This is a genomic window from Streptomyces sp. NPDC030862, from assembly GCF_055571835.1.
The window spans coordinates 279453-337123 of record NZ_JBVIEN010000004.1; the positions used below are offsets into that span (position 1 = coordinate 279453).

The following is a 57671-nucleotide window of genomic DNA, read 5'->3' on the forward strand; positions in this document are numbered from 1 at the left end:
CGCGTGTCGCTGATCGACACCGGCATCACCGACCTCGCCGTCCAGGGCGGTACGGTCGCCGCCGCGCTGGTCGCCTGCGCGTCGGCCGCGTCCGGGCGGACCGCCGCCACGGGCACGTACCTGCTCCTCATGCTGGCCTCGGAGTGCTTCCGCCCGGTCCGCGACCTGTCGCGCGAGTGGCACGCGGGCTACCTCGGCGTCTCGGCCGCCGACGGCATCGCCGAACTCCGCACCGCGCGACCGTCCGTACGGGACGGGGGCACCGCGCGCACCCCCGCGCACCCCCCGGCCATCCGCTTCGACGACGTGCGGTTCACCTACCCCGGCGCCACCGCGCCCGCCCTGCGCGGGGTGTCGTTCACCGCCGAAGCGGGCCGCACGACGGCCGTCGTCGGCCCCTCCGGCGCGGGCAAGTCGACGCTCGTCGCCCTGCTCCTGCGCCAGTGGGACCCGGACGGCGGCCGCGTGACCCTCGACTCCACGGACCACACCGCCTTCGCGCTCGCCGCGCTGCGCCGCGGCATCGCCGTCGTGTCGCAGGAGACGTACCTCTTCCACGCCTCCGTCGCCGACAACCTGCGCCTGGCCCGCCCCGGCGCGACCGACGACGAGCTGTACGCCGCCGCCCGCGCCGCGGGCGTCCACGACGAGATCACCCGCCTTCCCGACGGCTACGACACCCAGGTCGGGGAGCGCGGCGCGACGCTCTCCGGCGGCCAGCGCCAGCGTCTCGCCCTGGCCCGGGCGCTCCTCGCGGACGCCCCGGTCCTCGTCCTCGACGAGGCGACGAGCGCGGTCGACGAGCGCCGCGAGGCCCTCATCGGGCGCGAGCTGCTCCGCGCCGCGCGCGGCCGTACGTGTCTGGTGGTGGCGCACCGCCTCGCCTCCGTACGGGACGCGGACCGGATCGTCGTGCTGGACGGCGGCCGGGTCGACGCGGTCGGCACGCACACGGGCCTGCTGGCGCGCAGCGCCCTCTACGCGCGGCTCGTCGCCGCCGGACGCACCCACGAGGAGGCGGCGTGAGCGCCGGAACCACGACCACGACCCCGACCCCCGAGCGGGGCGCGCTGCGCGCCCTGCTGCCCGTCCTCGTCGCCCACAAGGCGATGACGGCACGCACCTTCGCCGCCGCGCTCGTCGACCAGGCGGCGCTCGTCGCCCTGGTGGCGCTCGCCGCGCACACCGTCGGCACCGCCGTCATGGACCGCACCGCCCCCGCCGCCACCACGGTCGGCGCCCTGATCGTCCTGGTGGTGGTCCGCTCGCTGGCGACCTGGCGCGAGATGGACCTCTCACACGACCTGGCGTACCGGGTGCTGGCCGAGCTGCGCATCCGGGTCTTCGACGGCCTGGCCCGCAGCGCGCCCGCCCGGATAGCCGGCCGCCGCAGCGGGGACCTGGCGGCGGCCGCGCTGGGCGATGTGGAGGCGCTGGAGTTCTTCTACGCGCACGCCGTCGCGCAACTCCTCGCCTCCGGCGTCGTGTTCACCGCCGGTACGGCGGTCCTGGCGGTGCTGGACCCCTGGCTGCTGGCCCCGGTCGTCCCCGTGGCGGGGCTGCTGGTCCTTGCGCCGCTGCTGGAGGGGCGGGGCAGGGCCGTGCGCGGGGCCCGTACCCGCCGGGCCGCGGCGGAGCTTTCGGCCGAGGTGGTCGAGACGGTCGACGGGATGCGCGAACTGCTGGCGTTCGACGCGCTGGAGCGCCGCCGCGCCGGGCTGCGCGCCCACGGCGAGCGGCTCGGCGAGGCCCAGCGGGCCGAGCACGCGTGGGAGGCGGGCGCGGCGGCGGTGCGCGACCTGCTGGTGGTGGCGGCGGTCGTCGGGGTGGTCGCGGCGGCCGCGCACACGCTCGACGGGGCATGGGCCCCGGCCGCCATGGCCCTGGCGCTCGGCGTCCTGGCGCCGGTCGCCGACTCGGCGGCCGCCCTCGGCCAGGCGGGCGGGCTGCGCGCCGCGGCGTCCCGCGTCGGCGCGGCGATCCGCGCCCGGGCCGGCGCACCCGCGCCCGACGCGCCGCGCCCGGCGCCGACCGGACCGCTCGGCATCCGGCTGCGCGGCGTCCGCTTCGACTACGGCGGCGCCCCCGTGCTCGACGGCCTCGACCTCACGGTCCATGCGGGCGAGACCCTCGCCCTGGTGGGCGCGTCCGGCGCCGGCAAGTCGACGTGCGCGGCCCTGCTGGCACGCTTCTGGGACCCGGCGGAGGGCGCGGTCGAACTCGTCGGGGCGTACGGCGAGCCCGTCGACGTACGGGACCTGGCGGACGAGGAACTGCGCCGCACGGTCGCGGTGGTCGGCCAGGACGCGCCGCTGTTCCACGGCACGCTCGCCGACAACCTCCGCCTGGCGGCGCCGGACGCGACGGACGCGCAGCTGCGCGCCGCCGCCCGCCTGTGCGGTGTCGACCGGATCGCCGAGGCGCTGCCCGACGGCTACGACACCCAGGTGGGGGAGCGCGGTACGACGCTCTCCGGCGGTCAGCGTTCGCGCGTGGCGCTGGCCCGCGCGCTGCTGACGAACCCGCGGGTGCTGGTCCTGGACGAGACGACGGCCCACCTGGACACGGCCGGGGACGCCGAGCTGTCGGCGGCGCTGGCGGCCGCCTCGCGGGGCCGTACGACGGTGGTGATCGCCCACCGCCCGGCGACGGTGCGTCGGGCGGACCGGATCGCGGTCCTGGAGGGCGGCCGCATCGCGGCGACCGGTACGTGGGAGGAGCTGTCGGCGGCGAAGGAGGGGGCGTTCGCGCGGGTGCTCACCCGGTGAGTGTGAGCGGGAAATGGGCGCGCGGGACGTCTTTTCCGCGCCGGGCGGCGACCATATCGGCGGGGTGTGCGCCCCCGGGCGACGGGAGTCTTGCATTCCGGAAAAACGCAGGTGGCGAACTGTTGCCACGACGCGCGGCTCGTGGCGCGAAATCAAGCCTCCGTGCAGGCAATGGGGTTACGCGCCCTTCCCTGTCTGCTTTCATCACCCAACCATCAGATTAGTACGACAATCTGAGAAACAGATCGCCTCTTGCGGCACGGCGTTGACCTGGGGCTTGCTTCTGTTACCGGGCCACCCGCCATTGCAGGGCGGGTGGACAACCGAACAGAAGGAGACAACCGTGAAGAAGGCATACGAAGCGCCGATGCTCGTCCGCCTGGGTTCCTTCCGTAAGAAGACCGGACTCCTCCAGAGGTCCGGGAACGACCGTCTGATCCTGAGCAAGAACTGACGGCGGACGGCGCGAGCGAATCGACGCCATGATTGACACGCACGAGAGTGCGGGACCGGGCCCCGGCGACGCGGATTTCGTGGTCCTTCCGGACCACGCGGCCGCGCCCGCCGTGGCCCGGCTCTTCACCCGCACCGATGCCCACGAGGGCACCCGCACGCTGTGCCACCCCTCCGGACGGCCCTGGCTCGTCGGCCGCTGGCACGACGACGAGATCGTGGCCGCCCGGGCCGGGACCACGCTCCTCGCCGTCATCGGCTGCTGCCCGCTCGACGAGGCCGAACTGCACCGGCACGCCGCCCGTCTCCGGGACCTCGCCCAACTGGACGCCCTGGCCCGTACGCTGCCCGGCAGCTTCCACCTGCTGGCCGTCCTCGACGGCCGGCTCCGCGTGCAGGGCACCGCCTCGGGGCTGCGGCTGGTCTTCCACGCCCCGATCGGCGGCGTACGGGTGGCCGCGCCGCGCGCCGACGTCCTCGCCGCCGCGCTCGGCCGCGACCCCGACCCCGAGCAGCTCGCCGTCCGGCTGCTGTGGCCCGTGCCGCACCCGCTCGCCGAGGCGCCGATGTGGCGCGGCGTCACCGCCGTACCGCCCGAGGACGCGCTCGTCGTCGCGCCGGACGGACGCGGCGCACGGCACGCGCGCTGGTGGACCCCGCCGGAGCCGACACGGACCCTCGCCCACGGCGCGCCGCTCGTCCGCGAGGCGCTCACCGAAGCCGTCGCCGCGCGCACCCGCGCCGGGGGCACGGTCAGTTGCGACCTGTCGGGCGGCCTGGACTCCACCACCATCTGCTTCCTCGCCGACGACTCACCCGCCCACGTGGTGGCCAGCACCTGGCCCGGTCGCGACCCCGCCGACACCGACCTGCACTGGGCCCGGCAGGCCGCCCGCTTCCTGCCCGACGTGGAGCACGTCGTGTGGGACGCCGACGCCTCCCCGCTCGTCTACACCGACCTCCTCGCCATCGACGACCTGTTGGACGAACCCACCATCGGCGTCATGGACCGCTCCCGGATGCTGCACCACCTGCCCGCCATGGCCGAGCGGGGCAGCCGCCTCCACCTGACCGGCATCGGGGGCGACCACGTGGCCTGGTGCTCGGAGGCGTACTACCACCGCCTCGCCCGCACCCGACCCCTGTTCGCCGCACGGCAGTTGCGCGGCTTCCGCGCCCTGTGGCAGTGGCCGCTCGGCGCCACGCTCCGCGCCCTGGCCGACTCCCGTCCGTACGGCACGTGGCTCGCGGACGCGAGCGGCCGGCTGCGCGACCCTGGGCTGCCCGCCACCGTCACCACCAGCCTCGGCTGGGGCATGCCCCCGCGCCTCTTCGACTGGGTCACCCCCGACGCCGAGGCGGCCGCGCGGCGCGCCCTGCGCGAGGCCGCCGCCACCGCCCGACCGCTCCACCGGGACCGCGGCCTGCACGCCGACCTCGACCAGATCCGCGCCGGCAGCCGCATCATCCGGCAGTGGGACCGGATGGCCGCCCGCGCCGGCGTACCGATGGCCTCGCCGTTCCTCGACGACCGCGTCATCGAGGCCTGCCTCGCCGTCCGGCCCGACGAACGCGTCACGCCCTGGGCGTACAAGCCCCTCCTCACCGCCGCCATGAGCGGGATCGTGCCCGAGGTGTGCCTGCGGCGCACCAACAAGGCCGCCGCCTCCATGGACGCCGCCGACGGGCTGCGCGCACACCGCGCCGACCTGGTCGCGCTCTGGGAGGACTCACGGCTCGCCCGCCTCGGCCTGGTGGACGGCACCGCGCTGCGCCGCCTCGCCGAGCGGCCCTCCACGCCCGGGCTGCGCGACGCCATCCTCTACTCGACGATCGCCTGCGAGGTCTGGCTGCGCGGCCTCACCCCCGCCACGACCCCCCCGACCGAAGGGAACCAGCCATGGCACTGCGCTTCGGCGCCGACGTCTCCACCGCCGACACCGACTACGGCACGGTCCTCCTCGACGAACGCAGCGGACAGTACTGGGAGTTGAACCCCGCCGGCACCGTCGTCGTCCGCACCCTGATGGCGGGCGGCGACGAAGCCGCCGCGGCGGACGCGCTCGTCACCGCGTACGACATCGAGCGGGTGCGGGCGGAGCAGGACGTCGCGGCCCTGGTGGCCGAGCTGCGCTCCTCGGGGCTGGTCTCATGACCACGCCGAGCGCGCTGGAGCGGCCCACCGGAGTGCCGTTCGCCCGGCGGCTGGCCGCGCGGCTCGTGCTGCTGCCCGCGTTCGCACTCGCGCTGCTGCCGCCGCGCCGGATGCGCGCCGTGCTCGGCGTCGTACGCCGCGGGGCCCGGCCCGCCACCGCCGCGCAGGCCGCGGCCGCCCGCGACGCCCTGTGCGCGGTGAGCCTGCGCTGCGCCGGTCCGCGCGGCTGCCTGCCCCGCTCGCTGGGCGCGGCGCTGCTGTGCCGGCTGGGCGGGAGCTGGCCCACGTGGTGCACGGGCGTACGGGTCGTGCCGCCCTTCACCGCGCACGCGTGGATCGAGGCGGAGGGGCGGCCGGTGGGCGAGGGCGTGCCGGACGACTACTTCCGGCGCCTGATCGCAGTGGGACCGGTCCACGCGGCGCACGCGGCGCCCACGGCCGACGCGGCGGACCGGGCGGCGAGCGGGCCGCCGGTCCCATGACCGGCACACAGGTGGCCGGCGACCGCGCGGGCGCGGAGGGGGACCGCTCCACCCGGGCCGCGGTCGCCACGCTGTACCGGCTCACCGCGGGGCACCGGTCCTCCGTCGCCGCCGCCACCGCCCTCACCCTGGTCGGCTCCGCGCTGGGCCTGGCGCAGCCGCTGGTGGCCCGGCTCGTCGTGGACGGGAGCGGGCGCGCCGGGGACGGCGCGGCGTTCTGGACGCCGCTGGCGCTGCTCGGCGCGCTGTTCGTCGCCGAGGCGGCCACCGGCGCGGTGGGCCGCTTCGTGCTGGAGCGCATGGGCGAGGGCGTCGTACGGCAACTCCGCCACGGGCTCGTGGCCCGGCTGCTGCGGCTGGAGATGCGGGAGTACGACCGCCACCGCGGCGGCGACCTCATCGCCCGGGTCACCTCCGACACCACGCTGCTGCGGGAGGTGGTGTCGCAGGCGCTGGTCGACCTCGTGACGGGCGCGCTGGTCGCGGCCGGGGCGATCGCGCTCATGGCGTGGCTCGACCCCGTCCTGCTGCTCCTCGTCGCACTGACGGTGGCCGGTGCCGCCGCCGTCGTGGCCTCGCTGCTCCAGGGCATCCGCGCCGCGTCGACGCGCATGCAGAACGCCGTGGGCGCTCTCGCGGCGGACCTGGAGCGCGCGCTCGGCGCGCTGCCGATGGTGCGGGTGCACCGGGCGGAGGAGCGCGAGGCGCGGCGCATCGGGGAGCGCGTGGACGCGGCGTACGACGCGGGCGTACGGACGGCGAAGCTGGCGTCCGTGATGAGCCCGGCCGTCGAACTCGCCGTCCAGGGCTCGTTCCTCATCGTCCTGGTCATCGGCGGCCTGCGGGTGAACGGCAGTTCCGACTCCCTCGGCGACCTCGTCGCCTTCCTGCTGTACGCGTCGTACCTGGTGCTGCCGCTGTCGTCCGTCTTCCGGGCGGTCGGGCTGATCCAGCGGGGCATGGGCGCCCACCAGCGCATCGCGGAGGCGCTGGCGCTGGAGGCGGAGCCGGACGAGCCCTCCACCGCGAGGTGCCGGGTGACACCGCGTACCCCGCCTCCCGCCGAGGCGGCGCCGCCACCCGTACTCGCCCTGCGCGACGTCCGGTTCGGCTACGACCCGGGGCGCCCGGTGCTGCGCGGCGTCACCCTGACCGTCCCGCCCCGTCGGCAGGTGGCCCTGGTGGGCCGCTCCGGCGCGGGCAAGTCCACCGTCTTCGCGCTCGCGGCGCGGTTCTACGAACCGGACTCCGGGACCCTGCTGTTCGACGGGCGGCCCGCCGCCGAGCTGACCCGCGCGCAGTGCCGGGCGCGTATCGCGGTGGTCGACCAGAACACCCACGTCGTCCACGGCACGCTGCGCGACAACATCGCCTACGCGGTGCCCGGCGCCACCGACGAGGAGGTGCGGCGGGTGGTCGGACTCGCCCAGCTGGAGGGTGTCGTGCGGCGCCTCCCCGGCGGGCTTTCCGGCCGGCTCGGCGAGCGCGGCTCGACCCTCTCGGGCGGCGAGCGGCAGCGCGTCGCCCTGGCCCGCGCCCTGCTCGCCCGGCCGTCCCTGCTGCTGCTGGACGAGCCGACGTCCCACCTGGACGCCCTCAACGAGGCGGCGCTCACCGCCGTCATGCGGGACGCGGCCCGGGAGTGCGCGGTGCTGGTGATCGCGCACCGGCTCTCCACGGTCCAGCACGCCGACCGGATCGTGGTGCTGGACGAGGGCCGTGCCATCGCCTGCGGCGACCATGACGAGCTGCTGGAGACCAGCCCGCTGTACCGTGCGCTGGCCGCCGGCCAGATGCTGCGGCGTACCACACCTTACAACGGGAGTTAATTTACGACCGATGTAAGATGCGCTCCATGACCCAGCAGACGAGCAGCGCGACGGACACCGCGGCCCCCGGCCTGCGGGAGACCAAGAAGCGCGAGACGCGGCAGTTGATCTCCGACCGGGCGACCCGGCTCTTCCTGGAACGGGGCTTCGAGGCCACGACCATCGCCGACATCGCCGACGCCGCGCGCGTCGCGAAGAAGACGGTGACGAACTACTTCCCGCGCAAGGAGGACCTGGCCTTCGACCACCAGGAGGAGTTCGCCTCCGGTCTGGCCCGTACCGTCGCCGAGCGGGCGCCGGGGGAGACCGCCCTCACGGCGCTCCGCCGCTCCTTCCTGGCCGCCGTCGCCGCCCAGGACCCCGTCGCGGGATTCGCCGGGCCGGAGTTCACCGGCATGATCGCGGACAGCCCCACCCTGACCGCCTGCCTCCGCGGCCTGCAGGACCAGCGCGAGGACGCCCTCGCCGCCGCCCTCGCCGAGGCGACCGGCGCCCCGGCCGACGACATCACGGCGCGTACGGCCGCGGCCCTGCTGGGCGCGGTGCACCGCGTCCTGTTCCACCGCATCCAGGAGCTCACGCTCGCCGGCCACGCCAACCCCGAGATCGCGGCGACCTTGGAAAGGGAGGCCGTCCGGGCGTTCGACCTGCTGGAACCCGCCCTTGCGGACTACGCCCGGAAGTGAGCACGGGCGCGTCCGCCTGCTGGAACCGCCCCCCGCAGTCGGTGAAACTTCATCTTTCATAGGGTGAATACCGTAAAGAAGACGTGAGCAGACTCGGGGGGAATGATGTCGATGACGGTGGTCGGCCGTGACGTGGGGCGTGGGGCCGCGGTGATGTGCCATGGGTAAGAGGGGAAAGCCCGCACCGCGCCGGAGGACCGGACGCCTCGGTTCCGCGCGCCCGGACCACGCCGGCCATACCGGGCCGGAACGCTCAGCCGACTCGGAGCACCCGGGATACCCGGAGCACTCCGAGCACCCTGAGCACTCGGCATACCCGGAACACCCGGGCACCTCTGAGCGCTCCGAGTCCGCCGGACCTGCGGACGTGGAGTCCACCATGGCCCTGCGGACCCTCTCCGGCGGAGTCCCCGCCGCCACGGGCCGCGGGGACTCCGCCGGAGAGCCGCGCGCGGGAGCCGGCTCCCGCCGGGCCGCCCGGCAGCCCCGACGGAAGCCGCCCTCCTGGGTGCCCGTGGACCGGCTGGCGGTGCTCCTCCCGCTGGCGCGGCGCATGCGACCGCACTACCCCCGCCCGGGCCGCCAGGGCTTCCGTCGGTGGATCCCCTCGTGGCGGCAGCTCGTGGGCTCCCTGCTCATCGCCGTGGGACTCGTCACGACCGGTCTGGCCCTCGTGTACTGGCGTACGGAGATACCCGAGGACCTGAACTCCTTCGCCACGCAGCAGGACAACGTCTACTACTGGGACGACGGCACCGTGATGGCCCGTACCGGCTGGGTGCGGCGCCAGGAGATGCCCCTGGAGGAGGTGCCCGAGGACGTCCGGTGGGCGGTGCTGGCGGCGGAGAACGCCAGCTTCTACGAGGACCCGGGCATCTCGCCGTCCGGCATCACGCGCGCGATCACCCGGATGCTGGGGGGCGGCGAGACGCAGGGCGGCTCCACCATCACGCAGCAGTACGTCAAGAACGCCTACCTCAACCAGGACCAGACGTTCTCGCGCAAGTTCACCGAAGTGATGCTCGCCCTCAAGGTGGACAACAAGTTCAGCAAGGACGAGATCCTGGAGGGCTACCTCAACACCAGCTGGTTCGGGCGCGGCACCTACGGCATCCAGCGCGCCTCGCAGGCGTACTACGGCAAGGAGGTGTCCGAGCTCAACGCGAGCGAGGGCGCCTTCCTGGCGTCCCTCCTGAAGGGCGCCGGACTGTACGACCCGGCCCTCGGCGGCGGGAACCGCGAGCGGGCCGTGGAGCGCTGGGAGTGGACGCTGGACCGCATGGTCGAGATCGGCAAGCTCTCGCCGGCCGAGCGGGCGAAGTACACCAAGTTCCCCGAGCCCACCGAGGTGACCGGCGGCCGGACCGACCTCAGCGGCCAGCACGGGTACCTCGTCGAACTCGCCAAGTCGTACGTCACCCGCAGCGGGAAGGTCTCCGACGCCGAGTTCGACCTCGGCGGCTACCAGGTCTACACGACGTTCAACAAGACCCGGACCGAGGCCCTCGACAAGGCCGTCCACACGGCCCGGGCCAAGCTCGACCCGAAGAAGCGGGAGGAGGACACCTTCGTCCGCACGGGCGCGGCCACCGTCGGCGCGGACGGGAAGATCCTGGCCCTGTACGGCGGTCCCGGCTTCCTCAAGCAGGGGTTCAACGAGTCCAACGCGGTGACCGTCCCGGCCGGGTCGGCCTTCACCCCGTTCGTCTACGCGGCGGCGCTCAGCGAGGGCGTCATGCGCGAGCGCCAGGGCCCCCGCGCGCCCGTCACCCCCTCCACCCCGTACGACGGCCGGCACAACGCCTCCGTGATGACGCCCGAGGGCCCCTACTGGGACAAGAACGGCAAGGTGGTGAAGGGCAAGAACGACGGTGAAAAGTCCTGGGGCGAGGCCATCACCCTGCGCGAGGCGATGGTGAACTCCGTCAACACGCCCTTCCTCCAGCTCGGCATGGACGTGGGCCTGGACCGGGTGCGCCGCCACGCCGTGAACGCCGGACTGCTGCCGTCCAGCATGGGCCCCCAGGTACCGGCCTTCTCGCTGGGCACCTCCACGCCCAGCGCCATCCGGATGGCGACGGCGTACGGGACGTTCGCCGCGAAGGGCATGCACACCGAGCCGTACTCGGTCCTCAGCGTCACCCGCAACGGCCAGAAGGTCCCGCTGCCCGCCGTGCGCTCCCAGCGGGCCCTCTCCGCCGATGTGGCGCGGAAGGTGACCGAGGCGCTGGAGGGCGTGATGGAGGAGGGCACCGGCGCGACGGCGCGGGTGCCAGGGGTGCGCGCGGCCGGCAAGACGGGCACGACGCAGGACAACAAGGCGGCGTGGTTCGTGGGGTACACCGAGCAGGAGGCCACGGCCGTGGTGCTGTACCGGATGGACCTGCGCAAGCTGGACCTGATGCCGCTGGACGGGGTGGCCGGAGCCGGTACCGGTACGCTCGGCAGCCGCCTTCCGGCGGACATCTGGCGGGATTACACGGAGGGCAGGACGAAGGGGGCGGCACGCCCCTGAGGGCCGCGGCCGGCGGGGGCGGTACACCCGGTGAACGATGATGGCGGTACGCCCGTGAGGGCCGTACCGCCACCGTGTCCCGTTCCGGCTACTTGACCAGCGTCTTCCAGTCGGGCGCCTGGCCCGGGTCCAGCGAGCGCAGCTGCTCCAGGACGGCGGGGTCCTGGACGTCCAGCCAGTCGCTCAGCTCGCGGAAGGACACGCACTCCACGTCCTTCCGCGGGCAGACGTCCCGCATCATCTCCTCCACGGCCTGCATGTAGATGCCGCCGTTCCACTGCTCGAAGTGGTTGCCGATGAACAGCGGGGCACGGCTGCCGTTGTAGACCCGGTTGAAGCCGTTCATGTACGCGTCCAGCGTCGTCTTCTTCCAGGCCGGGTACAGGGCCGGGTCGCCGTCCGTCTTCCCCTTGGACTGGTTGTAGAGGAAGTTGAAGTCCATGGAGAGGACCTGGATCTCCTTGTCCGGGTACGGCAGCAGCTGCAGCGGGAAGTCCCAGATGCCCTCCTGCTTGCGCGGCCAGGCCTGGAAGCCGCCGGGCGAGCTGGCGTCATAGCGCCAGTCGTACTGCTTGCTCGCCGTGATGAGGTTCTTCTGGCCCTCCAGGCAGGGCGCCCGGCCCCCGACGAACTCCCGGTCGGGGTCGAACGGCAGCGGCTGGATGTCCGTGAAACCGGTGTTGGACTTCCACTTCTTCAGGAAGTCGTAGGTCTGGTCGATCTCGCTCTTCCACTCCTCGACGCTCCAGTCGCCACCGCCCTTGGGGCCGCAGAAGTGGCCGTTGAAGTGGGAGCCGATCTCGTGCCCGTCCTTCCAGGCGCCGCTCAGCTGGGTGAGCGTCGTCCGGATGTGCTCGTCGGTGGGGTACGAGATGGCGGCGGAGCCCCGGTCGTGCTTCGGGGGGTCGTACAGGTCCTTCTTCGCCTTCGGCAGCACGTAGATGCCGGTCAGGAAGAAGGTCATGTGCGCGTCGCTCTCCTTGGCCACCTGGCGGAAGTGGGAGAAGAGGTGGTCCTCGCCCTCCAGCGCGCCGTCCCAGGAGAACACCACGAACTGCGGGGGTTTCTGGCCCGGCTTCAGCTTCTCGGGCTTCAGCTGGTCCGGCTGCGGCCCGGTGTGCGAGGTCGAGCCGTCGCCCAGCACCTCCACCTTGCCGTCCCAGGGCTCGGCGCGCTTACGGGCGTTCGCCCCGGCGGGCCGCCGCTCACCCTGCGCCTGCGCCGCCTCGCCGTCGCCTTCGCCGCCGGTGCCCGTCGCCGCCGCCGGGGTCTCGGAACCGCCGGTGACGGTCCTCCCGAGGAACAGCGCGACCGCGACGAGCAACAGCGCGGACACGGTCATCAGGGCGGTACGGGCGCGGGAGCTGCGGTTGCCGGCTCGTCTGCGGCCCCGGCTGCGGGCGCTTCGGGTCATCGCTGTGGCTCTCTCGGTGCGAGGAAAAGGCATGCTTCATCCGGCATGACGATCCGAATATAGAACGTCTCATCGGTCCGCTTGGTGTGATGTCGCACATCTGTCCGGTGAGTTGTGCCTCTTGTGCCCTGGCCCGGGCCCTCGGCCCGACCCTCGGCTCGGCCCTCGGCGGCTCCCCGGTCGGCCGGGTTCCGCGCCGCGCTCTACGCCTCCCAGTGCGCGGGCCGGGCGAGCCCCGCGGGCAGGACCGTCCGGGCGTCGCCCCGTGCCGCGTTGAGCTGCGGCTGGGTCAGGAAGAGCGCCCCGGTGAGGTCGGTGCCGGCCAGCCGGGCGTCGCGGAGGTCCGCGCCGAGCAGGTCCGCCTGGCGCAGGTCGGCGCCCGTGAGGTCGGCCGCGATGAGGTAGGCGCCGCGCAGGCTCGCGCCCCGCAGGTCGGCGCCGGTGAGGCGGGCGCCCATGAGGTCGGCGCCGCGGCGGTTCTTCTTCTTGGACCGCGCGCCCGGGACGCCCGCCCGGACGAGCTCGGCGGCGCGCTGGAGCAGATCGCCGACGACCGCGCGGTGGGCGTTCAGGTCGAGGGCGGCGAGCTCGTCGGGGGAGAGGAGCGTGAGCCGCTCGGTGTCGTCGAGGACGCGGCGGATCTCCCCGTGGAGGGGGCGCGCAGGCTTCAGCGCCAGCGCCTCGGTGAGGTACCGGAGCAGCTCGTGCAGCTGTCGTACGACGGGGAAGGCGGCGAACATCGCCTGGGCCGTGTCCGGGTTCCGGCGCCAGTCGCGGCCGCCGAAGGTCACCTGGGAGACCTTCTGGCCGGCGCCGAAGCAGTCGTACACCGTGCAGCCGGGGAAGCCCTCGTCGCGCAGGCGGGTGTGGATGCCGCAGCGGAAGTCGTCCCGCAGGTTGGCGCACGGGGTGCCGGCGGACTTGCCGACGGCGAAGTCCGCCGACGCGGTGAAGGGCAGGGCGACGCAGCAGAGGCCGAAGCAGTTGGCGCAGTCACCGCGCAGGGCGTCCCGGTGCGGGGCGTCCTGGTGCGGGGCGTCCTGATACGGAGGGTCCTGATGCGGGGCGTCCTGGTGATGCAGGGTGTCCTTATGTCCGGACATGGTGATTCGCGTACTCGTTATCTGTGAGGGTGGTTGACTGGATGTCAGGACATTCTTACGGTCTGTCACGACATGCGCAGCGCCAGGAAGAAGTCCAGCTTGTCCTCGAGCCGCGACAGGTCACGCCCCGTCAGCTGCTCGATCCGCCCCACGCGGTACCGCAGCGTGTTCACGTGCAGGTGCAGCCGCGTCGCGCACCGCGTCCACGACCCGTCCGAGTCGAGGAACGCCTCCAGCGTCGGGATCAGCTCGGCCCGGTGCCGCCGGTCGTAGTCCCGCAGCGGGTCCAGAAGCCGCGCCGTGAACGCCCGTCGCACGTCGTCCGGCACGAACGGCAGCAGCAGCACGTGCGACGCCAGCTCGTGGTGCCCGGCCGCGCACACCCGCCCGGGCCGCGCCGCCGCCACCCGCCGCGCGTGCCGCGCCTCCTCCAGCGCGCCGCGCAGCCCCTCGGCCGAGTGCACGGCGGCGCTCACGCCGAGCGTCAGCCGCCCGTCGTCCCCGAGCCCCGCCGACAGCGGCTCCCGTACGGCCGCGAGCAGCGCGTCCGCGTGCAGCCCGGGGCCGCCCGCGTGCACCGCGACCGCGCCCTCCTCCTCCCCGTCCTCCGGGGAGGCGCCGGAGCCGTCCAGTCCCGGCACCGCGGGCAGCGGCACCAGGGCGATCGCCTCGTCCCCGGTGTGTGCCACCGCGATCCGGTCGGCCGAGTCGGGGCCCGAGGTCGCCGGGTCGACCAGGATCTCCTCCAGCAGCGACTGGGCGACCGGCCCGGACTCGAGGGCCGGAGCGCTCTTCGCCCCGCCCGCGCCGCCCGCGGGCGTGACGGCGGGCGCCGCGCCCTCCTCGCCCCACTCGACGCGCGCCACCACGACCTGCCAGTGCGGCGCGGTCCCGAGGCCCGGCAGCAGGACCGGCGCGGCCACCCTGAGGCGCGCCGCGATCTCCGCCGGGGCCGCTCCCGTCTGGACCAGCTCCAGGACCTCCTGCGCGAGGCGCCGCCGCACCGTGCGCGCCGCGTCCCGCCGGTCCCGCTCGACGGCGATCAGCTGCGTGACGCCCTGCAGCAGATCGAGCCGGGCGGCCGGCCAGTCGCTGGCGTCGGCCTCGACGGCCAGCAGCCAATCGGACAGCACGGTCTCGCGCACATCGCGCGCCGCGGGCGCCGCGCCGCGCCCGGTGTTACGGATCGGGAAGAGCGAGTACGTCGTGGGGCCGACCTGCGCGCGGTGCGGGCCGCGCCGCCCGGTGCGGGTGGCGGCCAGGTGCTCGCCGGCGAGCCGGGCGCCCACCTCGGCGGGCAGCGGCGCCCCGGCGCCCGCGATCCGGCGCCCGGTGGGGGACAGCACCCAGGCGTGCAGGTCCAGGTCGGAGCCGAGGAGGTCCAGGACGACCTCGGGTCCGCCGCCCGCCGGGCCGGACGTCATCAGCCTTCTGTGCCGATCGACGACAGCCGCGAGATCACCGGCCCGCTCACCCGACACCTGTCGAACAACATGCTCGGTAATCGTTGCAAAAGCAACTGATTCGTTTACTGCGAAGAGGGGGAGGCGGTGGCGCAAACAAGCCTGGACCAAGTCGTCCGGGATGGCGCCCAGTTCCGCCTCACCGGCCGCCAGGCCCGCGACGCCGGCCGCCGCAAGGATCCGGACGAACGGCTCGGAGTCGTGTCCGTCCCGTCGCCAGGCCAGGCCGGTGAGCACCAGCTCGCCGCCTGACAGGTACCGGCTGGGGTCCCGTAGGTCCGTCGTCATCACGCCGCGCACCGTGCGGTCGAGCTCGTCCTCGCCGCCGAGCAGCCGCAGCCCCAGCGCGTCGGTTTCCAGCAGTGCGCGCAGCCGCATCTCGTCGCCGCCGATCTTTTTCGTGGGTGTCTGGTTGTGGCCGGTGACCCGTGGCCACCGTTTCCGGGGGGAAACGGAGAGGTTACTGGTCCTCGCCTTTCGTTCGAATCTACAAGACGAGGAGGGCGGCCAGCCAACTCCTTCATATGTTCAGCGACTGCACCGGGTGGAGCACCGCTGGGTGTACTTGCTCCACGACGCGTTAACAGCACGTGAACATGAAGACGAGAACGTGGGCCCGGCCGTCCCCCGTGCCCCAGCGAACGACCGATCACGCAGATCACGGCACACGTCGATCACCTGGATCACGTACCACCGGATCACGTAGAAGAGAGCCACTCATGGACTTCCTTCGCCCCGCAAGCTGGGAGGAGGCGCTCGCCGCCAAGGCCGAGCACCCCACGGCCGTGCCCATCGCGGGTGGCACCGATGTCATGGTCGAAATCAACTTCGACCACCGGAGGCCGGAGTACCTGCTCGACCTCAACCGCATCGAGCTGCTGAGCGAATACGAGGTCGGCGAGGAGAACGTCCGTCTGGGCGCCTCCGTGCCGTACACGCGGATCATGGAGAACCTCCGTGACGAGCTGCCGGGCCTGGCCCTGGCCTCCCACACCGTCGCCTCCCCGCAGATCCGCAACCGCGGCGGCGTCGGCGGCAACCTGGGCACCGCGTCCCCGGCCGGCGACGCCCACCCGGCGCTGCTGGCGGCGGGTGCCGAGGTGGAGGTGGAGTCCGTGCGCGGCTCCCGCTTCATCCCGATCGACGAGTTCTACACCGGTGTGAAGCGCAACGCGCTCGCCCCGGACGAGCTCATCAAGACGGTGCACATCAAGAAGGCCGACGGCCCGCAGCAGTACTCCAAGGTGGGTACCCGCAACGCCATGGTCATCGCGGTCTGCGCCTTCGGCCTGGCGCTGCACCCGGAGACCCGGACCGTGCGCACGGGCATCGGCTCCGCGGCTCCCACCCCGGTGCGGGCCAAGGCGGCCGAGGAGTTCCTGAACGCCGCGCTCGAAGAGGGCGGTTTCTGGGACAACGGCAAGATCATCACTCCCTCGATCGCCAAGCAGTTCGCGGAGCTCGCCTCCGCCGCCTGCAACCCGATCGACGACGTACGAGGCACGGCCAAGTACCGCCGTCACGCCGTCGGGATCATGGCCCGCCGCACGCTCGGCTGGACCTGGGAGCAGTACCGCGGCACCGGCCGCACCCTTGAAGGAGCTGCATAACCATGCGCGTCAATTTCACGGTCAACGGACGTCCGCAGGAAGCCGACGACGTCTGGGAGGGCGAGTCCCTCCTGTACGTCCTGCGTGAGCGCCTGGGCCTGCCCGGCTCCAAGAACGCCTGCGAGCAGGGCGAGTGCGGCTCCTGCACGGTCCGCCTCGACGGCGTCCCGGTCTGCTCCTGCCTCGTCGCCGCCGGCCAGGTCGAGGGCCGCGAGGTCGTCACCGTCGAGGGCCTCGCCGACTACGCCAAGCAGCGTGCCGAGCACAGCGGCGCGTGCGGCACCGGCGCGTGCGGCTCCACGGCCTCCGACGGCAAGGAGGGCACCCCCCTCCAGGCCGCCCAGCAGTGGTCCGCCAAGGGCGGCACCGACTCGCAGACCGGCGAGGGCGGCGAGCTCTCCCCGATCCAGCAGGCCTTCATCGACGCGGGCGCCGTCCAGTGCGGCTTCTGCACCCCGGGTCTGCTGGTCGCGGCCGACGAGATGCTGGAGCGCAACCCGTCGCCGTCCGACGAGGACATCCGCGAGGCGCTCTCCGGCAACCTCTGCCGCTGCACCGGTTACGAGAAGATCCTCGACGCGGTCCGCCTGGCGGCCGCTCGTCAGGGAGAGGCAGTCTGATGGCTCAGAACACCCGAGTCGCGTCCGCCCCGGCGGGCACTCCCACCAAGGTCACCCAGGGCTCGCAGACCAAGGGCGGTATCGGCGAGTCCACGCTCCGCCCCGACGGCACCCTCAAGGTCACCGGCGAGTTCGCCTACTCCTCGGACATGTGGCACGAGGACATGCTCTGGGGCCAGCTCCTCCGTTCGCCCGTGGCGCACGCCGAGATCGTCTCCATCGACACCTCCGAGGCCCTCGCGCAGGCCGGCGTCTACGCCGTCCTGACCTACGACGACCTGCCCACCGAGGTGAAGAACTACGGCCTGGAGATCGAGGACACCCCCGTCCTCGCCCACGGCCGGGTGCGCCACCACGGTGAGCCGGTGGCCCTCGTGGCCGCCGACCACCCGGAGACCGCCCGCCGCGCCGCCGCGAAGATCAAGGTCGAGTACAAGGAGCTGCCCGTCGTCACCGACGAGGCCTCCGCGCTCGCGCCGGACGCCCCGCTGCTGCACCCGGGCCGGGACGACCACCACGCCGGCCACGTCCCGCACCCGAACATCGTGCACCGCCAGCCGATCATCCGCGGCAACGTGGAGGAGGCGCGCAAGCGCGCCGACGTGATCGTCGAGGGGGAGTACACCTTCGGCATGCAGGACCAGGCCTTCCTCGGCCCGGAGTCCGGCCTGGCCGTGCCGTCCGAGGACGGCGGTGTCGACCTGTACGTCGCCACCCAGTGGCTGCACTCCGACCTCCGCCAGATCGCCCCGGTCCTCGGCCTGCCCGAGGAGAAGGTCCGCATGACGCTCTCCGGCGTCGGCGGTGCCTTCGGCGGTCGCGAGGACCTGTCGATGCAGATCCACGCCTGCCTGCTGGCGCTCCGCACCGGCAAGCCGGTGAAGATCGTCTACAACCGGTTCGAGTCGTTCTTCGGCCACGTCCACCGGCACCCGGCGAAGCTCTACTACGAGCACGGCGCCACCAAGGACGGCAAGCTCACGCACATGAAGTGCAAGATCGTGCTGGACGGCGGCGCCTACGCCTCCGCCTCCCCGGCCGTCGTGGGCAACGCGTCCTCGCTCTCCGTCGGCCCGTACGTCATCGACGACGTCGACATCGAGGCCATCGCGCTCTACACGAACAACCCGCCCTGCGGCGCCATGCGCGGCTTCGGCGCGGTCCAGGCGTGCTTCGCGTACGAGGCCCAGATGGACAAGCTCGCGGCGAAGCTGGGCATGGACCCGGTGGAGTTCCGCCAGCTCAACGCCATGGAGCAGGGCACGCTCATGCCGACCGGCCAGCCGGTCGACTCCCCGGCCCCGGTCGCCGAGCTCCTGCGCCGCATCAAGGCCCGTCCGCTGCCGCCGGAGCGCCAGTGGGAGACCACCGCGGGCGCCGACGTCCGCGCGCTGCCCGGCGGTCTGTCGAACACCACGCACGGTGAGGGCGTCGTCCGCGGCGTCGGATACGCGGTCGGCATCAAGAACGTCGGCTTCTCCGAGGGCTTCGACGACTACTCCACCGCCAAGGTGCGCATGGAGGTCATCAACGGCGAGGCGGTCGCGACCGTCCACACCGCGATGGCGGAGGTCGGCCAGGGCGGCATCACCGTCCACGCCCAGATCGCCCGCACGGAGCTGGGCGTCACCCAGGTGACGATCAACCCGGCCGACACCCAGGTCGGCTCCGCCGGCTCCACCTCCGCCTCCCGCCAGACGTACGTCACGGGTGGCGCGGTGAAGAACTCCTGCGAGCTCGTCCGCGAGAAGGTCCTGGAGATCGGCCGCCGCAAGTTCGGTACGTACCACCCCGCGTGGGCCACCGCCGAGCTGGTGCTGGAAGCCGGCAAGGTCGTCACCGACGGCGGCGAGGTCCTCGCCGACCTGGTGGACGTCCTGGAGGACGAGATCGTCGAGATCGAGGCCGAGTGGCGTCACCGCCCGACCGAGGCCTTCGACCTGCGCACCGGCCAGGGCAACGGCCACGTCCAGTACTCCTTCGCCGCGCACCGCGCGGTCGTGGAGGTCGACACCGAGCTCGGCCTGGTCAAGGTCATCGAGCTCGCCTGCGCCCAGGACGTCGGCAAGGCGCTCAACCCGCTGTCCGTCGTCGGCCAGATCCAGGGTGGTACCACCCAGGGCCTGGGCGTGGCGGTCATGGAGGAGATCATCGTGGACCCGAAGACCGCGAAGGTGAGGAACCCCTCCTTCACGGACTACCTGATCCCCACCATCCTCGACACCCCGACCATCCCGGTCGACGTGCTCGAACTCGCCGACGACCACGCGCCCTACGGTCTGCGCGGCATCGGTGAGGCCCCGACCCTGTCGTCCACCCCGGCCGTCCTCGCGGCGATCCGGAACGCGACGGGCCTGGAGCTGAACAAGACGCCGGTCCGCCCCGAGCACCTCACCGGCACCCTGTAGGCCCTCGGGGCCGCAAGGCCCCGGGGCCCCGCAAGCCCTCCGGGCGGTGTGTGCCTCCCAGGAACGTCACACTTCCCAGCCCGCACCGCCCGGAGTAGCAACCGCACCGCTCGCGGTTCCCCCCACGCTTCACCCCCCACCCATCCCCCGACCCCCCCACCGGCGAAGTACCCCCCACGCAGTACCCCGTTCGTCTCGGGCCGTCCCCCGGGTCGTGCAGCCAACGCACCATCCCAAATCCCGCAGCTTTACGCCCCTGTGCACGCGGGTGCCCCTTTGAACCTTGGGAGTAGGCACCATGACCCAGTCGTCAGTGGAGCCGAAGACCGTCGCCGAAGACGCGGGCTCCGGCTCTCGCGTCCCCGCCGGACGGTCTTGGCTCGACCGGTACTTTCACATCACCCACAGAGGATCCACGGTCGCGCGTGAGGTGCGCGGCGGCATCACCACCTTCATGGCGATGGCCTACATCCTCCTGCTCAACCCTCTGCTGCTCGGCGGCGAGGATTCGCTCGGCGACAAGCTGAGCCAGCCCGCGCTGATCACGGCCACCGCCCTCGCAGCAGCGGTCACCACTCTGGCGATGGGTTTCATCGGCAAGGTTCCGCTCGCCCTCGCGGCGGGCCTGAGCGTCGCGGGCGTCATCTCCACCCAGGTCGCCCCCGAAATGACCTGGCCGCAGGCCATGGGCATGTGCGTCGTCTACGGCGCCGTGATCTGTCTGCTGGTGGTCACCGGCGTCCGTGAAGTCATCATGAACGCCATACCGCTGGCGCTGAAGCACGGCATCACGATGGGTATCGGCCTCTTCATCGCGATGATCGGCTTTGTCAACGCCGGCTTCGTCGGCAAGGGCCAGGGCGGCGGTCCCGTCACCCTCGGTGTCGGAGGCTCCCTGACCGGCTGGCCGGTCGCGCTCTTCGCCTTCACGCTCCTGCTGATCTTCGCGCTCCAGGCCCGCAAGATCCCCGGAGCCATCCTGCTCGGCATCGTCGTCGGCACGGTCGTCTCCGTGATCGGTACCGCGACCGGCCTCATCGGTGAGAAGGAGTGGGGCGGCAAGGCGCCGATCCTGCACGGCAGCCCGGTCTCCATGCCGGACTTCTCGCTCTTCGGCCAGGTCAGCTTCGGCGGCTGGGACAAGCTGGGCTACGCCGCCGTCAGCATGATCGTCTTCACCCTGGTGCTGGCCGGCTTCTTCGACGCCATGGCGACCATCATCGCCGTCGGCCAGGAGGCCAAGCTCGCCGACGCCCAGGGCAAGATGCCCGGCCTGAACAAGGCGCTGTTCATCGACGGCGCGGGCGGCATCATCGGCGGTGGCACCGGTGCCTCCGGCCAGACCGTCTTCATCGAGTCCGCGACCGGCGTCGGTGAGGGCGCCCGTACGGGCCTGTCCGCCTCGGTCACCGGCCTCTTCTTCGCCGCGTGCCTGTTCTTCACCCCGCTCACCCAGCTGGTGCCCGGCCAGGTCGCCTCCGCCGCCCTGGTCGTCATCGGCGCGATGATGCTGCAGAACGCCCGGCACGTGGACTGGACCGACTGGTCCGTCGCCGTCCCGGTCTTCCTCACGGTCGTGCTGATGCCGTTCACCTACACCATCACCACGGGCGTCGGCGCCGGTGTCATCGCGTACTGCGTCATCAAGGCCGCTCAGGGCAAGTGGCGCGAGCCCAGCATCCTGATGTGGGTGCTCTCGGCAGTGTTCATCTTCTACTTCGCCATGGGTACCGGACACTGACAAAGGCCGGGCCCTCCACACAGAAGCTCTCTCGAAGGAGGCCGACATGCTGGACATCGCCGAGGAACTCACCCGGTGGGTCGAGCAGGGACGCGACTTCGCCGTGGCCACCGTGGTGGCCGTCGGCGGCAGCGCGCCCCGGCAGCCGGGCGCCGCTCTCGCCGTCGACAGCGAGGGCACCGCGATCGGCTCGGTCTCCGGCGGATGTGTGGAGGGCGCGGTCTACGAACTGTGCCAGCAGGCGCTGGCGGACGGCGAGACCGTCCTGGAGCGCTTCGGCTACAGCGACGAGGACGCCTTCGCGGTCGGCCTGACCTGCGGCGGCATCATCGACATCCTCGTCACCCCGGTTCGCGGCGGGGTCTACCCCGCCGCGCTGGCGGCCGCCGCCGGAGGGGAGGCGGCGGCCCTCGCCAGGATCACGGAGGGACCGGCGGAGCTGCTCGGTACGGCTCTGCTGGTCCACCCGGACGGCTCGTACGAGGGCGGCCTCGGCGGCCACCCCGAGCTGGACCGCACGGCCGCGGGCGAGGCCCGCGCCATGCTCGACGCCGGCCGCACCGGCACGCTCGTCATCGGCGAGGACGGCTCCCGCTGCGGGCAGCCGCTCACGCTGCTGGTCGAGTCCAGCGTCCCCGCACCCCGCATGATCGTCTTCGGCGCCATCGACTTCGCGTCGGCGCTGGTACGGGTCGGCAAGTTCCTCGGCTACCACGTCACCGTGTGCGACGCCCGTCCCGTCTTCGCCACCCCCGCCCGCTTCCCGGAGGCGGACGAGGTGGTCGTCGAGTGGCCCCACAAGTACCTGGAGTCCACCGAGGTGGACGGCCGCACCGTGCTGTGCGTGCTGACCCACGACGCCAAGTTCGACGTGCCCCTGCTCGAACTGGCCCTGAAGCTTCCCGTCGCGTACGTCGGCGCGATGGGCTCCCGCCGCACCCACGAGGACCGCAACAAGCGGCTGCGCGAGGTCGGCGTCACCGAACTCGAACTCGCCCGCCTGCGCTCCCCGATCGGCCTGGACCTCGGCGCCCGTACGCCCGAGGAGACGGCCCTGTCGATCGGCGCGGAGATCGTCGCCGCCCGGCGCGGCGGCAGCGGCGTCTCCCTCACCGGCGCCCACACCCCCATCCACCACGACGGCCCCGACGCCCCGGCGGGCCGCATCGGCTCCGTCGCCTGAGCCCCCTCACGGCCCCCCGGAGGCCCCCGCCCGGCCGGCCGTGCCCCGCGGAGGCACGTACGCCAGCTGCACCCGCCGGGACGCGCCGCGCCGGTCCGTCATCGTGCAGCGGCCCGGGCGGTCGCCGGAGAGCGTGATCTCCTGGGCGCCCTGCTCCCGCACGCCCTGCGTGAGCGGCTCGTACATCGCCCGTGAGGCCCGTACCGAACTGCGGCACAGCACCAGACGCAGCCCGAGGTCCCGGCCGAACGGCAGGAACTCCAGCAGCGGGTGGAGCGGGTTGCCCGAGGCGGTGGCGACCAGCTCGTAGTTGTCCACCAGGACGAAGAGGTCGGGGCCCGTGTACCAGCTGCGGCTGCGCAGCTGCTCCGCCGTGACGTCCACGCCCGGCATCCGCTCCCGGAGGACCGCCGCCAGCTCGGCCACCGCCTCCTTGAGCTGGGCGCCGCTCGCGCAGTAGTGCGTGCGGTCGGCGGGCAGGTCGTGCAGCAGCGAACGCCGGTAGTCGACGACGACCAGGCCCGCCTGCCGCTCCGCGTACCGCGAGGTGATCTGCTGGGCGATCAGCCGCAGCAGGGAGGACTTGCCGAACTCGCTGTCCCCGACGACGACGAGGTACGGGTCGGCCTCGAAGTCGATGGTCACCGTCGACAGGCTCGCCTCGTCTATGCCGACGGTGATCTCCCGACCGGGGTCGTCCTCCCGCTCCCGCCCCAGCTCCTCCAGCGGCAGCAAGGCCGGCAGCACCCGCACCGGCGGCGCCGGCGGGCCCGCCCAGGCCTCCCCGATCGCGGTGACCAGGTGCGTGGTGGCGGCCTCCGCCGGCGCGTCCGGGCCGTCCGGGCCCCCGCTCAGGCGCGGTACGGCGGCCAGGAAGTGGTACCCGCCGGGACTCAGACCGCGGCCGGGCACGCCGACCGGGACGGCCTCCGCCTTGCCCCGGTCGATCTCCGACTCCTTGGGATCGGCCAGCCGCAGCTCGACCGCGGGGCCGAGCCGGTCGCGCAGGGCGGGGCGTACGTCGGCGTAGCGCGGCGTGGCGAGCAGCAGGTGGACGCCGTGGGCGGGGCCGCGCGCCGCCAGGTCCACGATGGTGTCCTCCAGCTGCTCGTAGTCGCTCTTGAAGCCCGACCAGCCGTCGATGACCAGGAAGACGTCGCCCCACTTGTGCTCGGCCCACTCGCCGGCGCCACGGGCCCCGCGGTACTCCTCCATGGAGCCGATCCCGTGGGCGCGGAAGAACTCCTCGCGCTCGGCGAGGACGCCGGCGACCTCGGCGACCGTACGGCGCACGTGCTCCCCGTCGAGCCGGGACGCCCGCCCGCCCAGGTGGGGCAGGCCCTCCAACAGGCGCAGGGAGCCGCCGCCGAAGTCGAGGACGTAGAACTGCACCTCGCGCGGCGTGTGGACGAGGGCGAGCCCGCAGACCAGCGTGCGCAGCAGCGTCGACTTCCCGGACTGCGGCCCGCCGACCACGAGCGCGTGACCCGTCCCGCTCGCGAAGGCCGCGTACCGCACCTCGCGGCGCTGCTCCTCCGGCTTGTCGAGCACCGCCATGGGGACGGAGAGCGCCGGCCCCTGGAGGCCGTCGGCGGTGTGCTGCGGGTGCAGTCCGCGCTCCGCGTCGGTGACCAGGGGCGGCAGCAGGTCGGCGAGGGCCGGGGGCGTGTCCAGCGGCGGCAGCCACACCTCGTGCGCGGGCGGTTCCTGGCCGCGCAGCCGCCGTACGGCGATGTCGAGCAGCGAGTCCTTCGACGGGCCGGCCGCGCCGGAGACGTACGCCCCCTTGAAGCGGACGAGCGTGTTCGTGCCGGACCGCAGGTAGCCGAGGCCCGGGTCGCTCGGCAGGTGGTACGCGTCCGCCACGCCGATCGCTGCGCGCGACTCCGCCGCCGAGGAGGCGCGCAGGCCGATGCGGTACGAGACGAAGGGGTCGAGGCCGCGGAGCCTGGCCTCCTCCAGGCGCTGCGAGGCGAGCAGCAGGTGGATGCCGAGCGACCGGCCGAGCCGGCCGATCCGCACCAGCAGGTCCAGGAAGTCGGGCTTCGTGACCAGGTCGCCGAACTCGTCCACCACGAGCACCAGCGACGGCAGCGGGTCGAGGGGCGTGCCGTCGGCGCGCGCCTTCTCGTACGCGGCGAGGTGCGGGAAGTTCCCCGCGTCGCGCAGCAGGTCCTGTCGGCGGTGCAGCTCGCCGGTGAGCGCCTCGCGCAGCCGGTCAACGAGGGCGGGGTCGTCCGCCAGGCCGCTGACGACGGCCGAGACGTGCGGCAGATCCGCCAGGCCGGCGAACCCCGTGCCGTCCTTGGCGTCCGCGAGGAGGAAGTTGACCGTCTCGGAGGAGTGGGTGACGGCGAGTGCCAGCACCAGGGCCCGCAGCAGCTCCGTCTTGCCGGAGCCGGTCGCCCCGACACACAGGCCGTGCGGGCCCATGCCGCCCTGGGAGGCGTCCTTCAGGTCGAGGTGGACGGGCCCGCCGTTGTCGTCCAGACCGAGCGGCACCCGCAGCCGCTCCTCCGCCCGGCGCCGGGGGCGGGCGCCGCCCTCCAGGCCCAGCAGCGTGGCGTAGGCGGTGACCGGGTCGGGCCGTGTGGTGGAGTCGCCGCCCCCTTGGGCGCCGAGCCAGCGCTCGCGCATCCGCAGCGTCGTGTCGGCCAGGGCCCGCCGGGCCTCCGCCGTACTGGTCGCCTCCTCCAGCCGGGGCACGGCCACGCGGAAGCGCCGGCGCCGGGCCAGCGCCCAGCCGACGCCGATGCTGGAGGCGAGACCGGCGTCGACGTACGACTCGGAGGGATCCTCCAGGGCGAGCTCGACCCGGGTGCCGAGCAGCCCCAGCAGACCCGAGCCGAAGTCGCTCCACCGGCGGGCGGAGACCAGGAGGTGGACGCCGTAGTTCAGCCCGGTGTTGACCAGGCGGTGGATGGTGGCGGCGAAGGACGGGTTCTCCCAGTGGAAGTCCAGCCAGCCGTCGATCACCACGAAGATGTCGCTGCCGCTGCCGTCCGGCAGCTCACCGGCGGCGCGCAGCTCGCGGAACTCCTCGACGGAGTCGATGCCCCGGTCCCGGAACAGCGCGCGCCGCGCGGCGACCGCGTCCTGCACGGCCGAGAGGACCTGCTCGACCGCGCTGTGCTCGTGCGGCGCGGCCACCATCCGCACGTGCGGCATGGAGCGCAGCACCCCGAGCCGGTTGACGGCCCCCTCCAGGAGGTAGAACTCCACCTCGTGCGGGGTGTGGGTGAGGGCCAGGGACATCGCGATCACGCGCAGCAGGGTCGTCTTGCCGCTGCCCAGCCTGCCGACCACCGCGGCGTTGCCCTCCCGCCCGGCCAGGTCCAGGAACATCGGCTCCCCGCCCGAGGTGGCCTCGGTGCGGCCGATGGGCACCAGCAGCCGGGACGCGCCCTCCCAGGAGTCGCAGATGAACCCCCGGTCCGGGGTGTCCACCGGCGGCGGGAGCAGCGCGCCGAGCAGCAGCTCGTCGGCCTTCGCGGTGCGGGCGGCGAAGGGCCCCGCCGCGGCGTCGATCACCGGGGCGTACGCGAGCGGCACGTGCCCCTCGTACTGGCCCGACTTGGTGGGCGTCTGCTCCGGGCCTCCCTGGTTGACCACCGCGTCGTGGACGTACGTGTACAGCTCGTCGGGCGTGATCACGCCGTCGCGGTCCAGGTCGGCCAGGCCCGTGCCGAGCCCTTCGTTGACCGCCGCCGTGAACCGGGAGCCCGGGCGGGCGTTGTCGAGGGTGAGCTGGTCGCCCTCGTACGCGTACTCCAGCGCCGTGGAGGCGGTGATCACGAAGGTGCCGCGGCCCGCCAGGGCCGACTCGACGTCGACGGGGGCGGGCGACATGGGGGTGCCGCGGTGGAAGAGCCCGCTGTAGCAGCAGTCCAGCAGCACGATCTTGGCGCGGGCCTCGCACTCGTCGAGGAGGTGGTGGACGAGGTCGGCGCGGACGGCGGTGGTGTGCGGGCGGCCGAGGTCGGTGCCGATGGTGGCGAAGAAGAGCCGGCCCGTGTCGTTGCGGACGCCGTGGCAGGAGAGGTAGAGCAGCACCAGGTCGTCGGGGGCGCGGTGGGCGAGCAGCGCCTCCATCTCGCGCTCGATCTCCTCCTTGGGGCGGTTGGAGAGCGTACGGACGAAGTCGAAGCGGCCCACCGCCGGGTCCCTGAGCAGTGCCTCGAGCTCGCCGGCGCCGCGCGCGGGGGAGCGCAGCTGGTTCAGACCCGGGTCGACGTACCCGTCAGTCGCGACCAGCAGCGCGATTCTGCGTCCCGCCATCGCCGTCCCCCGTGCCGTTTCCCGTGCGGTCCGCGCCGGTGCGGTCCCCGCTCGTGCCGTCCGTCCCCGTGCCGGCCGCGCTCGTGCCGTCCGTGCCCGTGCCGTCCGCCCCCGTGCCGGCCGTGCCCGCCGCGATCCGCGCCGCCACCACCTCGACGAGCGCCGCCTGGTCCTTGGCGGACAGCGCCTCGAAGGTGCCCTGGTGGCCGTCGAACTCCCACGTGACGGAGCGCGCCTTGGAGCGCTGGATGTACGCCACCAGCACATTGCCCACCGCCTTCACGGCGGCGGCCGAGAAGGCCCCGCTGACGACCAGGACCCCGAGCTCGTACCCCGCCGAGGCCATGGACCCGCCCGGGGCCGGGGCCGGCTTGCGCCGGACCTGGAAGTGCCCGAGCGCGCGCAAGTCCTGGTAGAGGGACGTGACCTGGCGGTCGATCTGCTCCGCGGAGGCCGAGGGTCCGGCATCCACCCTCAGTTCCATCTCGTACATTCCGCCTCCCTTGGCCCCGGGGTCACGCCGATCGGAGTCGATCGTATAGCGGGGCGGTGACAGTGCGTCAGTGCTTCACCACGGATGGGCGCCGACCGGGGCCAGGGCCGGGCCAGGGTCCGGGCCAGGACTGGGGCAGGACCGGGTCGGGCCCCGGGTCCGGGTTCAAGCCGGGTTCGACGGGAACTCGCCAGATCCCGGTGGGGGGCGGTGCGCGGCCTGCCCGGACCCGGGATGATGGGCGTCCCGCGTGGTCCCCGCCGGATGCGATGGAAAGGTGGTTTCCGTTGCGCACTGTCGGAGTGGAAGAGGAACTCCTGCTGGTGGATCCGTACAGCGGCGAGCCACGGGCGCTGTCCATGGCCGTGCTGGCCCTCGCCGCGAAGGAGAGCCGGGAGGGCAGGGAGCACGCCTTCCAGAAGGAACTGCAGGGCCAGCAGTTGGAGTTCGCCACGCACCCGCGCTCCGGCATGCGGGAGCTGCACGCCGAGGTGGAGCGCTGGCGCGCCGAGGCGGCCCGCCACGCGGCCGGGGCGGGTGGCGCCGTCGCGGCCCTGGCGACCTCGCCGCTGCCCGCCGGGCCCGCCTTCACCGAGGGCGAGCGCTACCGCTGGATGCAGGAGAACTTCGGCCTCACCGCCCAGGAGCAGCTCACCTGCGGTTGCCACGTCCACGTGTCGGTCGAGTCCGACGAGGAGGGCGTCGCCGTCCTCGACCGCATCAGGCCCTGGCTGCACGTGCTGCTCGCGCTGAGTGCCAACTCGCCCTTCTGGCAGGGCCACGACAGCGGGTACAGCAGCTACCGCAACCGCGTCTGGGGCCGCTGGCCCTCGGCCGGCCCGGTCGAGCTCTTCGGCTCCGCCGACCACTACCACCAGCAGGTCCGCGACCTCATCGGCACGGGGGTCCTGCGCGACGAAGGCATGATCTACTTCGACGCCCGGCTGTCCCGCGCCTATCCGACCGTCGAGGTCAGGGCCCCGGACGTCTGCCTGGACGCGTCCACCACCGCACTGATCGCCACTCTCGCCCGCGCTCTGGTCGACACCGCGGCCCGCGAGTGGCGCGCGGGCCTGCCCCCGGCCCGCCACACCGTCAGCCTGCTGCGCGCCGCGTCGTGGCGGGCGAGCCGCTCCGGTGTGGACGGCGAGCTGCTCCACCCCGAGACCATGCGGCCCGCACCCGCCGAGCAGGTCGTGCACGCGCTGCTCGCCCACGTCGAGGAGGCGCTGGAAGCAAACGGCGACCTGCCCGACGCCCGCAAGGGCACCGCCGAACTGCTCGCCCACGGCAACGGCGCGCGCGTCCAGCGCGAGCTGCTGCGCCGCACCGGCAGCCTGCGCGACGTCGTCCTCGCGTGCGTACGCCGTACCCAGGAGCACGTGTACTGAGGTCGCGTCCGCGGAGCGAACGGGGTGGCATGATCCGCGGAACTCCGGGCAGGCGGCGGGAGGCCCGGCCGGGTCACGCCCCGGCCGTCGCACCGCTGCCCTGTCCCCGGTCCCAGGAGAACCACTCATGAGCACCCATCCCTCACGCCCCGGCTCGCCGATATACGACCAGCTGGTCGAGGAGCACGGAGACGTGATCAAGGAGGCGAGACGACTGGCCGACCTCACCCACCGGCAGGCCGACCGGGTGCTCAGGTGGGACCTGCCGTCGCTGGGCTTCGTGGAGTGGGAGGACGCGGAACGGTCCTGATATGCCGGGTTTGTCCGAGATTGCGTTGGGCACAAGCCTGTCGTCGGGGGACGGCTCGGTAGTGAGGAGTGCGACCGTGACCAGGAACAAGAAGACGCCCGGCAAGATCGAGCAGATGAGGGGCGCGGTCAAGGAGACCCTCGGCCGCGCGGTCGGCAACGAGCGGATGACCACGGAGGGGCGCGCGGGGCGGACCAAGGGTGATCTGCGCCAGATGGGCAAGAAGGCCAAGGGCATGTTCAAGCGCTGAACACGCGGGCGAGTGGCGCCCGACGGCGGCGGGCCCGGCGGATCCTCCCGCCGGGCCGCCATCGCTCGCCGTGGCCGGGGTGCGCCGCTTCGTCCGGAATGCCGGGAGGTGTGACCTGTTCCAGTCTGGATACGCGATCAGGCGTAGCGCCTGACTTACCGATCAGGCCGGATCAGGACAGGGGAGCCACGCCATGGGAACCGAAGAATCGATGGGGGACGAGGTCTACCAGCCCGTCGCCGAGGACCGGGAGGACACGGGCATCCTCGACCCCGAGGACACCCTGTCGGACCGCGAGGCCGACCCGTACGACGAAGGCTGGTCCCCGCCCGAGCGGCCGCTGGCCGTCGACCACACCGGCACCACGGCGCGCGAGCAGCGCGAGCGAGAGAGCCTGGACCAGCGGCTGGCCGAGGAGGTTCCGGATCCGGCGCTGCAGCCGGAGGACCCCGCGACCGCGTCCAACGGGATCGGGGACCTGCCCGGCGGGGACGGCGAGCCCTTCGACGACCAGGTGGGGCGCGAGCGCTCCGGCCGGCTCGTCGCGCCGGACGAAGGCGCCCACCCCGACACCGAGAAGGACGTCGTCGCCCGGGACGTCGGCATCGCCGGTGCCGCGGCCTCCGCCGAGGAAGCCGCCATGCACACCGTCCCCGACGAGGGCGACGAGGTCTACTGATGCCGACCGTGCCGTCCTCGAAAACCCCCACCCACTCGCGCGTCACCCTCACGGTGAACGGCGCGCCGCACACCCTCGCCGTCGACCACCGCACGACGCTGCTCGACCTGCTGCGCGAGCGCCTCGGCCTGACCGGCGCGAAGAAGGGCTGCGACCACGGCCAGTGCGGCGCCTGCACCGTTCTCGTCGACGGCCGGCGGGCCAACAGCTGCCTGCTGCTGGCCGTCGCCCAGGACGGCCGCGACATCACCACCGTGGAGGGCCTCGCGGGCCTGGCCGACGGCGACGGCGAGCCGCACCCGCTGCAGCGCGCCTTCCTCGACCGGGACGCCTTCCAGTGCGGCTACTGCACCCCCGGCCAGCTCTGCTCGGCGGTCGGCGTTCTCGACGAGGCCGCCGCCGGCCACCCCTCGTACGCGACCGACCCCGCCGCCCCGCCCGCGCAGGGCCCCGTCCGCCTCACGGCCGACGAGATCCGCGAGCGGCTGAGCGGCAACCTCTGCCGCTGCGGCGCGTACCCGAACATCGTCGCCGCCGTCGAGGACGTCAGCAGCAGCACGTGAGGACGTGATCCGCGGATGAAGCCCTACGCGTACGTACGCGCCACCAGCGTCGAGGAAGCGACCGCCGCCCACGCCGGGCACCCCGGCGCCCGCTACCTCGCCGGCGGCACCAATCTCGTCGACCTGATGAAGCACGGCGTCGAGCGACCCGACACGCTCGTCGACGTCAGCCGGCTCCCGCTGGACACCGTCGAGGAGCTCCCGGACGGCGGGCTGCGCGTCGGCGCGACCGTACGCAACAGCGACCTCGCCGCCCACCCCCTGGTGCGCACCCGCTACCCGGCCCTGTCGCAGGCGCTGCTCGCGGGCGCGTCGGGGCAGCTGCGGAACGTCGCCACCACCGGCGGCAACCTCCTGCAGCGCACCCGGTGCCCGTACTTCCAGGACACCGCCAAGCCCTGCAACAAGCGCGAGCCGGGCACCGGCTGCGCCGCCCGCGACGGCGTCCACCGCGACCACGCCGTGCTGGGCCACTCGCCGCACTGCATCGCCACACACCCCTCCGACATGGCCGTCGCGCTCGCCGCGCTCGACGCCACCGTCGAGCTGCGCGGCCCCGACGGCGGGCGGACCGTACCGGCGACCGAGTTCCACCGCCTGCCCGGCGACCACCCGGAACGGGACACCGTCATCCGCCCAGGCGAGCTGATCACCGCCGTCGCCCTCCCGGCGGCGACCGCCGGACTGCCGTCCGCGTACCACAAGGCCCGCGACCGGGCCTCCTTCGCCTTCGCGCTCGCCTCCGTCGCGGCCGTCCTGGACGTGGACGACAGGGGGCTCGTACGCCATGTGGGGCTCGCCTTCGGCGGCCTCGCGCACCGCCCGTGGCGCGCCCGCCTCGCCGAGGCCGCGCTCCTCGGCCACCCGCCGAACACCGCGAACATCGGCCACGCGGTCAACGCCGAACTGGCCCTCGCCGAGCCGCTCGGCGACAACGCCTTCAAGGTGCCGCTCGCCCGCAACCTCGCCCGCCGCGCCCTGGCGGAGCTCGCCCGGGCCCGGGAGCTCGCCCACCGCTGACCGCGACTGCCGACTGCCGACCGCCGTCGCCCCACCCGACCGCCCCGCCGACCGGATCCGGAGAGCCGCGATGCGCCCCACCCAGACCACCTCCGGCGCCGCCGCCGCATCGACGACCGCCCCCGCGGGCGGAGGACTCGGCGCCCCCGCCGAGCGCCTCGAAGGCCGCGACAAGGTCACCGGCACCGCGCGGTACGCCACCGAGCTCGCGCACACCCCGCCCGACTGCGCGTACGCCTGGCCCGTCCCCGCCACCATCGCCCGCGGCCGCGTCACCGCCGTCGACACCGCCGCCGCCCTCGCCACGCCCGGCGCGCTCGCCGTCCTGACGCCGTGGACCGCGCCCCGGGTCGCCGAGCCGGACGACCCGGCCCTCGCCGTGCTGCAGAACGACCGCGTGCCGCACCGCGGCTGGTACGTCGCCCTCGCCGTCGCCGAGTCCCTGGAGGCCGCCCGCGCCACCGCCGAGGCCGTCCGGGTCACGTACGCCGCCGAGCCGCACGACGTCATCCTGCGCCCCGACCACCCGGACGCGTACGAGCCCGACGAGGCCAACGGCGGCAGCGCCGCCCGCCGCGTGCGCGGCGACGCCGAGGGGGCCTGGGCGGCCGCGCCGGTACGCGTCGACGCCACCTACCGGATACCGCCGCTGCACAACCACCCCATGGAGCCGCACGCCGCCTACGCCCGGTGGGACGGCGCCGACGGCTCCGGCCACCTGACCGTGTACGACTCCAGCCAGGGCGCGGGGCCCGTGCGCGCCGTCCTGGCGGGGATGTTCGGCATTCCGGAGGAACGGATCACGGTCGGCTCCGAGCACGTCGGCGGCGGCTTCGGCTCCAAGGGCACGCCCCGCCCGCACGTCGTGCTCGCCGTCATGGCCGCCCGGCACACCGGCCGCCCTGTGAAACTGGCGCTGCCCCGCAAGGACCTGCCGACGACCGTCGGGCACCGCGCGCCCACCGTCCAGCGCGTCCGGCTCGCCGCCGACCGCGACGGCACGCTGATCGCCGTGGCCCACGAGGTCACCACGCAGACCTCGCGCGTCAGCGAGTTCGTCGAGCAGGCGGCCGTCCCCGCGCGGGTCATGTACGCCTCGCCGCACAGCCTCACCAGCCACCGGGTCGTGCCCCTCGACGTGCCGTCGCCGTCCTGGATGCGCGCTCCGGGTGAGGCGTCCGGCATGTACGCGCTCGAGTCGGCCATGGACGAGCTGGCCGACGCCCTCGGCCTCGACCCCGTCGAGCTGCGCGTCCGCAACGATCCCGCCACCGAGCCGGACAGCGGCCTGCCCTTCTCCAGCCGCAACCTCGTCGCCTGCCTGCGCGAGGGCGCCCGCCGCTTCGGCTGGCACGACCGCGATCCGCGCCCGGCGGCCCGCCGCGGCGGCCCGAAGGGGCGGTGGCTGACCGGCACCGGTGTGGCCGCCGCGACCTACCCCGTCCTGCTCTCGCCGTCCACGGCCACCGCGAGCGCCCTGCCGGACGGCACGTACGCGGTCCACGTCAACGCCACCGACATCGGCACCGGCGCCCGGACCGTCCTCGCCCAGATCGCCGCCGACGCCCTCTCCACCGGCCTCGGCTCGGTCCGCATCGGCATCGGCAGCACCAGCCTCCCGCGTGCCCCTCTCGCCGGGGGCTCGTCCGGCACCGCCTCCTGGGGTTCGGCCGTGCACCAGGCGTGTACGCGGCTGGCCGAGCGGCTCGCCCGCCACGAGGGCCCGCTGCCCGCGGGCGGCCTGACCTCCACCGCCGACACCACCGAGGAGGCCGAGCGCACGCCGCCGTTCGCCCGGCACGCCTTCGGCGCCCACTTCGCCGAGGTCGCGGTCGACACCGCCACCGGCGAGGTCCGGGTGCGGCGGCTGCTCGGCGTGTACGCCGCCGGGCGCATCCTCAACCCGCGCACGGCCCGCTCCCAGTTCATCGGCGGCATGGTCATGGGGCTCGGCATGGCGCTGACCGAGCACTCCACCGTGGACCCGGCCTTCGGCGACTTCGCCGAGCGGGACCTGGCCGCGTACCACGTACCGAGCCACGCCGACGTGCCGGACGTCGAGGCCCACTGGGTGGACGAGGAGGACCCCCACCTCAACCCGATGGGCAGCAAGGGCATCGGCGAGATCGGCATCGTCGGCACCCCCGCCGCCATCGGCAACGCCGTCCACCACGCCACCGGCGTCCGCTTCCGCGAGCTGCCCCTCACCCCGGACCGGGTGCTCCCATTCTTGGCGTAGGGGGTGTCCTGCGGGTCTTGCCGGGCTCGCGGGGTCTGGCACGCACATCTGCCGCGTTGTCGTCGGTCGCCAATGCTCCGCAGTGGCTCCCTCCTCCGCCTTGCAGCTGCACGCACCAGACCCCGCTCCCTGATCCGGCCTGACCCACACGACACCCCCTAGCCCGTACTGTGTGGGCGTGTCACCGCGCTTCGCCCCCGTCCTCGACCGCATCGCCGCCGAGATCGCCGCCGTCCCCGACCGGGACCGCGGCCGCCCCGCCGACTACATCCCCGCGCTCGCCGAGGCCGACCCGGGCCGCTTCGGGATGGCCGTCGCCGAGCTCGACGGCACGGTGTACGGCGTCGGGGACTGGCGCACGCCCTTCTCGGCGCAGTCCATCACCAAGGTCTTCACCCTCGCCCTGGTGCTGTCGTCGGACGGCGAGGCGCTGTGGGAGCGGGTCGGCCGCGAGCCGTCCGGCAACCCGTTCAACTCGCTGGTGCAGCTGGAGTACGAGAACGGCATCCCGCGCAACCCGTTCATCAACGCCGGCGCCCTCGTCACCACCGACCGCCTCCAGTCCCTGACCGGCGGCGACGCCTCCGGGGCGCTGCGAGACCTCCTGCGCGCCGAGAGCGGCAACCCCGGGCTGGACTTCGACGAGAAGGTCGCCGCCTCCGAAGCGGCGCACGGCGACCGCAACGCCGCCCTCGCGCACTTCATGGCCTCGTACGGCAACATCACCAACCCGGTCCCGGAGCTCTTGGAGCAGTACTTCCGCCAGTGCTCCGTCGAGGCGTCCTGCGCCGACCTGGCGCTCGCCGCCGGGTTCCTCGCCCGCCACGGCATACGGGCCGACGGCTCGACGCTGCTGACCCGCAGCCAGGCCAAGCAGATCAACGCCGTGATGCTGACCTGCGGCACGTACGACGCCGCCGGGGACTTCGCCCACCGGGTCGGCCTGCCCGGCAAGAGCGGCGTCGGCGGCGGCATCATCGCGGTCGTGCCCGGCCACTGCACCCTGTGCGTCTGGTCGCCGGGCCTGGACCGGCGCGGCAACTCGGTGGCGGGCGTGGCCGCCCTGGACCGGTTCACCACCCTGACCGGCCTGTCCGTCTTCTGAGCCCCCGCGGACTCACTCCAACGGGACGCGCGTGAAGCGCCCCACCACCGCCAGGTCCGCCTCGATCCGGTCGGCCGCCGCCCGCAGCTCGGGCAGCACCTGCGCGACGCACTCCTCGGCGCTGCGCCGCACGCTGTGCATGGCGACGTTCGCCGCCGCGACCACCGTCCCGGCCCGGTCGCGTACGGGGACGGCGATGGACCGCAGGCCTTCCTCCAGCTCCTCGTCGACGAGCGCGTAGCCCCGGGCGGCGACCCCGTCCAGGAGCTCGGCGAGCTCGGCCGGGTCCGTGACGGTGTACGGGGTCAGGGCGGTGAGCTCCGCCCGGGCGAGCCGCTCCCGGCGTTCCCCGCCCGGCAGCCCCGCCAGCATCACGCGGCCCATCGAGGTCGCGTACGCCGGGAAGCGCGTACCGACGGTGATGTTGACGCTCATGATGCGGCTGGTGGCGACGCGCGCCGTGTACCGGATGTCGTCCCCGTCGAGCACCGCCAGCGACGCCGAGTCGTGCACGCGCGTGGCGAGCGCCGCGAGGTGCGGCGCGGCGATGGCGGGCAGCGTCGTACGGGACAGTGGGGGATACCCGAGGCCCAGCACGCGCGGCGCCGGCCGGAAGGTCCGCTCGTGCGCCGTGACGTAACCGAGGTGCTCCAGCGTGATCAGGGCCCGCCGGGCGGTCGCCCGGGCCAGGCCCGTCGCCTCGGCCACGGCGCTGAGCGTCAGCGCGTCGCGGCCCTCGCCGAAGGCGGTCAGCACGGTCAGTCCCCGGGCGAGGGACTCGATGAAGTCGCGGCCCAGCTCCTGCTTGGAGCCGCCGGTCCAGGCGGCGAGCGCGTCCGGTCGGGGCCCCGGGCGCGGCGGCGGGGCCTCGCGCAGGGCGCGTTCCATGCCGTCCACCGTCGCACGCAGGCGGGGGAGCGCGGCGTCGCGCAGCGAGGAGGCGCTGTGCCGGCTGGTGTGGCTCACCGCGCTGAGTGCGCACGCCACTCCGCCGTCGGGGGCCCGCACCGGCACGGTGACCGCGACCAGGCCCGGCTCGATGAGCTGGTCGTCCAGCGCCCACCCCTGCTCGCGGGCCCGCGCCACCCGCTCCTCGAAGTCCGCCTCGCGGTGGCGCGGCGGTACGGCGGGGAAGCCCCGGTCCTCCGGGTCGGCGGCGCGGCGCTCGTGCCACCGGGCCCATTCCGCCGCCGTCCACTCGGCGGCGAACAGTGGCCCGGGGCCGGTGCGTTCGGCGGGCAGCAGGTCGCCGATGCGGAAGTTCAGGGACATGGCGCGGCGCCGGGTCGCCTGGTGGACGAACCGGATGCCGTCGCCGTCGCCCACCGCCAGCGAGACCGACTCGTCCAGTGCGTCGGCGAGCGCGTCCGCGTGCGCCCCCAGCAGGTCGGGCAGCCGGATCGCGGCGAGGTAGGCGTTGCCGAGCTCCATCAGGCGCGGGGCGAGCGTCGCGTCGCGGCCGTCGAGGCGTACGTACCCCATGCGCGCCAGCGTGGCCGCGACCCGGTCGACGGTGGCGCGGGCGAGGCCGGTGGCGCGCTCGAGCGCGCTGAGGCTGAGTGAGCCTCCGGCGTCGGTGAGCGCGCGCAGGACGGCGATACCGCGCATGAGCGGAGCCACGGCCTCGGGCGGCGGGCCGGGCGGCGGCTCCGAGGGGCTGGTGGAAGGCATCGGCTCTCCGTCGTACTCAGGGCGGGGACGCGGGCGTTGACAGCGTCGGGCGTCGGGCGCACACTCGGCGCACCCAATTCCGTGAAGTTTACTTCACCACGCGAACAGGAGAGCGCATGCACACCACCGTCGGGATCATCGGCGGCGGCCCGGCCGGACTGCTGCTCGCCCGGCTGCTCCACCGCGCCGGTGTCGACAGCGTCGTGCTGGAGCGCCGCGACCGCGCGTACGTCGAGCGCCGCCAGCGCGCCGGCATCCTGGAGCAGGGCACCGTCGACGTGCTGCGCGCCGCCGGCGCCGGCGCGCGCCTCGACCGCGAGGGCCTGGTCCACGACGGTATCGAGCTGCGCTTCGACGGGCGCGCCCACCGCGTCGACTTCCCCGCGCTCACCGGCGGGCGCAGGGTGACGGTGTACGCCCAGACCGAGGTCGTCAAGGACCTCATCGCCCTCCAGCTCGCCGACGGGGGCCCGCTGCTCTTCGAGGCCGAGGTCCACGCCGTCGACGGCGCCGACACCGACCGGCCCGCTGTCCGCTACACCCACGAGAGCCGGGAGCAGACCCTCACCTGCGACTACGTCGTCGGCTGCGACGGCTTCCACGGCATCGCCCGCACCGCCGTACCCGCGCACCTGCGCACCACGTACGAGCGGACCTATCCCTACGCGTGGCTCGGCATCCTCGCCGAGGCCCCGCCCGTCTACGACGAGCTGATCTACGCCCACTCCTCGCGCGGCTTCGCCCTCGCGAGCATGCGCACCCCGGCCGTCAGCCGCCTCTACCTCCAGGTCCCGAACGGCACCGACCCCGCCGACTGGCCCGACGAGCGCGTCTGGGACGAGCTGGACGCCCGCTTCGCGCTCGACGCCGACCCCGGCTGGCGGCTGGAGCGCGGTCTGGTGACGCAGAAGGCGGTGCTGCCGATGCGCAGCTGGGTCACCGAACCGATGCGCCACGGGCGGCTCCTCCTCGCCGGGGACGCCGCGCACATCGTGCCGCCGACCGGCGCCAAGGGCCTCAACCTCGCCGTCGCCGACGTGGTGGTGCTCGCCCGTGCGCTCGCCCACCGGGTGGACACGGGCTCGGACGAGCTCCTGGAGGCGTACTCGGCCACCTGTCTGCGCCGGGTGTGGCGGGCGGAGCACTTCTCGTACGCCATGACGACGACGCTGCACGCCGACCCGGCCCAGTCGCCGTTCGACACGCGCCTCCAGCTCGCGCAGCTCGACCGGATCGCCGCGTCGCCGCACGCCGCCGCCGAACTGGCCGACAACTACACCGGTCTGCCGATGGGCTGAGCGGGCCCGGTCCGCGGGGCGCGCGCGGCGAGCGGGACGCACGCGATGGCGGCGGCGCCCACCAGCCCGGCCAGGGCGAACGCCGTGAAGCCCCAGCTGTCGTGGCCGCTCGCCGCCAGCACCCCGCCCAGCCACGGGCCGAACACCGCGCCCGTACGGCCCACGCCGGTCACCCAGCCGAGGCCCGCGGCGCGCTCGCTGTCGCGGTAGAGCGTGGTGACGGCGGCGTACACCATGACCTGTGCGCTGAAGAGGACGACACCGGTGCCCGCGACCACCACGTACGTCCACCCGAGCGGCAGCTGCGACCTCAGCAGCAGCGCCCCGGCCGCCGTGAGCACGAACCAGACCGCCGAGACCCGCACCGGGCCGAACCGGTCGGCGGTGCGGCCCGCGATGAGCAGGCCGACGATGCCGCCCGCGTTGATGACCAGCAGGAAGCTGACGGAGGAGCCGACCCCGTAACCGGAGGCGCGCATCATCTGCGGCAGCCACGTCGACACCCCGTACACCAGCAGCAGTCCGCAGAAGGCCGCCAGCCACAGCAGCGGCGTCGCCCACCGCGACTCCGGCCGGAACAGCGCCCGGACGGCCTCCAGGCGCCCCTTCGCCCCGGCCGCCGGCGCCTCCACAGGTGTCGGCCGCGCGAGCCCGTACCGGTCCGCGACCGCGTCCGCCCGCTCCCGCTCGCCCCGCGCGAGGAGCACCCCGGGCGACTCCGGCAGCAGCCTCAGCAGCAGCGGTACGGCGATGACGGCGGGCACCGCGCCCGCCCAGAACACCCAGCGCCACCCGAAGGCGGGCGCCAGCGTCAGCCCGAGGCCCGTCGCCGCCATGCCGCCCGCGTGGTACGAGGTCATCAGCAGCCCCGTCGTCAGGGCGGCCCGGCGCGGCGGCGCGAACTCCATCACCATCGCCAGGCACAGCGGCATCAGCCCGCCGAGCCCGAGGCCCGACACGAACCGCCCGAAGCCGAAGGAGGCCGGGCTGCCGGCGAGGGCGCAGAGCGCCGAGCCGAACGAGAAGAGCGTGATGCTGGCGACCAGCAGGGGCCTGCGCCCGAGCCAGTCGGTGACGTTCCCGGCGGCGAGCGCGCCGATGAGCATGCCGAAGGTGGTCCAGCTGCCGATGGTGCCCGCACTCGCCTTCGTGAGGCCGAGGTCCGTGTCGTCGAGCATGTGCGGCATGACGGCGCCGTAGATGTTGACGTCCATCCCGTCGAAGAAGACGGCCAGCCAGCACAGGGCCAGCACCGGGAAGACGGTGCGGAAGGTGCGGGGCGGGCGGAGCCCGGGGGTGGTGCGGGAAGAGGTCATGACCGTCCCTGGGGAGCTCGTTCGCGTGGTGAAATTCGTTTCACTCGCGTGGCGCGCGAAAAGTCTCGGCGCGCGGCCCACGGCTGTCAACGCTTCGGACGTCCACCGGGCGGACGTGGAGCGCAGAGGGGAGGGTAGAAGGAGGCGCACCACCGCGACGGACGCGCACCACCGCGACGGACGCGCACCACCGCCACGGACCCCCAGGGAGCCCCATGAACCGCCCCGACGGCCCGGCGCTCTGCCTCGTCACCGGCGCCACCGGCTACATCGGCGGCCGGCTCGTCCCCGAGCTGCTGGCCGCCGGCCACCGCGTCCGCTGCCTGGCCCGCTCACCCGGCAAGCTCCGCGACCACCCCTGGGCCGACCGGGTCGACGTGGTCCGCGGCGACGTCACCGACGAGGAGTCGGTGCGCGCGGCGATGAGCGGCGTGGACGTGGCCTACTACCTGGTCCACGCCCTGGGCGGCGAAGGGGACTTCGAGCGGACCGACCGCGCGGCGGCCCGGATCTTCGGCCGCGCCGCCCGGGACAGTGGTGTACGGCGCCTCGTCTACCTCGGCGGGCTCACCCCCGCCGGCGTACCCGAGCACGCGCTCTCCCCGCACCTGCGCTCCCGCGCCGAGGTCGGCCGGATCCTGCTCGACTCCGGCGTGCCCACCGCCGTCCTGCGCGCCGCCGTCGTCCTCGGCTCCGGCTCCGCCTCCTTCGAGATGCTGCGCTACCTCACCGAGCGGCTGCCCGTCATGGTCACCCCCAGCTGGGTCCGCACCCGCATCCAGCCCATCGCCGTACGCGACGTCCTGCGCTACCTCGTCGGCAGCGCCGGCCTGCCCGCCGACGTGCACCGCACCTTCGACATCGGCGGCCCCGACGTCCTGACCTACCGCGACCTGATGCGCCGCTACGCCGCCGTGGCCGGGCTGCCCCCACGGCTGATCCTGCCCGTGCCCGTGCTCACCCCGCGCCTCTCCAGCCTCTGGATCGGCCTCGTCACGCCCGTACCCCCCGGCATCGCCCGGCCGCTCGCCGAGTCGCTGCGCCACGAGGTCGTCTGCCGGGAACACGACATCGCCGCCCACGTCCCCGACCCGCCCGGCCACCCCATCGGCTGCGACCAGGCCCTCGCCCTCGCCCAGCGCCGGGTCCGCGAGGCCCGGGTGACCACCCGGTGGTCCTCCGCGTCCGTACCCGGCGCCCCGAGCGACCCGCTGCCGACCGACCCCGACTGGGCGGGCGGCAGCCTCTACACCGACCGGCGCGCCCGCCCGGTCGACGCCTCACCCGACACCCTGTGGCGGGTCATCGAGGGCATCGGCGGCGAGAACGGCTGGTACTCCTTCCCCCTCGCCTGGGCGGTGCGCGGCTGGCTCGACCGGCTCGCCGGAGGCGTCGGACTGCGCCGCGGCCGCCGGGACGCGCACCGCCTCAGAGTGGGCGACTCGCTGGACTTCTGGCGCGTCGAGGAGATCGAACGCGGCAGGCTGCTGCGGCTGCGCGCCGAGATGCGGCTGCCCGGCCTGGCCTGGCTGGAGATGTACGCCGAGGACGACGGCGACGGCCGCAGCCGCTACCGCCAGCGCGCCCTGTTCCACCCGCACGGCCTCCTCGGGCACGCCTACTGGTGGGCCGTATCCCCCTTCCACGCCACCGTCTTCGGCGGCATGGCCCGCAACATCGCCCGCGCCGCGGAGGACGAGGAGCGCGCCCGCCGCCGGTCCCGGCCGCGGGCGGCCCGGACCACCGGAGCGGCACCGTGAGCGGCGCCACCGGCCCCGCCGCCACCGCCGTCTCCGTCGTGCTCTTCACGGGCGACCTGCGGCTCCACGACCACCCGCCGCTGCGGGCCGCCCTCGCCGGCGGCGAGCGGGTCGTGCCGCTCTTCGTCCTCGACGCCGCCATCGAGGCGGCCGGCTTCGCGGTGCCCAACCGTCGGGCCTTCCTCGCCGACTGCCTGCGCGACCTGGACGCGGGCCTGCGCCGGCGCGGCGGACGGCTCGTCGTCCGCGCCGGGGACGTGGTGGCGGAGACCCGCGCGCTGGCCGCGCTGGCCGGTGCCGGCGCGGTGCACATGTCCGCCGAGTACACGCGCTACGCCGCCCGCCGGGAGGACCGCCTCCGCGCGGCCCTGGAGGCGGACGGCCGCCGCCTGCACGTCCACGACGGCGTGGTCACGGCGGTGCCGCCCGGCGTGCTCACCCCGGCCGCCTCCGACCACTTCGCCGTCTTCACCCCCTACCACCGGCGCTGGGCGGACGTGCGGCTGCGCGAGCCCCTCGCCGCCCCCCGCCGGGTGCCGGTCCCCGACGACATCCCCTCCGCACCGCTGCCCGCGCGCGCCGACGTGCCCGGCACCTCCCCGGGCCTGGCGCCCGGCGGCGAGAGCGAGGGGCGCGCACGGCTCACGGCCTGGCTGCGCACCGGCGCGGCCGGCTACGGCGACGGCCACGACGACCTCGCGGGTGACGCCACCTCCCGCCTCTCGCCGCACCTGCACTTCGGCACGGTCTCGGCGACCGAGGCCGTCCACCGCGCCCGGCGCGCCGGCGGACCGGGCGCCGAGGCGTTCGTCCGGCAGCTGTGCTGGCGCGACTTCCACCGCCAGGTCCTGGCCGCCCGCCCGGACGCGGCCGCCCGCGACTACCGCACCCGCCATGACCACTGGCGTACCGAGCGGACCGCCGCCGGCGACATCGAGGCGTGGCGGCGCGGCCTGACGGGCTACCCGGTCGTGGACGCCGCCATGCGGCAGCTGGCCCACGAGGGCTGGATGCACAACCGCGGCCGCCTCCTGACCGCGAGCTTCCTCGCCAAGACGCTGTACGTCGACTGGCGCGTCGGTGCCCGGCACTTCCTGGAGCTGCTCGTCGACGGCGACGTCCCCAACAACCAGCTCAACTGGCAGTGGGTGGCGGGCACCGGCACCGACTCCCGCCCCCACCGGGTGCTCAACCCGGTCACCCAGGGCAGGCGCTACGACCCCGACGGCGCGTACGTACGCCGCTGGGTGCCCGAACTCGCCGGGCTGGCGGGCCCGGCCGTGCACGAGCCGTGGAAGCTGCCGTCCCGGGAGAGGGCCCGGTACGACTACCCCGACCCGATCGTGGACCTCGCCGACGGCCTCGCCCGGTTCCGGCGGGCGCGCGGCAGGGACTGAGCGACCGCGTACGCAGCCCGCGACTCCGCCCCGCCCGCTGCCCAAAACGAGTGACGTGGCCACGGCCGGGCGAGCCTTGGCCCTCCGCGCCGCGCGGCACTGCGTAGCGTTGCGGCCCATGGTGACTTCGACCGAGCCCGTCGCCCCGGCACCGGTCTCCTCCTCCGCCTGGCGCCGCCGGGGCCGCGCCCTGGTGGGGTGGCTGACCACGACGGACCACAAGAGGATCGGGCACCTGTACCTGGTCACCTCGTTCGGCTTCTTCCTCTTCGCCGGGGCGCTGGCCCTGGTGATCCGCGCCGAACTGGCCCGCCCCGGCATGCAGCTGGTGACCAACGAGCAGTACAACCAGGCGTTCACGCTCCACGGGACCGTGATGCTGCTGCTCTTCGCCACCCCCACCTTCGCCGGGTTCGCCAACGCGGTCATGCCGCTGCAGATCGGCTCGCCCGACGTGGCGTTCCCGCGCCTGAACATGCTGTCGTACTGGCTGTTCCTCTTCGGCGGCCTCATGGTCGTCGGCTCCCTGCTGACCAACAACGGCGCCGCCGACTTCGGCTGGACCGCCTACGCCCCGCTCAACCGGAAGGAGCACACCGCGCAGATCGGCGCCGACCTGTGGATCATGGGCCTGGCGCTCTCCGGGTTCGGCACCATCCTCGGCGCGGTCAACTTCGTCACCACGATCATCGGGATGCGGGCCCCCGGGATGACGATGTTCCGGATGCCGATCTTCACCTGGAACGTCCTGCTGACCTCGGTCCTCGTGCTGCTCGCCTTCCCCGTGCTCGCCGCCGCGCTCCTCGCCCTGGAGTCGGACCGCGCCTTCGGCTCCCACATCTTCGACCCCCGCAACGGCGGCGCGCTGCTGTGGCAGCACCTGTTCTGGTTCTTCGGACACCCCGAGGTGTACATCCTCGCCCTGCCGTTCTTCGGCGTGGTCACCGAAGTCCTGCCGGTCTTCTCGCGCAAGCCCCTCTTCGGCTACATCGGGCTCATCGGCGCCACCATCGCCATCACCGGGCTGTCGGTCGTGGTGTGGGCACACCACATGTTCGCCACCGGCGCGGTGCTCCTGCCCTTCTTCTCGCTGCTCAGCTTCCTCATCGCGGTGCCGACCGGCGTGAAGTTCTTCAACTGGATCGGCACCACCTGGAAGGGCTCCATCAGCTTCGAGACCCCGATGCTGTGGGCCGTCGGCTTCCTCGTCACCTTCCTCTTCGGGGGACTCACCGGCGTCGTCCTCGCCTCGCCGCCGATGGACTTCCACGTCACCGACACGTACTTCGTCGTCGGCCACTTCCACTACGTGCTCTTCGGGACGATCGTCTTCGCGATGTTCTCGGGGTTCCACTTCTGGTGGCCCAAGATGACCGGGCGCATGCTCGACGAACGGCTCGGCAAGATCCACTTCTGGACGCTGTTCGTGGGCTTCCACCTGACGTTCCTGGTCCAGCACTGGCTGGGCGCCGAGGGCATGCCACGCCGGTACGCCGACTACCTCGCCGCCGACGGCTTCACCGCGCTCAACATGGTGTCGACCCTCGGCTCGTTCCTGCTGGGCCTGTCGACGTTCCCGTTCCTCTACAACGTGTGGAAGACCGCCCGCCACGGCGAACGGGTCGACGTCGACGACCCCTGGGGCTACGGCCGCTCCCTGGAGTGGGCCACCTCCTGCCCGCCGCCGCGCCACAACTTCACCACCATGCCCCGCATCCGCTCCGAGTCGCCCGCCTTCGACCTGCACCACCCCGCGATCGTCGAGCGGGAGCGCGAGGAGACCCTCGGCCGCCGCCGCGACGTGGTGGAGCCGGGGCCGGGCGAGCAATAGGCCGGGCGAGCAGTAGGTCCACGGGCGGGGCCGCCCGCCGGGGCGTGCGGACCCGGGCCCCGGTGGCTACCGTAAGGACAGGGTGCCCTTCGACCGGAGGGACGGTGCCTCATGTCCGAGAAGCATTCCCAGGGCCACGGCCACTGCAGCGGGGACATCGGCCGCCGCGTGGCCGCCCGCCGCCAGGAGCTCGGCCTCAGCCGGGAAGAGGTCGCCCTCCGCGCCGGCTCGGCGCCCGGCTACATCCAGTACCTGGAGGAACAGCCCGCCACCCCCGGCATCGGCTTCCTGCTGCGCCTGGCCGACGCCCTGGAGACCAGCGTCATCGAGCTGGAGGGCGGCACCACCGACCTGCCACCCGGCTCCGGCGTCCCCGCCCAGCGGCCGATCCTCACCGAGCTGGGCCCCGACGAGTGCGGCGTCCTGCTCGGCACCCACGGCGTCGGCCGGGTCGCGGTGACCAGCCGCAGCCACCCCGCGATCATGCCGGTGACCTATGTCGTGGCCGACGGCGAGGTGGCGTTCCGGACACCGCCCGACGCCCTCCCGGCCACCGCGCCCGGCGGCGAGCTCGCCTTCGAGGTCGACCACATCGACGACGTCGTGGGCCGTGGCTGGAGCGTCCTGATCGTCGGCCGGCCCCGCCCCGTCACCGACCCCGAGGCCGTACGCCGTCTCGACCGGCAGGCGTACCGCGCCCCGTGGCCGGACCCCGAGGACGCGCGGTGGGTCGCGCTCACGCCCACCGAGGTCACCGGCCGCAGGGTCGACGTGTGGGACGCCCACCGGCACGTACGCCGACGCCTCGAGCAGGCGTGAGGCCCCCGTCGAGGCCCCGGATCACCGCGCCACCGGCAGCGGCAGCTCGCACTCCTCGCCCGGCTCCACCAGCACCGCCCGCTCCGGCAGCTCCACGTCGATCGGGTCGCGCCCGGAGCCCGGCACGGCGATGTGCAGGCTCCCCGGCGCCATCCGCAGCGACACGCCCCAGTGGCCCCGGTAGCGCAGCGTGAAGCAGAACTCGGACAGCTCCGGCAGCGGCACCGGGTCCAGGCGCAGGGCCCCGCCCCGCGTCTCCAGGCCGGTCAGACCGCGCTGCACGAGGTCGAGGGTGCCCGCCATCGCGCCCAGGTGGATGCCCTCGCCCGTCGTACCGCCCTGGATGTCGGCGATGTCGCCCTCCAGCGCCTCCTGGCAGAACCGCCACGCCTCCGACCGCCGCACCCGCGCCAGCACCCAGCCGTGGACGAGGCCGCTCAGCGTCGAGCCGTGGCTCGTGCGGTGCAGGTAGTAGTCGACGGTGCGGCGCCACATCTCCTCGTCGAGGACGTAACCCAGCCGGCTGAACAGGGTGCGCAGCTCGGCCGGCGAGAACAGGTAGCCCAGCATCAGCACGTCGGCCTGCTTGGACGCCTTGTAGCGGTTGACGCTGTCGCCCTCCGCCTCCAGGATCCGGTCCAGCCGCCGGATGTCGCCGAACCGGCGCCGGTGCCCCTCCCAGTCGAACTCCGCCAGCTCGCCGAACCCCTCGAACTGGCTGATCACCCCGGAGTGGAACGGCACGTGCAGCATCCGCGACACGTCCTCCCACAGCTCCAGCTCCCCGTGGTGCAGCCCCGTGCGCTCCACCAGCTCCAGCCGGCGCGGCTCGGGCAGCGAGCGCAGCAGGTCCAGCGTGCGGGCCAGCACCCAGGCGGCCGTGACGTTGGTGTACGCGTTGTCGTCGAGCCCCGGCTCGGTCGCGCCCGGGTAGGCGTCGTGGTACTCATCGGGCCCGACCACCCCGCGGATGCGGTAGCGGCCCAGCGCCGGGTCCAGCTCGGCCCGGCAGGCCCAGAAGCGGGCGATCTGGAGCAGCATCTCCGCGCCCTTGGTGTGCAGGAACTCGCTGTCGCCGCTCGCCTCGCAGTACTGCCACACGTTGTACGCGATCGCCGAACCGACGTGGTGCTGCAGGTGCGAGTGGTCCGGCACCCAGCGCCCCGAGCGCGGATTGAGGTGCAGCCGCTGCGCCTCCTCGCGGCCGTCGCTGCCGCTCTGCCACGGGTACATCGCCCCGGTGCACCCCGCGTCCAGGGCGCTGAAGCGGGCCCGCTCCAGACGCCGGTAGCGGTAGGTGAGCAGCGCCCGGGACACCTCGGGGAAGTGCAGGTTCAGGTACGGCAGGACGAACAGCTCGTCCCAGAAGATGTGGCCCCGGTACGCCTCACCGTGCAGCCCGCGCGCCGGTACGCCCACATCGAGGTCGGCGGTGTGCGGGGAGAGGGTCTGCAGGACGTGGAAGAGGTGCAGCCGCAGGATCCGGCCCGCCTCGTCGGGCACCTCCAGCTCGGCCCGGCGCCACAGCTGCTGCCACGCGGCGCGGTGCGAGGCCAGCAGCTCCTCGAAGGGCCCGGCGCGCCGCACCCGGTCGACGGCCGCGTGCAGCGGGTCGCTGATCGCCGGGTCGCGCGAGGTGTGCAGGGCGACCGTCTTGTCCACGACGGCCGGCCGCCCCGGCTCCAGGGCCAGCCGCATCCGCTGCACCGCGCGCCGCTGCGGGTGGTGCGACGCGGCGTCCACGCCCGGCGGCGCGGTGGTGCGGGCCGCCATGCCGACGCGGATGTCGGAGGTGCTGGTGCGGCAGCGCAGCCACACCGTGTCGGAGGCGGCGTCACCGGTGTGCACGTGGATGAGGTGGCGGGTGGTCAGCTGCCGGTAGCGGGCCACGCCCGTGTTCTCGACCGACCCGTCGACGGCGGCCTCCACCTCCAGCGTGCCGGCCCAGTTCTCGGCGGTGAACACGGTCCGCAGGGCCGCCAGGTGCGGGTCTCCCATGTGCACCAGCCGGTGCTGCCGCACGGTCAGCCGCCGCCCCTGCTCGTCCTCGTACCGCGTCAGCCGCTCCAGCGTGCCCTGCCGCAGGTCGAGCGTCTGGCGGTGGTCGAGGAGCCGGCGGCTGTCCGGGGTGAGCCACGGGCCCGGCCGGCCCTCGCCGTTCAGGCGGTAGCGCAGCACGAGCCAGTTGGGCAGGTTGACCAGGTCCTCGTTCTCGACCGTGCGCCCGGCCACCTCGGACGTGAGGCGGTCGTAGCACCCGGCCACGTACGTACCGGGGTAGTGGGTGCCGTCGGCCGCGCACTCGGTGGCGGCACCACGGGTGGCGAAGTAGCCGTTGCCGAGGGTGCACAGGGACTCCCGGAGGCTCTCCCGCTCCGGCAGGTAGCCCTCGTACTCCCACATCCAGTCGGTCACGTCCGTGCTCCCTCTTCCGTGGGCAGGAGCTCCGCGAGGTCGCGTACGACGAGGTCGGCGCCCGCGCGCAGCAGCGCGTCCGCCGTGCCGGGGCCCGCCCGCCGGTCCACGCCCACGACCAGGGCGAAGCCGCCGCGCCGCCCGGCCTCGACGCCCGCGAGCGCGTCCTCGACGAGCGCGCACCGCCCGGGCGGCACCCCCAGCCGGCGGGCCGCCTCCAGGAACAGCGCGGGCTCCGGTTTGCCGGGCAGCCCCAGCCGCGCCGCCTCGGCCCCGTCCACCACCGCGTCCAAGAGGTCGAGGGCGTCCGCGCGCGCCAGCAGCTCGCGGGCGTGCCGGGACGCCGACGCCGCCGCCACCGGCACCCCGGCCAGGCGCAGCGCCCGCAGCAGCCGCACCGTGCCGGGGTAGGCGGCGACGTGCCGCTCCCGCAGCAGCCCGGTGAAGAGCCGTTCCTTCTCGGCCGCGACCTCCGCCACCGCGGCGGCGTCCGCCCGCAAACCCCGCGACACCAGGAACGCCGCGGCTCCGTCGGCGCGGGACCTGCCGTCCACGTGGCGCGCGTAGTCCTCGCCGGGGTCGAAGGGGCGGCGCTGCTCCGGGTCGGGCGGCGGATGGTCGCGCAGGAAGGCGTCGAAGGCCCCCTGCCAGGCCGCCGCGTGCACCCGGGCCGAGTCGGTGATCACCCCGTCGGTGTCGAGCACCACGCCCCGCACCGCGCCCAGCGCCGGCACCCTCGCGGTCATGGCACCTCCCTCGGCCGGTGTGCTCCCGGGAGATGCGAGTCCCCAGGAACGCCCGCCGTACCCGTCCGGGCGTGGCCCGCCCGCCGCCGGGCGGGTCAGGGTCCCGTCACAGCGGCGCGAGGCGGGGCAGCGTCCCGTTGAGGTAGTGGTCGCCGATGTCGCGCAGGCGCCGGGCCGGAGAGGTGTGCGCGGTCAGCACGCGGGCGTTGCGCCAGAAGCGGTCGAAGCCCGCGCTGTCGGTGAGTTCCAGGACGCGGGTGGTGATGTGCAGGGCGGACCTGCTGGTGACGGCCTCCGCCGCGGCGACGAGTACGGCGATGTCGGCGTGCCCCTCCACGTCGAGCGCCGCCCCCGCCCGCAGTCCGCGCGCCAGGGCGTCCGTCGCGCCCTCGACGACCGCGGCCGCGGTGTGCGCGGCGGTCGCCAGCTCTCCGTAGGCGAGGAGGAGGTACGGGTCCGCGCCGTCCGCCGCGGGCGGCCGGGCGGCCCGTGCGGCCCGGCTGACGTCGCGCGCCTCCGCCAGCGCGCCCTCCGCGACGCCCAGGGCGACGTGGACGCGCAGCAGCCGCAGCGCGAGCGGAGCCAGGGCGGTGAACGGCGCGACGGCGTGGTCGTCGCGCGGGACCGTTCCGAGGACGTCCGCCACACCGATCGGCACGCCGTCGAAACCGACGGTGCCGCCACCGGACAGGCGCTGTCCGACGCGGTCGGCCGCCGGGTCGACGCCCACCCCGGGGTGCGCCGGGTCGGCCAGGACGACGAGTAAGTCGCCGGTCCCGCCGCACCGGGCGCCGACGACCAGCCGGTCGGCGACGGTCACCCCGGCGTCGAACCGCTGCCGCCCGCTCAGGACGTACGCTCCGCCTCCGCGCGGTACGAGGGTGAGGCCGGGCCCGGTGCCGTCCGAGCCGTCGCCCTCGCCCTCGCCTTCTGTTCCGGGCAGGTCGATGCCGCCGCCGAGGAGCCACCGGCCGCGGGTCACGCGCCGCTCGAAGCGCGCGGCGGCGTCGCCGGAGCCGAGGAAGCGGCCGCTCCAGGCCAGGACGTAGTGGTGCGCGAGGAGTTCGCCGATGGAGCCGTCGGCCGCCGCGATCTCCTTCACCGCCGCGCAGGCGGCCCGCCAGTCGGCGCCGCCGGGCCCCTTCGCCGCGGGAGGTGTGAGCAGCGCCGGCAGCCCGGCCTCGCGCAGCCGCGCCGCTTCGTCGGACGGCGGGCCGCCCGCCCGGTCGCGGGCGAGCGCGTCGGCGGCCAGGTCGTCGGCGACCTCCCGGGTGACGCGCGGCCAGTTCACATCGTCCGCCGGAGTCGGCGCTGTCGCGGTCGCCACGGTCACCTCACAGGAGTTCCGGTTTCCCCACTGATTCAGTAGGGATAGTGGCAGAGGTGACTCCCCGCGCCCAAGGGGCAGTTCGAGGCGTGGACACTCCCGGCCCATTAGGTGAGACCGGCAAGCGCCGGGAGGATCAGGGGTTCGTCCAGGCGGCCGGGTCCTCGGTCAGTGCCGACACCTCGGCCGGCAGCCTGGCCGAGGCGACGTCGGCCAGGCTCACGCCCTCCAGGATCTGCCGCACGTGCGCCCGCAGCGCGACCCACAGCGGCAGCAGCGACTCCGCCGCGCCCGAGTACGACAACTCCGGCGGCCGCACCCCGCGCACCGACACGAGCGGCCCGTCCGCGACCCGTATGACGTCGGCGACGCTGATCGACGCGGCGGGCCGCGCCAGCCAGTAGCCGCCGTTCCCGCCGCGCCGACTGTGCACGAGCCCCCCGCGGCGCAGGTCGTTGAGGATGGACTCCAGGAACTTGTGGGACACGCCCTGCGACGCGGCGATCGCCTCAGCCTTGACCGGCCCGGTGTCCTGCGCGGCGGCGAGCTGGAGCGCGGCACGCACCGCGTAGTCGGCCCTGGCTGAAATGCGCATGCCCGGCATTATCCCGTACGCGGTCCGGAGCGCCCCCGGCGTGAACCGGCGGCGCCCCGGGGCCCCTGCTCAGACGCGCTGCCAGAGCGCCGGCACGTTCGGCGGCTCCCAGCCCGGCTGCGCCTGGTGCCCCTGGAGGCAGCGGTAGGCGGCGCCGCCGTAGGTCACCTGGGCACCGGCCGCGTAGACCGTGCCGGCCACCCATGTGCCACCGGGCTCGCCCGGGTCACCGGGGTCACCGGGGTCCCCCGGGTCGCCGGGGCCCGTCGTCGTCTTCAGCGCCAGCCCGTACGTCTGGAGCAGCGGGGTGATCGGCTGGTGGTACGTCGTCCCGCCGTTGCGGCAGTCGCCCGAGCCGCCGGAGGTGACCCCCTGCGCCTGGCTGCCCGAGAGGTACGAGCCGCCCGAGTCGCCCGGCTCGGCGCACACGGACGTGCGGGTCACGCCGGTGATGGTGCCCTCGGGGTAGGTGACGCTGGTGTTGTGCTGCTGGATGGTGCCGCAGTGCCAGCCGGTGGTGGAGCCCGACCGGCAGATCGAGGCGCCGACCGGCTGCTGCACGGAGCCGGCCACCTGGACGTTCTGGCCGCCGGCGCCCTTGACGTACGGGGTCGAGGTCCAACTGCCGTTCGCCGCCACCCACGCCATGTCCCGGCCCGGGAAGGTGGACCCCTGGAAGGTGCCCTGCGCCACCTGGTTGAAGCCGCTGGTGCTGGCGCCCACCCGGCCGCAGTGTCCGGCGGTCGCGAACCCCTGCTGGGTGCCGCGGGTGACGGCGAAGCCGACGGAGCAACGACCGCCGCCGCCCATGTAGTACGCGTCGCCGCCCCTGATGTCGTAGAGCGGGCGCGGCCGTTCGGCGCTCGCCACGACCCGTACGCGCGTCCGGTCGGCGCCGCTCGCGCGGATCAGCGACTCGGCCGCCGACGCCTCGACGGCGCGTATCACCACGGAGTTGGCGCGGACGTCGACGTACCAGACGGGCGCGTCGGCGGTGCTGTTGCGCAGGGCCGCGCGGTCCAGGGCCGCCTTGGTGCGGTCCAGCTCGGCCAGGGTGTGCGGGACGACACGGGCCCGCACCCCGGCCGCCGTGATCGCGGCGGCGTCGGCGGCCCGCGTGGTGGCCACGGTGAGCGTGCCGGCCTCGGCGCCGTCCACCCAGGCCCCGGCGTACACGCCCGCCAGCCGCTGCTGGAGCCGGGCCGCGGCCGCGCCCGCCTCCGCCTCGTTGACGAGCCGCCGCGCGGCCTGGGCGCGGGTGAGGTTCAGGTCCCGCTGCATGGCGCCCAGCAGCTCGGCCGGGGCGGCGGAGACGGCGAGGGTGTCGACGGCGGTGCGGGGCCCCGCCGAGAAGGGGGCGGCGGGGCCCGCCCTGGCCTGCGGCGTGGCCAGGAGCAGCGCGCCCGCGGCGGCCGCCGCGACGGCACACACCGCTGCGCCGTTTCTGTGCGACATGGGGGAGTGCCCTTCCGGTCGGTTCGGTGAAGGTTGCCGAAACGGCAGGAAGGGCGAAGAGCCGCGGGGGAGATGTCAGTTGACCCTCTCCCTCGCGTTATGGACGGCGGCGGTACGCCGGGACGCCAGCCAGCGCGTGTAGCCCGGGCTGCGCGCCACCGCGCCCCGGTGCGCGGCGCGCACATGGGCGACCACGTCCGGGGCCCACGCCGCCGCCGGGGCCTCGGGGTGCCAGCCCAGCAGGTGCCGCCAGACCAGCGGCGCACCGGTGAGCGGCCGCGTCACCATCCCGGGCGTGGCCGGGAACGTGGCGCGGCACAGCCCCACCGCCCGCCCCACCTCCACCAGGTGCACGCAGGACGCGAGGTCCGTCTCGTACACGCACGCCGGGGTGAAGCCCGCGCGGACGCAGGCGGCCGCGAAGCAGTCGCCGAAGCAGCCGTCGCCCGGCACGTCCGTCCACGCCTCCGCGGCCAGCTCCGCCAGCTCGATCTCGGGCCGCGCCGCGAGCGGATGACCGGCGGCCAGCATCACGAAGACCGGATCGCGCGCCACCTCCGCCCACGCGAGCCGCCCCGCCGCGGGTTCGGGCGGAGCGCTCTCGCCGCAGGCGCCGACCAGCGCGTAGTCCAGGCGCCCCTCGGCCACCGCCGTGGCGATCTCACGCTCGGACCAGGAGGTGTGGGTCGTCACGACGCGCCCGGCTCGGCGGCGGCCAACCGGTCCACCAGGCCGCCCAGCAGCGGCCCGTGGGTCCCGCCGAGCCGGAAGGCGGGCCCCCGCGCAGGCCCGGGCTCACGGTTGCGGGCGAACCGCACGGCCTCCTGCTGGAGCGCGCACACCGCGGGCAGGACGACCCGGGCCCGCTCCAGCACGAGCTCACCGAGCGCCGTGGCCCGCACCCCGCTGCGCCCACGCTCGAACAGCGCGCCCCCCAGGGACCGTTCGATCCTGCGCAGCTGCGCGCTGAGCGCGGGCTGGGCGAGTCCCAGCTCCGTGGCGGCCCTGGTGAGACTGCCCGCGTCGGCGATGGCCCGGATCGTCTTCAGGTGGCGCAACTCCCATTCCATGAGGGCAGCTTGGCCGTCGCCGCCACCCCCGGGCAATAAGCAGGTCCAGACCAAAAGTAGGCCGGAAACGGGCCGCGGCGGTCCGCGTGCACGCCCGCCCACCCGGGCAGAATCGCGCACGGCGGACAGCAACGACCGCAGGACGGCGGCCGCGAGGCGGACGCCCCGAGGACAGCGGCCACGAGGACAGCGGCCACGAGGACAGCGGCCACGAGGACAGCGGAGAGCGGAGACACGCATGGCGACCACCGAGACGCCCCTTCCCGGCCCGGCGGGCCTGCCGCTCCTCGGGTCCCTGCTGGACCTCAAGAACGACTCACTCGCCACCTACCTGCGGGCCCACCGCACGTACGGGGACGTCGTGCGCATCACGGCCGGCCCGCCCGGGCTGCGGGCCCAGCTGTACGCGGTCTTCTCGGCGGAGGGCGCCCAGCGGGTGCTCGCGACGGAGGCGGCCAACTTCCGCAAGGACAACACCTTCTACCAGGAAGTCCGCGAGACCTTCGGCAACGGCCTGCTGACCAGCCAGGACGCCGACTACCTGCGGCAGCGGCGGCTCGTCCAGCCGCTCTTCACCCGCCGCCGCGTCGACGGCTACGCGTCGGCGCTCACCGACGAGACGTCGGCCATGCTCCGCCGCTGGAACGCCGCGCCCGACGCCGCGACCGGCCCCACCGTGGACCTCCTCGACGAGATGACGCGGCTGACGCTGCGCGCCGTCGCCCGCATCCTCTTCGGTGTCGACGTCGACGCGGCCGTCGACGTCGTGGAGCGCTCCTTCCCGGTCATCGGCGAGTACGTCCTGCGGCGCGCCTACTCGCCCCTGACCCTCCCGCGCGACTGGCCGACGCCCGCAAACCGCCGCGCCGCCGCCGCGGCGAATGAGCTGTACGCGGTGTGCGACCGCATCATCCAGGAACGCCGCGCCCAGGGCGCCGAAGCCGACGGCGAGGACCTGCTGACCCTGCTCACGCACGCCGGAACCACCGAGGACGACGGCCTCGAAGCCGCCGAGATCCGCGACCAGGTGCTGGTCTTCCTGCTCGCGGGCCACGAGACGACCGCGACCTCCCTCGGCTTCGCCCTGCACCTGCTGGCGCTCCACCCCGAGGAGCAGGCGCGGGCCCGCACCGAGGCCGCGCGCGTACTGGACGGGCGTACGCCCACGGCCGCGGACCTCGACGCGCTGCCGTACCTGACCATGGTCCTCAAGGAGGCCATGCGCCTGTACCCGGCGGGCCCGGTCATCGGCCGCCGCGCCGTCGAGGCCACCGAGATCGACGGCCACACCATCCCGGCCGGCGCCGATGTGATCGTCGCCCCCTGGGTGACCCACCGCCACCCGCGCTACTGGGAGGAGCCGGAGCGCTTCGACCCCGAGCGCTTCACCCCCGAACGCGAGAAGGAGCGGCCGCGCTACGCCTGGTTCCCCTTCGGCGGCGGCCCCCGCGCCTGCATCGGCCAGCACTTCTCCATGCTGGAGTCGGTGCTCGCGCTGGCGATGGTCCTCCAGGAGTACGAGCTCACCGCCGTCGACCGCACGGTGCCGGTCAGCGCGGGCATCACGCTGCGCGCGACCGGCCCGGCGCGCTGCGTCCTGCGCCGCCGCCGCTGATCGGGTACTCGGCGGGCCGGGACCGGTAGCGCGGGGCCGGGAGCGGGTAAAGCCGCGCCCATGACCGGTATTGACCTCAGCAGCGCGGCGTTCGGCGACCACCAGGCGATCCCCCGCCGCTACACGGGTGAGGGGGAGGACATCTCCCCGCCCCTGACGTGGTCGGCCCCGCCGGACGGCACCGCGGAACTGGTGCTGGCCTGCGAGGACCCCGACGCCCCGAACGGCACGTTCCTGCACTGGCTGGTCACCGGCATCGACCCCGGCAGCACCGGCGTCGAGGAGGGCGAGGCTCCCGCCGGCGGCCGGGAGTGGCCCAACGACTTCGGCCGCACCGGCTGGGGCGGCCCCCTCCCGCCGCCGGGCCACGGCCGCCACCGCTACTTCTTCCGCCTGTGGGCCGTCTCCGAGCCGCTCCCGCTCGACGACACCCCCTCGGCCGACACCGTGCACCGGGCGCTCGCCGGCCGCGAGCTCGCGAGCGGCGCCCTCATGGGCACCTATCAGCGCTGACGCCCGGCCCCCGGCGTGGCCGCGTCGGCGTACCGCAGCAGCGCTCCCACACCGTCGCGCAGCCGCACCTCGCCCGCCGGTACGACGACGAGCTCGGCGCCCGTGCCCACCACCGCCCGCACCAGCGCCTCGTCGGCCGGTTCGCGGCGCGGCGACCGGACACCGAAGGAGAGCAGCTCCTCCTCGGAGAGCGCCAGCTGCGCGGGCCCCGGGCCGATCCACAGCAGGTCCTGCGGCTGCCACGGGCCCGGCGGGTGCAGCAGCAGCGCCGTGACCTGGCCCCGCTGGAGCGCGGCGACCGTGTCGGCGAGGCCCTCGGCCGTCGTGGCTCCGCCGCGCCCCCGCCGGGCGAGGAACGTCCCGACCAGCGACCGGTCGTGCGCGGCCATGCGCCCGCGCAGGACGCTCGCCACCTGCGGCTCCAGCAACGCCCGGGCCGTGTCCGCCGGAGTGGGCCCGCCGACCCGTACGACCCGGTCGCGCAGCTCGCGCGGCAGGCGGCGGATCAGGACGTTGCCCGCCCACTCGTCACCGCCGACCACGACCGCGTCGGCCCCGCCGCGGCCCACCCGGGCGCCGAGCTCGCGGCCCAGCCGCACCGCGGCGGCGTGCCACTCGGCCACCGGTACCCGCCGCCGCAGCCGCTCGCCCGGGGCGACGCGCGAGGCGGGCCACCTCCCGGCCTCGGCGGCCACCGTCACGTTCCCCTGCGCGTCGGCGGTCGGCAGCCCCCGGTAGTGCACCACCACGGCGAGGTACGGGATCTCCGGGACGTGCTGCGTCACCAGCGGCATGGCGTCCGGCAGCAGCCCGTACCGCGCGACGTCGTACGCCGGCGGGCTCGGCAGCTCGTCGTCCAGGACGAGCGAGCCGTGCGCGGTGAAGATCGCCTGCCCGTGCAGCCCGGGCACCTCCGCGTCCGCGCCCACCACCTCCTCCACGGCCGCGAGGGACTCCTGGTCCGCGCCCTGCCGGGCCAGCCGCTCGCGCAGCCGCCGCCAGCGCAGCGCGATCGCCCGCTCGGGGTCGTCGACGTCCCGCGAGGTGTCCAGGTACACCGAGGTGAAGGGGCCCCGCTCGGCGTAGAGGGGCTCCAGGAACGAAAGCCTCATACCTCCGATGATGCGTCAGCCGCGGGCGGAGGGGGACGGGTGGGACGGGTGGGACGGGCGCGGATAGACCCGGGACTGCTTGACGCTGCCGAAGGCGAAGCTCGACTCGATCGACGCGATACCGGGGATGGCGTGGATCCGCGTGCGGACGAGCACCTCGTACGCCTCCAGGCTCTCGATGACGACGCGCAGCAGGTAGTCGCTGCTGCCCGCCATGAGGTAGCAGTCCTGGATGTGCTCGATGAGCCCGACGTGCTCCTCGAAGGCGTTGACGGCCTCGGCGGTGTGGCGCTCCAGCCGGACCCGGACGAACACGGTGATCGGCAGCCCGAAGGCCACCTGGTCGACCATGGCGGTGTAGCCGCTGATGAGCCCGGAGTCCTCCAGGCGGCGCACGCGCCGCAGGCAGGGGGAGGGGGAGAGCCGGACCCGGTCGGCGAGGTCCTGGTTGGACAGCCGCCCGTCCGCTTGGAGCTCCCGGATGATGTGCAGGTCGACGGCGTCCATGATTCCTCGCTGTTCGGGCGTTCTTCCGCGTTCTTTGGCAGATTCTGCCCCCATGGTCGTCGTACGGGGCGGAAGTAGCAATCGGCTGCCCCGGCTCAGGACCTAATGTTGCTCATCGCCGGATCGGAGCAAGCCTGCTGGAGGAACGCGTGACGCCGACGAACACGAGCGGCACGGCCCCCGTCGCGGCGGCCCCGCCCCGCGCGCCGCGCGCGGACGCCGGGCCCGCCCGCGCAGGCACCGCCCCGGTGAGTCCCGCCTCGCGGGCACCGCACGCGGGCGCGCCGGACTCCCCGCCCGGAGGCGCGCGCCGGGAGCCCCGTGCGCCGCGCGGCCCGGTCGCGCACGCCACCGCCGCGATGCCCCCGGCGCCCGGCCTCGCACCGCACGCGCCGGCCTCCGACGCACCGCATGCGCCGGCCCCCGACGCGGCGACCGCACCCGCCCCGCGCGCTGTGGCGACCGCGCCCGGTCCGCGCGCTGTGGCGACCGCGCCCGGTCCGCGCGCGTGGGCGTCCCGTGCCGCGTCCCCCGACGCGCTCGGCATGCTCGCGCTCCTCCTCACCGTGGGCATCTGGGCCGCCTTCGCGCTCAGCGCCCGCGCCCTGAGCGCCTCGACCCTCCTGCCGGCCGACGCCGCGCTGTTGCGGTTCGGCGTGCCGCTGCTGGTGCTGGCGCCCGCGCTGTGGCGGCGGCGGCACGCCCTGCGGGCGGTGCGGCCCGGGCCCGCCGTGAAGATCGTGTGCGGGGCCGGGGTGCCGTTCTTCCTGGCCGCCATGCACGGCGGCTCCCTGACCTCCGCCGCGTTCGTCGGGTCGATCATCCCCGGCATGGTGCCGCTCTTCGTCTCGGCGCTCATGGTCGCGGGCGGCCGGGGCGTGCCGCGCGGTACGCAGGCCGCCGGGCTGGTCCTCATCGCGGTCGGCGTCGTCGCCCTGGTGTGGCGCCACCTCGTCCCGGTCGACCCCGGCGTCCTGGCCGGCGCCGGCACGCTGCTGGTCGCCAGCGGGCTGTGGGCGCTGTACACCGTGGGCCTGCGCGAGGTCGACCTCGACCCCGTCGGGTCGATCGGCCTGCTGTGCCTGCCGTCCTTCGCCGTGATCGCGCTCCTCGCCCTGACCGGCGTGCTCCCGACCGGCCTCGCCGACGCCGCCGCCGGCGACATCGCGCTGTTCCTGGTGGTGCAGGGCCTCGGCGTCGGGCTGTGCGCGGGCCTGCTGTACGCGTTCGCCATCCGCAGGCTCGGCCCGGAGCGCGCCTCCGTCGTCGGCAGCCTCAGCCCCGTCGCCGTCGTCCTCCTCGCCATCCCGCTGCTCCACGAGACGCCGACGCTGCCCGTGCTCGTCGGCGTACCCCTGATCACCGCGGGCGTCGTCCTCGCCAACCGCCGCCGCACCGGCACCGGCACCCGTACCAGCACCCGCACCACCCGACCCGAGGTCCCCACCGATGCTTGAGCTGCTCCC

44 protein-coding genes and 2 pseudogenes (2 of these 46 cut by a window edge) are annotated in these 57671 nt (G+C 74.3%); 31 read left to right on the plus strand and 15 right to left on the minus strand.

Going from position 1 to position 57671, the window contains the following annotated elements:
* The 9 genes and pseudogenes from ACZ42X_RS13100 to ACZ42X_RS13140 form a co-directional block, all read left to right on the plus strand.
* Positions 1 to 1026: the 3' portion of an ABC transporter ATP-binding protein/permease gene (locus ACZ42X_RS13100; protein ID WP_468288067.1), read on the plus strand. Its footprint begins 708 nt before the window's first position; only the last 1026 of its 1734 coding nucleotides appear in the window; its start codon lies beyond the left edge, outside the window; it ends in the stop codon at positions 1024 to 1026.
* Complete coding sequence (locus ACZ42X_RS13105) at positions 1023 to 2768, plus strand: ABC transporter ATP-binding protein (RefSeq protein ID WP_468288070.1); 1746 nt, start codon at positions 1023 to 1025, stop codon at positions 2766 to 2768. The genes ACZ42X_RS13100 and ACZ42X_RS13105 overlap by 4 nt, the downstream gene beginning before the upstream one ends.
* Positions 2769 to 3111: 343 nt before the next feature.
* Positions 3112 to 3222 (plus strand): keywimysin-related RiPP, encoded by a 111-nt coding sequence (locus ACZ42X_RS13110; protein ID WP_468288073.1) that lies wholly within the window; start codon positions 3112 to 3114, stop codon positions 3220 to 3222.
* 28 nt (positions 3223 to 3250) lie between these two features.
* A pseudogene (locus ACZ42X_RS13115) lies at positions 3251 to 5098 on the plus strand (lasso peptide isopeptide bond-forming cyclase); the annotation flags it as partial.
* 23 nt (positions 5099 to 5121) lie between these two features.
* Positions 5122 to 5376 (plus strand): lasso peptide biosynthesis PqqD family chaperone, encoded by a 255-nt coding sequence (locus tag ACZ42X_RS13120; protein WP_468288076.1) that lies wholly within the window; start codon positions 5122 to 5124, stop codon positions 5374 to 5376.
* On the plus strand, positions 5373 to 5858 hold the full coding sequence (locus ACZ42X_RS13125; protein ID WP_468288078.1) for a lasso peptide biosynthesis B2 protein: 486 nt from the start codon (positions 5373 to 5375) through the stop codon (positions 5856 to 5858). The genes ACZ42X_RS13120 and ACZ42X_RS13125 overlap by 4 nt, the downstream gene beginning before the upstream one ends.
* Complete coding sequence (locus ACZ42X_RS13130) at positions 5855 to 7687, plus strand: ABC transporter ATP-binding protein (RefSeq protein WP_468288081.1); 1833 nt, start codon at positions 5855 to 5857, stop codon at positions 7685 to 7687. The genes ACZ42X_RS13125 and ACZ42X_RS13130 overlap by 4 nt, the downstream gene beginning before the upstream one ends.
* A 26-nt stretch (positions 7688 to 7713) precedes the next feature.
* On the plus strand, positions 7714 to 8373 hold the full coding sequence (locus ACZ42X_RS13135) for a TetR/AcrR family transcriptional regulator (RefSeq protein ID WP_468288084.1): 660 nt from the start codon (positions 7714 to 7716) through the stop codon (positions 8371 to 8373).
* A 379-nt stretch (positions 8374 to 8752) separates the two neighbouring features.
* On the plus strand, positions 8753 to 10888 hold the full coding sequence (locus tag ACZ42X_RS13140; RefSeq protein ID WP_468288086.1) for a transglycosylase domain-containing protein: 2136 nt from the start codon (positions 8753 to 8755) through the stop codon (positions 10886 to 10888).
* Between the two features lie 88 nt (positions 10889 to 10976).
* On the opposite strand, the gene ACZ42X_RS13145 is transcribed toward ACZ42X_RS13140, so the two are convergent.
* The 3 genes from ACZ42X_RS13145 to ACZ42X_RS13155 all read right to left on the minus strand — a co-directional run bounded on the left by ACZ42X_RS13145 (position 10977) and on the right by ACZ42X_RS13155 (position 15246).
* Positions 10977 to 12302 (minus strand): polysaccharide deacetylase family protein, encoded by a 1326-nt coding sequence (locus tag ACZ42X_RS13145; protein ID WP_468288088.1) that lies wholly within the window; start codon positions 12300 to 12302, stop codon positions 10977 to 10979.
* Between the two features lie 203 nt (positions 12303 to 12505).
* Positions 12506 to 13405, minus strand: a complete 900-nt coding sequence (locus tag ACZ42X_RS13150) for a pentapeptide repeat-containing protein (RefSeq protein WP_468288091.1) — start codon at positions 13403 to 13405, stop codon at positions 12506 to 12508.
* Between the two features lie 65 nt (positions 13406 to 13470).
* A complete protein-coding gene (locus ACZ42X_RS13155) occupies positions 13471 to 15246 on the minus strand; it encodes a PucR family transcriptional regulator (protein ID WP_468288094.1) in 1776 nt (591 codons plus the stop codon).
* Between the two features lie 341 nt (positions 15247 to 15587).
* On the opposite strand from ACZ42X_RS13155, the gene ACZ42X_RS13160 reads away from it, so the two are divergent.
* From ACZ42X_RS13160 to ACZ42X_RS13180, 5 genes are all read left to right on the plus strand, one after another.
* Positions 15588 to 16478, plus strand: coding sequence for an FAD binding domain-containing protein (locus ACZ42X_RS13160; protein ID WP_468288097.1), 891 nt, complete (start codon positions 15588 to 15590; stop codon positions 16476 to 16478).
* Positions 16479 to 16480: 2 nt separating this feature from the next.
* Positions 16481 to 17098, plus strand: a complete 618-nt coding sequence (locus ACZ42X_RS13165) for a (2Fe-2S)-binding protein (RefSeq protein WP_468288100.1) — start codon at positions 16481 to 16483, stop codon at positions 17096 to 17098.
* A complete protein-coding gene (pucD, locus tag ACZ42X_RS13170; protein ID WP_468288102.1) occupies positions 17098 to 19506 on the plus strand; it encodes a xanthine dehydrogenase subunit D in 2409 nt (802 codons plus the stop codon). The genes ACZ42X_RS13165 and pucD overlap by 1 nt, the downstream gene beginning before the upstream one ends.
* Positions 19507 to 19804: 298 nt before the next feature.
* Positions 19805 to 21247 (plus strand): NCS2 family permease, encoded by a 1443-nt coding sequence (locus ACZ42X_RS13175; protein WP_468288105.1) that lies wholly within the window; start codon positions 19805 to 19807, stop codon positions 21245 to 21247.
* A 46-nt stretch (positions 21248 to 21293) separates the two neighbouring features.
* Positions 21294 to 22430, plus strand: a complete 1137-nt coding sequence (locus ACZ42X_RS13180; RefSeq protein WP_468288108.1) for an XdhC family protein — start codon at positions 21294 to 21296, stop codon at positions 22428 to 22430.
* A gap of 6 nt (positions 22431 to 22436) precedes the next feature.
* Here the strand turns inward: ACZ42X_RS13180 and eccCb are convergent, their stop codons facing one another.
* Positions 22437 to 26708, minus strand: a complete 4272-nt coding sequence (gene eccCb, locus ACZ42X_RS13185) for a type VII secretion protein EccCb (protein WP_468288111.1) — start codon at positions 26706 to 26708, stop codon at positions 22437 to 22439.
* Positions 26671 to 27201 carry a hypothetical protein gene (locus ACZ42X_RS13190; RefSeq protein WP_468288114.1) on the minus strand — a complete coding sequence of 177 codons (531 nt, stop codon included), beginning with the start codon at positions 27199 to 27201 and terminating at the stop codon, positions 26671 to 26673. The genes eccCb and ACZ42X_RS13190 overlap by 38 nt, the downstream gene beginning before the upstream one ends.
* A 287-nt stretch (positions 27202 to 27488) precedes the next feature.
* Between ACZ42X_RS13190 and ACZ42X_RS13195 the strand changes: the two genes are divergently transcribed.
* The 8 genes from ACZ42X_RS13195 (at position 27489) to ACZ42X_RS13230 (ending at position 34758) form a co-directional block, all read left to right on the plus strand.
* Positions 27489 to 28592, plus strand: coding sequence for a glutamate--cysteine ligase 2 (locus ACZ42X_RS13195; RefSeq protein WP_468288117.1), 1104 nt, complete (start codon positions 27489 to 27491; stop codon positions 28590 to 28592).
* Positions 28593 to 28719: 127 nt separating this feature from the next.
* Positions 28720 to 28902: a hypothetical protein gene (locus ACZ42X_RS13200; protein WP_468288119.1), complete on the plus strand. Its 183-nt coding sequence runs from the start codon at positions 28720 to 28722 to the stop codon at positions 28900 to 28902.
* Between the two features lie 76 nt (positions 28903 to 28978).
* Positions 28979 to 29152, plus strand: a complete 174-nt coding sequence (locus ACZ42X_RS13205) for a CsbD family protein (protein ID WP_468288122.1) — start codon at positions 28979 to 28981, stop codon at positions 29150 to 29152.
* A gap of 193 nt (positions 29153 to 29345) precedes the next feature.
* Positions 29346 to 29831 carry a DUF5709 domain-containing protein gene (locus tag ACZ42X_RS13210; protein ID WP_468288125.1) on the plus strand — a complete coding sequence of 162 codons (486 nt, stop codon included), beginning with the start codon at positions 29346 to 29348 and terminating at the stop codon, positions 29829 to 29831.
* Complete coding sequence (locus ACZ42X_RS13215; RefSeq protein WP_468288127.1) at positions 29831 to 30394, plus strand: (2Fe-2S)-binding protein; 564 nt, start codon at positions 29831 to 29833, stop codon at positions 30392 to 30394. The genes ACZ42X_RS13210 and ACZ42X_RS13215 overlap by 1 nt, the downstream gene beginning before the upstream one ends.
* 15 nt (positions 30395 to 30409) lie before the next feature.
* Complete coding sequence (locus ACZ42X_RS13220; protein WP_468288130.1) at positions 30410 to 31414, plus strand: FAD binding domain-containing protein; 1005 nt, start codon at positions 30410 to 30412, stop codon at positions 31412 to 31414.
* Positions 31415 to 31484: 70 nt separating this feature from the next.
* Entirely contained in the window at positions 31485 to 33653 is a 2169-nt protein-coding gene (locus ACZ42X_RS13225) for a xanthine dehydrogenase family protein molybdopterin-binding subunit (RefSeq protein ID WP_468288133.1), read from the plus strand.
* A 172-nt stretch (positions 33654 to 33825) separates the two neighbouring features.
* Complete coding sequence (locus ACZ42X_RS13230) at positions 33826 to 34758, plus strand: glutaminase (RefSeq protein WP_468288136.1); 933 nt, start codon at positions 33826 to 33828, stop codon at positions 34756 to 34758.
* Positions 34759 to 34770: 12 nt separating this feature from the next.
* Here ACZ42X_RS13230 and ACZ42X_RS13235 read toward each other — a convergent pair whose 3' ends face one another.
* Complete coding sequence (locus ACZ42X_RS13235) at positions 34771 to 36429, minus strand: IclR family transcriptional regulator domain-containing protein (RefSeq protein ID WP_468288139.1); 1659 nt, start codon at positions 36427 to 36429, stop codon at positions 34771 to 34773.
* 116 nt (positions 36430 to 36545) lie between these two features.
* Between ACZ42X_RS13235 and ACZ42X_RS13240 the strand changes: the two genes are divergently transcribed.
* A complete protein-coding gene (locus tag ACZ42X_RS13240; RefSeq protein WP_468288142.1) occupies positions 36546 to 37727 on the plus strand; it encodes a 4-hydroxybenzoate 3-monooxygenase in 1182 nt (393 codons plus the stop codon).
* Here the strand turns inward: ACZ42X_RS13240 and ACZ42X_RS13245 are convergent.
* Positions 37703 to 39043, minus strand: a complete 1341-nt coding sequence (locus ACZ42X_RS13245) for an MFS transporter (protein WP_468288145.1) — start codon at positions 39041 to 39043, stop codon at positions 37703 to 37705. The two genes, ACZ42X_RS13240 and ACZ42X_RS13245, sit on opposite strands and share 25 nt — an antisense overlap.
* A gap of 215 nt (positions 39044 to 39258) precedes the next feature.
* Here ACZ42X_RS13245 and ACZ42X_RS13250 point away from each other — a divergent pair, with 215 nt between their 5' ends.
* The 4 genes from ACZ42X_RS13250 to ACZ42X_RS13265 all read left to right on the plus strand — a co-directional run bounded on the left by ACZ42X_RS13250 (position 39259) and on the right by ACZ42X_RS13265 (position 44850).
* Positions 39259 to 40803, plus strand: coding sequence for an SDR family oxidoreductase (locus ACZ42X_RS13250; RefSeq protein ID WP_468288148.1), 1545 nt, complete (start codon positions 39259 to 39261; stop codon positions 40801 to 40803).
* Complete coding sequence (locus tag ACZ42X_RS13255) at positions 40800 to 42200, plus strand: cryptochrome/photolyase family protein (protein WP_468288151.1); 1401 nt, start codon at positions 40800 to 40802, stop codon at positions 42198 to 42200. Before ACZ42X_RS13250 ends, ACZ42X_RS13255 begins: the two co-directional genes overlap by 4 nt.
* Before the next feature lie 118 nt (positions 42201 to 42318).
* Positions 42319 to 44031, plus strand: coding sequence for an aa3-type cytochrome oxidase subunit I (ctaD, locus tag ACZ42X_RS13260; RefSeq protein ID WP_468288153.1), 1713 nt, complete (start codon positions 42319 to 42321; stop codon positions 44029 to 44031).
* Positions 44032 to 44142: 111 nt separating this feature from the next.
* Complete coding sequence (locus tag ACZ42X_RS13265; RefSeq protein WP_468288156.1) at positions 44143 to 44850, plus strand: helix-turn-helix domain-containing protein; 708 nt, start codon at positions 44143 to 44145, stop codon at positions 44848 to 44850.
* A gap of 21 nt (positions 44851 to 44871) precedes the next feature.
* On the opposite strand, the gene ACZ42X_RS13270 is transcribed toward ACZ42X_RS13265, so the two are convergent.
* From ACZ42X_RS13270 to ACZ42X_RS13295, 6 genes and pseudogenes are all read right to left on the minus strand, one after another.
* Entirely contained in the window at positions 44872 to 47265 is a 2394-nt protein-coding gene (locus ACZ42X_RS13270) for a glycoside hydrolase family 65 protein (protein ID WP_468288159.1), read from the minus strand.
* Entirely contained in the window at positions 47262 to 48011 is a 750-nt protein-coding gene (locus ACZ42X_RS13275; RefSeq protein ID WP_468288162.1) for an HAD family hydrolase, read from the minus strand. Before ACZ42X_RS13275 ends, ACZ42X_RS13270 begins: the two co-directional genes overlap by 4 nt.
* 106 nt (positions 48012 to 48117) lie before the next feature.
* Complete coding sequence (locus ACZ42X_RS13280) at positions 48118 to 49338, minus strand: acyl-CoA dehydrogenase family protein (RefSeq protein ID WP_468288164.1); 1221 nt, start codon at positions 49336 to 49338, stop codon at positions 48118 to 48120.
* Positions 49339 to 49474: 136 nt separating this feature from the next.
* Complete coding sequence (locus ACZ42X_RS13285) at positions 49475 to 49933, minus strand: RrF2 family transcriptional regulator (protein ID WP_361429583.1); 459 nt, start codon at positions 49931 to 49933, stop codon at positions 49475 to 49477.
* A gap of 69 nt (positions 49934 to 50002) precedes the next feature.
* Positions 50003 to 51388, minus strand: a complete 1386-nt coding sequence (locus ACZ42X_RS13290) for a carbohydrate-binding protein (RefSeq protein WP_468288167.1) — start codon at positions 51386 to 51388, stop codon at positions 50003 to 50005.
* A 75-nt stretch (positions 51389 to 51463) separates the two neighbouring features.
* Positions 51464 to 52458 (minus strand): annotated as a pseudogene (locus tag ACZ42X_RS13295) (LysR family transcriptional regulator).
* Between the two features lie 238 nt (positions 52459 to 52696).
* Between ACZ42X_RS13295 and ACZ42X_RS13300 the strand changes: the two are divergent.
* Positions 52697 to 54073: a cytochrome P450 gene (locus tag ACZ42X_RS13300; RefSeq protein ID WP_468288170.1), complete on the plus strand. Its 1377-nt coding sequence runs from the start codon at positions 52697 to 52699 to the stop codon at positions 54071 to 54073.
* A gap of 60 nt (positions 54074 to 54133) precedes the next feature.
* A complete protein-coding gene (locus ACZ42X_RS13305) occupies positions 54134 to 54586 on the plus strand; it encodes a YbhB/YbcL family Raf kinase inhibitor-like protein (RefSeq protein ID WP_468288173.1) in 453 nt (150 codons plus the stop codon).
* On the opposite strand, the gene ACZ42X_RS13310 is transcribed toward ACZ42X_RS13305, so the two are convergent.
* Together ACZ42X_RS13310 and ACZ42X_RS13315 are read right to left on the minus strand one after the other, a co-directional pair.
* Positions 54577 to 55698, minus strand: coding sequence for a baeRF2 domain-containing protein (locus ACZ42X_RS13310; protein ID WP_468288176.1), 1122 nt, complete (start codon positions 55696 to 55698; stop codon positions 54577 to 54579). The genes ACZ42X_RS13305 and ACZ42X_RS13310 overlap by 10 nt on opposite strands.
* Before the next feature lie 15 nt (positions 55699 to 55713).
* Positions 55714 to 56205, minus strand: a complete 492-nt coding sequence (locus tag ACZ42X_RS13315; protein WP_468288179.1) for an Lrp/AsnC family transcriptional regulator — start codon at positions 56203 to 56205, stop codon at positions 55714 to 55716.
* A 149-nt stretch (positions 56206 to 56354) separates the two neighbouring features.
* Between ACZ42X_RS13315 and ACZ42X_RS13320 the strand changes: the two genes are divergently transcribed.
* Both ACZ42X_RS13320 and ACZ42X_RS13325 read left to right on the plus strand, forming a co-directional pair.
* Positions 56355 to 57662, plus strand: a complete 1308-nt coding sequence (locus tag ACZ42X_RS13320) for a DMT family transporter (protein WP_468288182.1) — start codon at positions 56355 to 56357, stop codon at positions 57660 to 57662.
* Positions 57655 to 57671, plus strand: the start of a protein-coding gene (locus ACZ42X_RS13325; RefSeq protein WP_468288185.1) for an amino acid aminotransferase. Its footprint extends 1171 nt past the window's final position; the window shows 17 of its 1188 coding nt (coding positions 1–17); it begins with the start codon at positions 57655 to 57657; the stop codon falls past the right edge of the window. The genes ACZ42X_RS13320 and ACZ42X_RS13325 overlap by 8 nt, the downstream gene beginning before the upstream one ends.

Excerpts from the sequence above, each read along its gene's own strand:
- ACZ42X_RS13120 (WP_468288076.1), top strand. The coding sequence starts at position 5,122 with ATGGCACTGCGCTTCGGCGCCGACGTCTCCACCGCCGACACCGACTAC.
- ACZ42X_RS13125 (WP_468288078.1), top strand. The coding sequence starts at position 5,373 with ATGACCACGCCGAGCGCGCTGGAGCGGCCCACCGGAGTGCCGTTCGCC.
- ACZ42X_RS13130 (WP_468288081.1), top strand. The coding sequence starts at position 5,855 with ATGACCGGCACACAGGTGGCCGGCGACCGCGCGGGCGCGGAGGGGGAC.
- ACZ42X_RS13135 (WP_468288084.1), top strand. The coding sequence starts at position 7,714 with ATGACCCAGCAGACGAGCAGCGCGACGGACACCGCGGCCCCCGGCCTG.
- ACZ42X_RS13140 (WP_468288086.1), top strand. The coding sequence starts at position 8,753 with ATGGCCCTGCGGACCCTCTCCGGCGGAGTCCCCGCCGCCACGGGCCGC.
- ACZ42X_RS13145 (WP_468288088.1), bottom strand. The coding sequence starts at position 12,302 with ATGACCCGAAGCGCCCGCAGCCGGGGCCGCAGACGAGCCGGCAACCGC.
- ACZ42X_RS13150 (WP_468288091.1), bottom strand. The coding sequence starts at position 13,405 with ATGTCCGGACATAAGGACACCCTGCATCACCAGGACGCCCCGCATCAG.
- ACZ42X_RS13155 (WP_468288094.1), bottom strand. The coding sequence starts at position 15,246 with ATGCGGCTGCGCGCACTGCTGGAAACCGACGCGCTGGGGCTGCGGCTG.
- ACZ42X_RS13160 (WP_468288097.1), top strand. The coding sequence starts at position 15,588 with ATGGACTTCCTTCGCCCCGCAAGCTGGGAGGAGGCGCTCGCCGCCAAG.
- ACZ42X_RS13165 (WP_468288100.1), top strand. The coding sequence starts at position 16,481 with ATGCGCGTCAATTTCACGGTCAACGGACGTCCGCAGGAAGCCGACGAC.
- pucD (WP_468288102.1), top strand. The coding sequence starts at position 17,098 with ATGGCTCAGAACACCCGAGTCGCGTCCGCCCCGGCGGGCACTCCCACC.
- ACZ42X_RS13175 (WP_468288105.1), top strand. The coding sequence starts at position 19,805 with ATGACCCAGTCGTCAGTGGAGCCGAAGACCGTCGCCGAAGACGCGGGC.
- ACZ42X_RS13180 (WP_468288108.1), top strand. The coding sequence starts at position 21,294 with ATGCTGGACATCGCCGAGGAACTCACCCGGTGGGTCGAGCAGGGACGC.
- eccCb (WP_468288111.1), bottom strand. The coding sequence starts at position 26,708 with ATGGCGGGACGCAGAATCGCGCTGCTGGTCGCGACTGACGGGTACGTC.
- ACZ42X_RS13190 (WP_468288114.1), bottom strand. The coding sequence starts at position 27,201 with ATGTACGAGATGGAACTGAGGGTGGATGCCGGACCCTCGGCCTCCGCG.
- ACZ42X_RS13200 (WP_468288119.1), top strand. The coding sequence starts at position 28,720 with ATGAGCACCCATCCCTCACGCCCCGGCTCGCCGATATACGACCAGCTG.
- ACZ42X_RS13210 (WP_468288125.1), top strand. The coding sequence starts at position 29,346 with ATGGGAACCGAAGAATCGATGGGGGACGAGGTCTACCAGCCCGTCGCC.
- ACZ42X_RS13215 (WP_468288127.1), top strand. The coding sequence starts at position 29,831 with ATGCCGACCGTGCCGTCCTCGAAAACCCCCACCCACTCGCGCGTCACC.
- ACZ42X_RS13220 (WP_468288130.1), top strand. The coding sequence starts at position 30,410 with ATGAAGCCCTACGCGTACGTACGCGCCACCAGCGTCGAGGAAGCGACC.
- ACZ42X_RS13225 (WP_468288133.1), top strand. The coding sequence starts at position 31,485 with ATGCGCCCCACCCAGACCACCTCCGGCGCCGCCGCCGCATCGACGACC.
- ACZ42X_RS13235 (WP_468288139.1), bottom strand. The coding sequence starts at position 36,429 with ATGCCTTCCACCAGCCCCTCGGAGCCGCCGCCCGGCCCGCCGCCCGAG.
- ACZ42X_RS13240 (WP_468288142.1), top strand. The coding sequence starts at position 36,546 with ATGCACACCACCGTCGGGATCATCGGCGGCGGCCCGGCCGGACTGCTG.
- ACZ42X_RS13245 (WP_468288145.1), bottom strand. The coding sequence starts at position 39,043 with ATGACCTCTTCCCGCACCACCCCCGGGCTCCGCCCGCCCCGCACCTTC.
- ACZ42X_RS13250 (WP_468288148.1), top strand. The coding sequence starts at position 39,259 with ATGAACCGCCCCGACGGCCCGGCGCTCTGCCTCGTCACCGGCGCCACC.
- ctaD (WP_468288153.1), top strand. The coding sequence starts at position 42,319 with ATGGTGACTTCGACCGAGCCCGTCGCCCCGGCACCGGTCTCCTCCTCC.
- ACZ42X_RS13265 (WP_468288156.1), top strand. The coding sequence starts at position 44,143 with ATGTCCGAGAAGCATTCCCAGGGCCACGGCCACTGCAGCGGGGACATC.
- ACZ42X_RS13275 (WP_468288162.1), bottom strand. The coding sequence starts at position 48,011 with ATGACCGCGAGGGTGCCGGCGCTGGGCGCGGTGCGGGGCGTGGTGCTC.
- ACZ42X_RS13285 (WP_361429583.1), bottom strand. The coding sequence starts at position 49,933 with ATGCGCATTTCAGCCAGGGCCGACTACGCGGTGCGTGCCGCGCTCCAG.
- ACZ42X_RS13290 (WP_468288167.1), bottom strand. The coding sequence starts at position 51,388 with ATGTCGCACAGAAACGGCGCAGCGGTGTGTGCCGTCGCGGCGGCCGCC.
- ACZ42X_RS13300 (WP_468288170.1), top strand. The coding sequence starts at position 52,697 with ATGGCGACCACCGAGACGCCCCTTCCCGGCCCGGCGGGCCTGCCGCTC.
- ACZ42X_RS13305 (WP_468288173.1), top strand. The coding sequence starts at position 54,134 with ATGACCGGTATTGACCTCAGCAGCGCGGCGTTCGGCGACCACCAGGCG.
- ACZ42X_RS13310 (WP_468288176.1), bottom strand. The coding sequence starts at position 55,698 with ATGAGGCTTTCGTTCCTGGAGCCCCTCTACGCCGAGCGGGGCCCCTTC.
- ACZ42X_RS13315 (WP_468288179.1), bottom strand. The coding sequence starts at position 56,205 with ATGGACGCCGTCGACCTGCACATCATCCGGGAGCTCCAAGCGGACGGG.